The organism is Enterobacter sp. FUJ80071 (assembly GCF_038739915.1).
Lineage (GTDB): Bacteria > Pseudomonadota > Gammaproteobacteria > Enterobacterales > Enterobacteriaceae > Enterobacter > Enterobacter kobei.
Map to the genome: position 1 here is coordinate 4,525,579 of NZ_JBBXKH010000001.1, position 57,671 is coordinate 4,583,249.

Genomic DNA, 57,671 nt, shown 5'->3' on the forward strand with positions numbered 1-57,671 from the left:
CATCAGGAAGTTCACCTTCTGGAACAGGGATTCGTTGTGCGGCAGCAGGGATTCGATATCGCGCAGGATCTCACGTGCCTGCTCCAGCTGACCGCCCGGCAGACGCGCCTTGCGCACGAGGAAGTTCAGCGCGCGCTGGGTATCCATCAGACACAAACGCACCTTCCAGCCGATATCTTCCAGCTCGGCCAGCGTGGAGAGCGCTTCGTCGTATTCATCGCCCTGATGGCCTTCCATGATCACGCGGCTCAGCTTTTCCAGATCGCTGTAGATGTTTTCAATCTCATCCGCCAGCTGTTCAATTTTGGTCTCAAACAGGTCGAGCAGCAGTTCGTAAGCGTTGCCGTCCACCATTGCCTGGCTGCGGGCGCGCATGCGGTAGAGACGAAACGCGGGCAGTTCACGCTCGCGCAGGGTAAACAGGCGACCGTCGCGAATGGTAAAGGCCACGGTGGAGTTGCCCGCATGGTCTTCCGCATCTTCAAAGAAGAAGAAGGAGTGAATGTGCAGGCCGTCTTCATCTTCAAAAAAACGCGCAGAAGCTTCGATGTCTTCCAGTTCAGGACGGGTTGCCAGGCTTTGCCCCAGCTCAGATTGTACGCGAAGGCGCTCATCGTCGTCCGGCTCGACCAGATCCACCCATACGGCATCAATGAGGGGCTGTGACTCTTCGGCTTCAAGCCGAGTCAGTCGGTTATTTTCGAGTTGAAATGCGCTCAACATGACCGGGACTCCCAATGCAAAAAATATCGGACAGTTCGGTGGGCACACAGAAACAAATTGGGTTTCAGACCATTAAACAGCCTGACTCAGCGCGACGGGAATAATGCAGTCGCTGACAACCACTAAGGCCATCAGCAAGGGGAGATAGCCTTAGGAGTTGTTCCTGGATGACAGGGAATTGAGCCAGTATCTACTGGGTGTGTCCAAGGCGAATGTCCTCTTAGCGTAATCGTGCGCGCATGTTACGCCAGCAGTAACTGTGGCGTCAACACGCAACGGAACGCTGAAGGGCATTAATTGACCTTCAACGTATAAGGCTAGCAGATTATTACAAAATAATGATATTTTTCTGAACGTTACACTGTTTCCAGCTTAGCGTAAGCGGCCACCAGCCATTTGATCCCCTGCCCATGGAACGCCACCTGCAGGCGGCTGTGCTCGCCGCTGCCTTCCAGATTTACAATGGTGCCTTCGCCAAACTTCGAATGGCGCACGCGCTGACCCAGCTTGTAGCCGGTGTCCGTTGCAGAGATCGGTGACCCCATACGCGGATGGCTGACAGGGCGGCTGATGCTGGCACGCAGGCGCACTTCCTCCACGCACTCCTCCGGCAGTTCGCCAATAAAGCGAGACGGACGGTGGTAGACCTCTTTCCCGTACAGGCGGCGGGTTTCCGCATAGGTTAGCGTCAGCTTTTGCATCGCGCGCGTCACGCCCACATAGGCCAGTCGACGCTCCTCTTCCAGCCGTCCGCCTTCATCGAGCGACATCTGGCTCGGGAACATCCCCTCTTCCATCCCGACGATAAAGACCTGCGGGAACTCCAGACCTTTGGCGGAGTGCAGGGTCATCAGTTGCACCGCATCCTGCCAGGTGTCCGCCTGCCCTTCACCCGCCTCCAGCGCGGCGTGGGAAAGGAACGCCTGCAGCGGCATCAGGTCTTCGTCTTCTTCGTTGTAGCTGAACTGGCGCGTTGCCGTGACCAGTTCCTCTAAGTTCTCAATACGGGTCTGACCCTTCTCGCCTTTTTCCTGCTCGTACATGGTGCGCAGGCCGGAGTCTTTGATTACCCGGTCAGTCTGCACGTGCAGCGGCATATCGGCGGTTTCCTGCGCCAGGGCGTCAATCAGCTCAAGGAAGCGCTGCAATGCGCTGGCCGCACGACCGGCAAGGGCTTTCTCCTGCAGCAGCTCGCGGCACGCCTGCCACAGCGTCAGCTGGCGGTCGCGCGAGGCCTGACGCACCACGTCCAGCGTGCGGTCGCCAATGCCACGGGTTGGGGTGTTGACCACGCGCTCAAACGCCGCGTCATCATTACGGTTCGCAATCAGACGCAGATACGAGAGCGCATCTTTGATTTCCTGACGTTCGAAGAAGCGCATACCGCCATAAATGCGGTACGGCATACCTACCTGCAGCAGCGCCTCTTCCAGCACGCGTGACTGGGCGTTACTGCGGTAGAGAATGGCGCACTGCTCTAACGCGCCGCCGTTATCCTGCCAGGTTTTAATACGGTTCACCACGAAGCGGGCTTCGTCGAGCTCGTTGAAGGCGCAGTAAATTGAAATCGGCTCGCCGTCGACGCCGTCGGTCCACAGCTTTTTACCCAGACGCCCGTTGTTGTTTTCAATCAGGGCGTTGGCTGCGCTCAGAATGTTGCTGGTGGAGCGATAGTTCTGCTCCAGGCGGATGGTTTGTGCGCCGGGGAAATCGTTTAGGAAGCGCTGGATGTTCTCCACCTGCGCCCCGCGCCAGCCGTAGATCGACTGGTCATCATCGCCCACGATCATCACCTTGCCGGTATCACCGGCCAGCAGGCGGATCCATGCGTACTGGATGTTGTTGGTATCCTGGAATTCGTCCACCAGGATATTGGTAAAGCGTTCACGGTAGTGCTGAAGGATATGTGGTTTATTGAGCCACAGTTCGTGGGCGCGCAGCAGCAGCTCGGCGAAATCCACCAGACCGGCGCGATCGCACGCTTCCTGGTAGGCTTTGTAGACGTTTTGCCAGGTCTGCTCCACCGGGTTGCCGAAGCTCTGAATATGGTGCGGGCGCAACCCTTCATCTTTCTGACCGTTGATGTACCACATCGCCTGACGCGGCGGCCACTGTTTCTCGTCAAGGTTCATCGCCTTGATCAGACGCTTCAGCAGACGGAGCTGGTCTTCGCTGTCGAGGATCTGAAAATCCTGCGGCAGGTTGGCGTCCATATGATGCGCGCGCAGCAGGCGGTGCGCCAGGCCGTGGAAGGTGCCGACCCACATGCCGCCCTGGCTGGTACCCATTAACTGGGCGATACGGTGACGCATCTCCGCCGCCGCCTTATTGGTAAACGTGACGGCCATGATTGAGTACGGCGAGCAGTTTTCCACGCTCTGCAGCCACGCGATACGGTGAACCAGCACGCGCGTCTTACCACTGCCCGCCCCAGCCAGCACCAGCATGTTGGTGCGCGAGGCCGCTACGGCTTCACGCTGTTTGTCATTAAGGCTGTCGAGCAGGTAAGAAACGTCCATTGGCACCGTCACATAGTATTCAGGAACAGAGCAAAACGCCCGGTGGCGCTTCGCTTACCGGGCCTACAACTGCAAAACCCTGGTAATTTATACAATATTACTGGTGATTATATCAGCGTCGTGAGGGATGCCAACCGTGAAATTTCCACGTGCGGCAGAAGACGGCTATCCAGCGTGGTCATCAGGTCGGCGTTCTCTGGCTTGATCCAGCAGGCCTGCATGCCGCAGCGGATAGCGCCAGCCACATCGGTGGTGAGGTCATCACCCACATGCAGAATGTTACCCAGCGGCAGAGTTAGTTTTTCCGCCGCCAGATGGTACATATCGCTGAATGGCTTGGCGCGCCCATGCGGGCCCGCGCGCAGCACAAACTCAAAGTAATGATCGAGACCAAACAGCTCCGGCTGCGCATTGCCGTTGGTGATGGCCACCAGCGGCCACTTTTCGGCCAGTTTTGCCAGCGTATCGTGGGTCTCTTGCGGTACGTCGATACGGCTGCGCCATTTGGCGAAGTTTTCCATAGCCGCTTCAGCACCGATGGCCGCGTCCTGCACGCTCAGACCCGCGTTGAGCATCGCCTGCTCAACCGCGCGACGACGCCATTCGGTCACGTCGTGGTAAATGTCCGGCTCGGTCTCCCGCAGGGACTGACGCAGCGTCTGGAAGTCCTTGTTCTGCATCGCTTTCAGCGCCGGATGGTAATTCTGTACAAACGCCAGCGATTCCTGCTCGGTACGCAGAATCACCTCGCGGTTGTCATAAAGGGTGTCATCAAGGTCAAACGTCAGGGCTGAGATCTGGCCGAGTGGGCGGTAAAAACGCATTATTTCCCCCGTTTGGCGCGTGGATGCGCCGCGTCATACACCGAGGCAAGGTGTTGGAAGTCTAAGTGGGTGTAGATTTGAGTGGTCGACAGATTCGCATGGCCGAGGAGCTCCTGCACGCCGCGCAGATCGCCGCTCGACTCAAGCATGTGTGTCGCAAAGGAGTGGCGCAGCTTATGCGGGTGAACATGACTGTTCAGCCCCTGCTTAATACCCCACTCTGCAAAGCGCTTCTGTACGTTACGCGCCGAGATCCGCTTGCCGAGTTTCGATAAAAACAGCGCATCTTCCTCCGCACCAAACAGCCCGCGCAGGTCAAGCCAGTGTTCGATCCAGGCGACGGCATTGCGGCCAATGGGCAGGCGGCGCTCTTTGCTGCCCTTGCCCATCACCCACACTTCGCCGGTGTCCAGATCGAGATGTTTTATATCGAGATTGACCAGTTCAGACAGACGCAGGCCTGCGCCGTACATCACTTCCAGCATCGCGCGGTCACGCACCGCCAACGGATCGTTCAGATCGATATCCAGCAGACGGTTTACGTCGTCGACGTCGATATTTTTCGGCAGATGGCGCGGGGCTTTCGGCGTGGCGATCCCTTTTGCCGGGTTGGCTTTTATGCCGCCCTGGCTGACCAGCCAGTCAAAGAAACTGCGTAGCGCGGAGAGTCTGAGCGCCAGGCTCGCCGGGCTGAGGTTTTTTTTACGGCTACGCACAACGAACCCGCGTACCGTGGCAGCGTCACATTGTTGCCAGCTTTTCAGGCCGATCTCGTCGGCAATTTGCATGATGGCATCAAGCTGACGCTGGTAGTTAAGCAGCGTAATGGGGCTGAGCTGACGTTCCACCCCCAGATAGCGCAGAAAGCGCGCGACGTCAGTGGAAAGCGGTCCGTCCGTCATACGCGTTCAATCCAGCGCTCCAGCAGTTCGGGCAGCATCAGGGCGATCTCCTGCAGCAGGTGCGTGGCTTGCCCCTGCTCATAGTGGTGCGCGTCGCGGCTGGTAAATAACATGACGCCCAGATCGCCATCGCGTCCCATCAGCGACATCGCCACCGAGCCAATCGCCTTCGCTTCCGGTAATACCACCAGCAGTTCAGGCCCGTTCAGCGGCCCCAGATAGTGATGCGCATGGCCCAGACGCTGAATGCGCAGCGGTTCAAACGCCTGACGACTGAGCGCCAGATGGGTAAACCCGGACGGTGCGCCAATGCGCCAGCGGTCAGGAAAAAGACGAATCGTTGCACCCGCCAGCCCAAGCTCACGCGCCCAGCGGTGGAAGCGGCTAAGGAACTCATCAAGGCTGTGCGCCGAGGCCAGACGCGCCTGCAAATGCAGCAAACGATAGAACAGGCTTTCGTTGGTACTGGCCTGTTCCATCAGCAGCGTCATGTTCTCTTCAAGCTGATTGATGTGGTTGCGCGAGCGCGCCATGTGCCATTCGACCAGCGACACGGTCCCGCGAACCGGATGCGGCACGCGCATCTCTTCGACGACGCGTGCATTGCGAATAAAAAACTCAGGATTGCGCAGCAGATAATCCACAACAGCTCTGTCGTCCAGTTCCGTCACTGTTTCCTGCAGTTCTTCCCCTGGTTGTTTCATAGATGGATAAACCCGTCATAGACATGTGCCGCCGGGCCAGTCATATACAGTGGATGACCCGGTCCTTTCCAGGCGATATCAAGCCGACCGCCCGGTAACTCGACGCGAACCTCTTCGGCGAGTAGCCCCTGTGAGATGCCGACCGCCACGGCCGCACACGCACCGCTACCGCAGGCCTGGGTTTCGCCCGCGCCGCGCTCGTAAACCCGCAGGCGGATGTGCTCACGCTTCACCACCTGCATGAAACCGATGTTCGCCCGCTCCGGAAAACGCTCGTGGCCTTCCAGCACCGGACCGAGCGTTTCAACCGCGGCGGTTTCCACATCATCTACCTGAATCACGCAGTGCGGATTACCCATCGAGACGACGCCGCACAATACTGTCTGCTCGGCCGCACGCATAATATAGGTCTTTTCCGCTTTATTTGCGCGAAACGGCACGGCAGAGGGTTCGAAGTTAGGCTCGCCCATGTTCACGCGCACCAGTTCGTCATCGGTGACGCTGAGCACCATGCGGCCGTTGGCCGTACTGACGCGAATATCGCGCTTGTTGGTCAGCCCTTTCAGGCGGACAAAGCGGGCAAAACAGCGCGCACCGTTGCCGCACTGGTTAACCTCGCTGCCGTCCGCGTTAAAAATACGGTAGTGGAAATCGAGGTCGGGATCGTATGGCGGCTCAACCACCAGCAGTTGATCAAACCCCACGCCCAGATGCCGATCCGCCAGGCGACGGATCAGTTCCGGGGAGAAAAACACATTCTGCGTTACCGCGTCGACGACCATAAAATCGTTGCCAAGGCCATGCATTTTAGAGAACTGCATCATTTGCTCCATTGCGCGGGTACAGAACGTTGTCGTCAGAGATTAACCTGAGTCGGACCACCGTTGTCACCACGATCGTTCGTGGTTGGCGTCGTGGACTCAATACCGCTTTGCACCGGTTTCGTCGGCGGCGGCGCGGTTTTATCCGCAGGTGGGAAGTAGAGTGGTCCCTTCAGTCCGCAGCCCGTCAGGCTAAACACGGTGATGAGAACGGCAAGCGTTCGGAAAGCGTTTTTCATTATAAAGTTGCCCGTAAGTTCAAATCTGTTTCTATCATCGCAGGAGAAGACACAAAAGCAAGAGTTTGCCGCTTTCCTGCAACGGGAATTATTTAGCGTTATACTGCCGGCATCACGAAAAACAGGAACAAAACCATGAACGACAGTGAATTCCATCGCCTTGCAGACACCCTGTGGATGACCATCGAAGAACGTCTCGACGACTGGGACGGCGACAGCGATATCGATTGTGAAATCAACGGCGGCATTCTGACCCTGAGCTTCGAAAACGGCAGCAAAATTATTATTAACCGCCAGGAACCGCTTCACCAGGTCTGGCTGGCCGCAAAACAGGGCGGGTATCATTTCGATCTGAAAGACGGGGAATGGGTTTGCGACCGCAGCGGCGAAACGTTCTGGGATTTGCTGGAGCAGGCAGCGTCGGCGCAGGCGGGTGAGACCGTCAGTTTCAGGTAGTTTTGTTGCCGGGTGGCGCTGCGCTTACCCGGCCTACGCGTTCGGGCTGTTGTAGGCCCGGTAAGGCGTAGCCGCCACCGGGATCACGAAATCAGGAGAAATACTGCTGCAACAGCGGTGCGGTATCCTGGTTTGCTGGCACCGCAGGGGTAATTGCCTGCGTACGGAACGGGATCACCTGCGCTCGCCCATCAACGTTCACAATCTGATAGAACTGCGGCAGGTTGAAGTTGATAAAGCTGGAGCCATAGGTGAAGCGATCATGTGAAGAAGAGTAGAAACGGCTGACGTCGCGCACCAGCTCCTCTTTGCTACCTTCACAATGGTGATACACCTCGGCGCGGTTGGTCTCATCCAGAATGTAAATGTTGAACCCGGCATCGTCGCCCGACTCTTCGAAGAAGAACTGAATAATCCCTTCACTCGCAAAGCCGTCCACCACCTGTGGCAGTTTGACGTGGTTGGTTTCCACCTGGACCGACAGTCCATGCAGCTTGTTATGTGAAATCGCCCCGTAAAACTCAATGGCGTTTTCCAGCTTCTGTACCGATACATTCAGACGTTCGAAGAACAGCCCCCAGGTCTGGCCGGAGACGCGCAGCGCTTTAAAGCGCCCGGTTTCCTGACGGGTGCTGGAGAGACGCAGCTCGATGCACTCGGAGACCAGTTGCTGCACGCGGGTACGAATTAAGCCGCGCAGGTGCTGGCTGTAGCAGAACACTTCGACGCTGTCCGGCGGCGCGGCGTCCTGGTGCATTTTGCCCAGAATAGTTTTCAGCGCTTCGATCATCGCCTGCTCGCCGTTGAAATGCAGAGTACGCACTTCATTCCACGAGTTGCGGTACAGCAGATCCACGCTGCCCACCAGACAGTTTTGCTGTTCGCCAAAGCTGAAGACGTCCAGTTTGCGGAAGTCAAAATGGACTACCTGATTACGGAAAGCTGCCGTCGGGTCGTATTCCAGGTTGACGATAATCGCCAAATGGCGAATTTCACAGGGGCTGTAGAGCGCTTTCGGCGTTGGCGCAGGCAGACGCAGTGGGAAGTGGTGCGAAACATCCGCCACCATCTCCTGCAGCTTGGCTAAATCGACGACCTCGTTGCCCTTGATAAACAGGCGGGTGCGTGAAGTCAGCAGACCGTTAAACCACGCCCAGGCCACCAGTTTGTTCAGGTAGCGGTTATATTCCAACGGCTGATGGCTGATGATCGAGTCCATGCTAGGCGCACGGTTGTACAGATACCACCCGGTGCGGTTTGCGCGGCCCGGCGGTACATAGATAAAGGTCAGGTTCGGTTCTGACAGGTCAGGCGAAATCTGCGGGTTCACCAGGGTGACTTTGCCCGGCAGCGCTTCAAACGCGGCATAGAGCTTACGGGTCAGTACGCCAATGTCCTGCGGGCTGGCGGAGACGCTAAGGTTGTTGCGGCGCGCAAAGCGGATCAGGTTACGGTAGCTTTGCATCATCGCATCAAGCAGTTCGTTATGCGCTTCACGCACCTGATCGATTTTCCAGTTAGCGCGGTTGTCGAGCATGGACAGACGCGCTTCGTCCCATCCCCACTCTTTCACTAACTGGCTGACCACTTCACGACGCCAGCCCACACAGGCGCGCTCGCGGCTCAGTTTTTCACAAACTTTGAGATAAAAACATCGACGCACCAGGTCAAGACGCGTGGAGTCATCAATGGCTTTCAGGTATTCGGTAACGCGTTCAAGCATCATGCAGTAGGCATCAAGCCCGTAGGAGACAATCTCACCATCGTGCAGGCGCTGCTTGATATCTTTCGCCAGCAGACGCGGCGTGGGGTATTCCCAGGAGTAGGCTTCAAGCAACAGCGTTTTCAACACCGCTTTGTACGGTGAATCAATGCTCTTATAGAGCTGCCAGAGGCTAGCGCCGAAGTACTCTTCTGCGGACAGGGAGCTAAGGCCGCCCAGATCCAGCCACTCGTTTGGCGTCAGAACGCCCTGCGAATAAAGCGACATGACGTAGTCGTCATAATTCTCTTCTTCATCGCACGGCACCATATTCCACAGAATACGCTTCCCGGCCAGACGCACAGCAGTACGATAAAATTCATCCAGCAATAAGATGTGCTGAGTCGAGCCGCAGTCTTCACCACCCAGACTGCCGCTTTCGTTATGGCGAAAACGGTTTTCATCAATCAGGAAGAAGCTCACTTCCACGCCAAGCGACGCGGCCCAGCTCTCCAGCAGGCTGCATTTACGCTGCAGCAGCTGCCGCTCTTCGTTATCGAGCCAGGATTGATGGCAGACCCAGATATCCAGGTCTGAAGAACAGCTTTGCCCTACCGATGAGGTACTCCCCATCGTGTAAACGCCGGTAATCGGCAATTCACCTGTCGGTGATTCCTGCGGCGGCATGCCGCGGTAGAGTTCCAGCTCGTTCAGATAATGCTGTTGGGTTTCATCAGGCGTGAAAAGACATATGCCTCTGGGAACGTTACCGTCAAGGTACCCAGGCATCAGCGGATGGTGATAGTGCAATAATGTCGGCAGCAGACTGTATACCTGCTGGAAAGCAGGGCCCATGGCAGCAAGCGCGCGATCCACGCGCAATTGATTTATGGCATCCAGTCTCTGTTTCAGAGTCTCAATATAGAGGTACAAGACGTATCGCCTGATGTTTCCGGGTGTCGTAAGCCATTCAAAACACGAATAACCGCGAGCCCGCAGTATTTCAAAAAGATAACCGTTACCCTTTTTTCGCCCTTATCATTATGGTGGTACCGACGAAAAAATGGTCTAAAACGTGATCAATTTAACACCTTGCCGGTTGACCGTAAAGAAAGATGCGCTACATACAAGTGTAGCACCGTTCTGTACGTGTAAATTCCTGAATACGGCTATGGCTGGCGAATACGCCACCGTGTCCCTCTCGCGCTTCATCAACCGTAAAACTGCCATCCCAGAGTCAACAATGTTAGGATGGTTAGCGATTGATAATGACGGTAACAAGCATGTTAGACAATGTTTTGAGAATTGCCACACGCCAAAGCCCTCTCGCGCTCTGGCAGGCACATTATGTTAAGCAGCGCCTTGAAGCCTGCCACAATGGATTGCGTGTCGAGCTGGTGCCGATGGTCACGCGCGGTGACGTGATCCTGGATACGCCACTGGCGAAGGTGGGCGGCAAGGGCCTGTTTGTCAAAGAACTGGAACTGGCATTGCTTGAGAACCGCGCCGATATCGCCGTGCACTCCATGAAAGATGTGCCCGTCGAGTTCCCGGAAGGGCTGGGGCTGGTGACCATCTGCGAGCGCGAAGATCCGCGTGATGCGTTTGTCTCTAACCGCTATGACTCGCTCGATGCGTTGCCCGAAGGTAGCGTAGTTGGTACCTCCAGTTTACGCCGTCAGTGTCAGCTGGCGGAGCGTCGCCCTGACCTGATCATCCGCTCGCTGCGCGGCAACGTCGGCACACGCCTGGGCAAACTGGATAACGGTGAATACGATGCCATTATTCTTGCCGTCGCTGGACTGAAGCGTCTGGGACTGGAGGAACGCATTCGCGTGGCGCTACCACCAGAACTGTCGCTGCCGGCCGTGGGCCAGGGTGCCGTCGGCATTGAGTGCCGTCTGGACGATGTGCGTACCCGCGAACTGCTCGCGCCGCTGAACCATGACGAGACCGCTATCCGCGTAAAAGCCGAGCGGGCGATGAATACCCGCCTCGAAGGCGGATGCCAGGTGCCGATTGGCAGCTATGCTGAATTAACCGAAGGGAAACTCTGGCTGCGCGCGCTGGTGGGTGCCCCGGACGGTTCACAGATGGTACGCGGCGAACGTCGTGGCAATCCGCAAGATGCCGAACAGCTTGGCGTGTCGCTGGCGGAAGAGCTGCTGAATAACGGCGCGCGTGAAATCCTGGCTGAGGTCTATAACGGAGAACCCCCTGCATGAGTATTCTTGTCACCCGCCCTTCTCCCGCAGGAGAGCAGTTAGTGAGCCGTCTGCGCACACTGGGGCAGGTGGCCTGGAGTTTTCCGCTGATTGAATTCTCCCCCGGTCGCGAGCTCTCTGCGCTCGCCGATCGGATAAATACCCTGCAGGAAGGCGATCTGCTGTTTGCGTTGTCGCAACATGCCGTGGAATTCGCCAACGCCCAGCTGCAACAGCAAAGTCTGTCCTGGACAACTGCCCCACGCTATTTCGCCATTGGTCGCTCAACGGCGCTGGCGCTGCATACCGTAAGCGGCGCTGATGTTCGCTACCCGTTAGATCGGGAAATTAGCGAAGTCTTGCTACAATTACCTGAATTACAAACTATTGCCGGAAAGCGCGCGCTCATTTTGCGCGGCAATGGTGGCCGCGAGCTGCTGGGCGAAACGCTGCGTGAACGGGGTGCCGACGTGACGTTTGTTGAGTGCTATCAGCGTTGCGCAAAGCACTACGATGGCGCGGAAGAAGCGATGCGCTGGCACGCGCGCGGCATTAATACGCTGGTGGTCACCAGCGGTGAAATGTTACAACAGCTTTGGTCGCTGATACCGCATTGGTATCGCGAAAACTGGTTACTCCGCTGTCGGCTTCTGGTCGTCAGTGAGCGTCTGGCGAACCTCGCCCGGGAACTGGGCTGGCAGGATATTCGGATCGCTGATAACGCCGACAACGATGCGCTGCTGCGCGCATTACAATAACTCTCAAATGGGAAGCCATAATGACGGAACACGAAAAATCCTCCGCCGTGGTTGAAGAGACCAGGGAGACTGTGGACACCACGCCACAGCCAGAGACGACTGAGAAAACCGCTGAGAAGAAAAACGGCAGCAACAAAACCAGCCTCGCGCTGAGCGCAATTGCCATCGCCATTGCACTGGCGGCAGGTGTTGGCCTGTACGGCCTTGTGAAACAACAGGGCGCTAACCAGACGGCCACCAGCGATACGCTGGTCAATCAGCTTACCTCCCTGCAAAAAGCGCAGGAAACGCAGAAAACCGAGCTGGAAGCGGTGATTAAGCAGCAGGCTGCCGCGCTGGCCGAGGCAAACAGCAAACAGGAAGAGCTGACCAAACAACTGGACGAAGTACAGCAAAAAGTCGCCACGATTTCCGGTACCGATGCCAAAACCTGGCTGCTCTCTCAGGCCGATTTCCTCGTAAAACTCGCCGGGCGTAAGCTCTGGAGCGACCAGGACGTTACCACCGCTGCCGCACTGCTGAAAAGCGCCGATGCAAGCCTGGCAGACATGAACGATCCCAGCCTCATTACCGCACGTCGCGCGATCACCGAAGATATCGCGAGTCTTTCCGCCGTTTCGCAGGTGGATTACGACGGCATTATCCTCAAGGTGAACCAGCTTTCGAATCAGATTGATAACCTGCAGCTGGCGGATAACAACGACGACGACTCCCCCATGGATTCCGACGGTACCGAGCTTTCCAGCTCTCTGAGCGAATGGCGCATTAACCTGCAGAAAAGCTGGCAGAACTTTATGGACAGCTTTATCACCATCCGTCGTCGCGATGAAACCGCTGTACCGCTGTTAGCGCCGAATCAGGATATCTATCTGCGCGAAAACATCCGTTCCCGCCTGCTGGTGGCGGCTCAGGCTGTGCCGCGTCATCAGGAAGAGACCTACAAACAGGCGCTGGATAACGTCTCGACGTGGGTGCGTGCGTATTACAATACCGATGACGCGACGACCACCGCTTTCCTCGAAGACATCGACAAGCTGAGCCAGCAGAACATCACGATGAACGTACCGGATAAGCTGGCCAGCCAGCCGATACTGGAGAAACTGATGCAGACGCGCGTGCGTAACCTGCTGGCACAGCCGGGCGTTCCGGCAGAGCAAACAGGCGGAGCGGCACCAGCGCCAGCGCCAGCGCCAGCGCCTGAAAGCGCGCCACAAGGAGAGTAATGATGCTAAAAGTTCTCTTACTCTTCATTTTGTTGATCGCCGGGATCGTCCTGGGACCGATGCTTGCCGGTCATCAGGGATACGTTCTGATCCAGACCGATAATTACAACATCGAAACCAGCGTAACGGGTCTGGTGATTATTCTGATCCTCGGCGTCGTAGTACTGCTGGCAGTCGAATGGATCCTGCGCCGTATTTTCCGTACCGGCGCGCATACGCGCGGCTGGTTCGTTGGCCGCAAGCGTCGTCGTGCGCGTAAGCAAACCGAGCAGGCGCTGCTTAAGCTCGCCGAAGGCGATTATCAGCAGGTTGAAAAGCTGATGTCGAAAAATGCCGACCATGCAGAACAGCCGGTGGTGAACTATCTTCTGGCTGCCGAAGCAGCGCAGCAGCGCGGTGATGAAGCCCGTGCGAATCAGCATCTGGAACGTGCGTCAGAACTGGCTTCCGGTGACCCGATTCCGGTGGAGATCACCCGCGTTCGTCTGCAGCTGGCACGCAATGAGAACCATGCGGCGCGCCATGGCATTGACCGCCTGCTGGAAATTGCTCCCCGCCATCCTGAAGTTCTGCGTCTTGCCGAACAGGCTTATATTCGTACCGGTGCGTGGGGCTCGCTGCTGGACATCATTCCGTCAATGGCGAAGGCCGAAGTGGGTGATGACGAGCATCGTGACGAGCTTCAGCGTCTGGCATGGATTGGCCTGATGGATCAGGCACGCGCCGACCTGGGTAGCGACGGCCTGAAGACGTGGTGGAAAAACCAGAGCCGGAAAACGCGTCAGCAGGTTCCTCTGCAGGTGGCGATGGCGGAACATCTTATTGAATGTGACGATCATGACACCGCCCAGGAGATCCTCCTCGACGGTCTCAAGCGCCAGTACGACGATCGTCTGGTCATGGTGATCCCGCGCCTGAAAACCAATAACCCAGAGCAAGTCGAGAAAGTGCTGCGTCAGCAGATCAAAACCGTCGGCGACCGCCCGCTGCTGTGGAGCACGCTGGGCCAGTCGCTGATGAAGCACGGCGAATGGCAGGAGGCGAGCCTCGCCTTCCGTGCGGCACTGAAACAGCGTCCGGACGCCTATGACTACGCGTGGCTTGCCGATACGCTCGACAAACAGCATAAGCCAGAAGAGGCTGCTGCCATGCGGCGAGATGGGTTGCTGTTGACGTTGCAGAACAACGGCACGCAGCAGTAATTAACAGGGAGGCCAGACGGCCTCCTTTTTTTATCGCTTTTCTCCTGCTACATTCTTTACACCTCAAGCCACAAACGAACCCGCCAATGTAACGATGCCTTTTCATTAACTTTTTTTCGCACATGCGCGAATTGCGCGTGGACTAAATCGTTTCTGAAAGGAAATCGTCATGAACTCGCTTTTGTATGCGCTTATTGTAGCGCTGCGCTGCCATCGCTGGCTGCGCCTGCTTGCCTGTGCTTTTATCTTCTCTTCACTGGGAAATGGGTTAACCCAGGTTGTAGTCTTCGGGCTGCTGTTAGCGTGGTCAGCCCCGCCAGCCCTGCTTACCCTCGCCTTTCTTTTCGCCACGGTACCAGGGTTTTTCGGCAGCATGATCGGTGAAAGGCTATGCTCGCGCTATTCTCCGATATCCCTGCTGATATTGACCGAAGGACTCGGCTTACTTGCCCTGCTCTTTCCCCTGCTTGGCGTGGGTTATCATAGCGTTGTCGCGTTACTCGCCGTGCAATCCACCGAAGCGCTACTCAGCGGGATGAGCTGGCCCGCCCTGACGTTGCTCTTCAAGCGCGGCCTCAGCGAAACGGAACTGCCTGCCGCCACCTGTCTGGAAAATGTTATTTTTGCGTCTCAGGTGCTATTAGGTACCGGGCTGGGCGTGGTGCTTTTTCAGAAGATGCCCGTGCTCGCCTTGCTGACCATTGATGCCATCAGTTTCCTCGGGTCGCTGGTCATGTTATGGCTGGCGGAACGCCTGTTTTCACCAGCTCCAAACGCCGCCCCTGAAGAAAAGGGGGTTTCTACGAAATTGCGCTGGCAGACATTGACCGTTCGGCAGAAACGCAGCTTGCTCATTTTGCCTGCGCTGGCCGCTGTCGGGTCACCCGCTATGGCACTTCTTCCGGCACTGGCCCAGCAGCTACGCCCTCAGGATGCGGCTGGCCTTGCTCTGCCCCTGCTTTTTGCGAGGAGCATGGGGCAGCTTTGCGGCCCTTTGCTGCTTAAAAGAGACAGTCTGGCGCGTTTTGCGGCTCGTACGCCGCGATTATTACTTTGCCTTGGCATCTTTCTGGCCGCTTATGGAATGCTGCCGTTTATGGCCAACTGGGCAGGTTATGCGCCTGGGATGATCTTTGTCGCACATCTGGCCTCAAACGTGCTTTTTGCAGCGGGTACGTTTGGCATGCTCAGCCATTTTCAGGCCAGGCAAATCGCTGTTGCCAGCGGTAAAGCCTGGCGCTGGCAAACGCTCAGCGCCTCACTTTTCACTGGCATTGCAGCTGTGGTGGCTTCCGGGGTTGGCTCAGTACAGGCGCTATATATGGTTTCGTCAGCGGCTCTGCTGATAGTTGCTCTCATCATGCGCTTTTATCAGGAATAAGGCATAAAAAAACGCCTGCTATAAAAGCAGGCGTTAAAACAGGTCTGTAAGACAACATATTTGGTGCTTCACTCAACGTTATGTCCATGGTGTCTGATGAGGCCGAAGCGACATCTGTCAGTGGACGATAAGCACCGTAAATGGCTCTGCGTCATTCCTGAGTTTATGAGGCACTAAGGCGAACATAAGAGATGGAATGAGCATCTACACGTATATTATTGCACGTAACGTGCCAGAGTTACACGCAAAACGTTTACATGACGCAACATTTTAAGATAAAAGGAAATTATGCTGTTAAGCACTGTCTGAAGCTTCATAACGTATCGCTAAATGCAGAAATATGTCGTCAGAAAGAGACAGTAAAACCCCTAAATAAATATTTCTATTACTTTCAACGGATTACATGTCGCTGATTCGCGACACTGAAAAAGGGCGCTGTCGGGGAATCACTACAGGAAAGAAACATCACAGAAAACAAAAAACCCCGCCGAAGCGGGGTTCAAAATTGGTCGGCGAGAGAGGATTCGAACCTCCGACCCACTGGTCCCAAACCAGTTGCGCTACCAAGCTGCGCTACTCGCCGATGTACTGCTTTTTGAATTTTTAGTTCAATTCATTTAAAAAGCCGTGGTGCGAGGGGGGGGACTCGAACCCCCACATCCTAAGGACACTAACACCTGAAGCTAGCGCGTCTACCAATTCCGCCACCTTCGCAATTCACAACTCTTTCAATAATGGGGTGGCTAATGGGATTCGAACCCACGACAACTGGAATCACAATCCAGGGCTCTACCAACTGAGCTATAGCCACCACTGTATTCTTTCACGCGGTACTGACTACTTCTCAGACCACCGCAGCTCTAGCGCCGGGACTAAAATGGCGCGCCCGACAGGATTCGAACCTGAGACCTCTGCCTCCGGAGGGCAGCGCTCTATCCAGCTGAGCTACGGGCGCTTAGCGCCGTTGCGGGGCTGGATATTACGTACCTCCGTCCCCGCTGTCTAGTGCTTTTTTGAAAAAAAATGCGCGTTTGGTTATGGTTTGCACATTTTGCCGCTTATTCCTCCACTTTGTGCGTGGTGCCGCGGCGACCCAGGCCAAAAAGCTTATACGCGGCCGTCACTGCCGCCAGGAAGATTAGCCCGACAAACAGCGACATGCGGGTATCTTCATTAAAGTACATTCCAATTAATACGCAAATCAGGAACGCCATCGTTAAATAGTTCGCATACGGGAACAGGATCGAGCGGAACGGATGGCTGGCGATCGCTTTTTTATGTGCATGACGGAAACGCAGCTGGCTGATGAGAATGACAAACCACGGCACCATGCCCGGCAGCACGCTGGCACTGTAGACGTAAACAAACACACGCTGCGGATTAGGAATGATGTAATTCAGGCATGAGCCAATCAGCAGAATCACAATGGATACCGCGACCCCCGCAACCGGCACACCCGCCCGTGATACTTTACTCATCGCCGCAGGTAGCTGGTTATTTTTCGAGAGCGCGTAGAGCATACGGCCACAGCTGTACATCCCGCTGTTACAGCCAGAGAGTGCCGCTGTCAAAACCACAAAGTTGATGATGCCTGCTGCTGCGGTAATACCAATCTTCGCAAAGGTTAAAACGAACGGGCTTCCGGTCGTGCCAATTTCATTCCACGGGAAGATGGTCACGATAACGAAGATCGCGCCCACATAGAAAATCAGGATGCGCCACAGCACTTTGCCCACCGCGCTGCGCAGCGTGACCTGCGGGTTTTTCGCTTCACCGGCAGTAATACCGATCAGCTCCACACCCTGATATGAAGCCACCACGATACACAGCGCTGTCAGGAAGCCCTTCCAGCCGCCAGCGAAGAAGCCGCCGTGTTCAGTCAGGTTGCCAAAGCCGATGGCGTGCCCACCGTTGCCAAAGCCAAAGAAAATCACGCCCAGACCAATCACAATCATCACGATGATAGTGGTCACTTTGATCATCGCAAACCAGAACTCGATTTCACCGTACAGGCGCACCGCGGCCAGGTTTGCCAGCGCCACCAGCCCCACGGCAATCAGCGCCGGTATCCACTGGACCATGTCCGGGAACCAGAACTGGACATAGACCCCTATCGCGGTGATTTCAGAGATGCCCACCGCCATCCACATAAACCAGTAGGACCAGGCTGTCAGGTAGCCGAAGAACGGGCTCATATAACGGTGCGCGTAAACGGCAAAAGATCCGGTTACGGGTTCCAGAAAGAGCATTTCGCCCATTGAGCGCATGATGAAGAAAACGAACAGCCCGGCGATGATATACGCCAGTAATACGGAAGGGCCTGCCCATTTAAGGGTGCTTGCGGAGCCCATAAACAGGCCCACGCCGATAGTGCCGCCCAGCGCGATCAGTTCGATATGACGAGCTTCCAGCCCACGCTGTAGCTCCGGTTGTTTCTCTGCCATAGATCCTCGATTGTGTTTGCTGTTTCCCGGCTTAATACCGGGTATTGTTTTTTAGGGGGACTAAAATACGGAGCGAATGGTTTCTTAAAATCGACCAAATGGCAAACGATGCATAAAAAAAATGAATGCATTGCACAAATTATCAGCAGTTTTGCAGGTGAGTTGCAGCGCGAACAGCATATCGCGCTACATTTTGATTACATTTTCCCGGTGTAGTGCCAAGCGAGGTAGCGAAGCAGACGAATCTGCCGTTTAATGCGGGTGGGTTGTGAAAGCAGGCGGTAGAGCCATTCCAGCCCCATATTTTGCCAGATCGTCGGTGCACGCTTAACGTGGCCGGTAAAGACGTCGTAGGTGCCTCCTACGCCCATATACAGGGCATCCGGGCTGACCAGCCGACAGTCGCGCATCAGGATTTCCTGGCGCGGGGAACCCATCGCCACGGTGACAATTTTTGCCCCGCTGTCGCGAACGCGTGCAAACAAAGCCGGCCGATCTTCAGGCATAAAGTAACCATCCTGACTGCCGACAATATTAACATTCCACTGACGACGCAGCTTCTCTTCGGTCTGTGCCAGCACTTCGGGCTTACCGCCAATCAGGAAGACTGGCGTCCCCTCAGCGCCCGCGCGGGCCATAAGATGCTCCCAGAGATCGGCCCCCGCCACGCGGGAAACATTAGCGCCAGGAAACTTTTTACGGATAGATCGGACCACGCTAATCCCGTCCGCGTATTTAAATTCAGCCGCTTCAATCAGGCTTTTGACTTCGGCGTTATCTTCCACCGCCAGCATCTTTTCTGCATTGATGGCAACCAGCGTACCGGATTTCATCTGACCATCGGCAAAAAGAAAATCCAGCGCGTGCTGCATATCGCGCCAGCCAATAAGCTGCAAACCACGAAGCGCATAACGCGGTGCAGAAGTTTTATCCGTCATGACTATCCTTTCTTAAACTTGCGACAGCGTTGTGCTGCCCTGTTGCCCGCGCTTGTGCACAAGCCCTGCACTGTCACACAGCCAGTACAGCAATTTGGCCAGTAACAGGCTGATGCCGAAAACGACCATGAAGAACACCACGCGCGAAACGAATGAATCCAGGCCTTCGCGCGCCAGAACGATCATATTGAAAATGGCACCAAAGCAGAAACTGTGCAAAATGGCCGCTTTGTAGCGGTTCGTCTCTTCAATACCGCGCAGGTAAAGCCAGTCGAACCATTTAATAATCAGCCCTACGACAACCGCACCAGGCAGGATAAACCAGCCGCCGCCCATCACCACCAGGGAGCCGATCAGCGTTGGCGAGATCGCCAGACCCGAATGATTGTTCAACACTTCCCAGGTAAAATAGTTCGCGGTATTGAGCACCACGCCAGGGCGGTCCGGCCATAGCCAGCTCGGGATAAAGACATAGAAGTCGCGAACAATCGGCGCAAGCCCCTGGAAATCAATCTTGTCGTAGTTTTGTAGCAGCAAGGCCAGGTTTTCCCACGGCGAGAAGGTATCGCGCGTCAGGTAGAGGAACGTGTAAAACGCCTCATCGCCCGCCACGTTCATCCCGTAGCGCTTCAGCGCCAGCCAGAACATCCCCACAATGCCAAACACCCCTGCCGCCACCAGCATCCACAGCGAGATCCAGCCGCGGATGATGCCGATAAACAAGAAGATAGCGAAAGCAATGATAATATTGGCGCGCGTACCGCCCACAATCATGTAGGTCAGGATACCGAACGCGACGGTACTGACCAGGAAGAACAGCCACGCTTTACTGTCCTGTCGCAGGAAGAAAATCACCAGCATCGCCGGGATGAAGAAGTAGAAGAATCGCTTTAACGCCACGCCCGAAACTTCAGCCGAAAAAATCTGGCTGTAGGAGTTGAGCTTAAACAGCAGGAAGCCGTTATGCATAAAGAAGATCCCGACACTGACCAGGGCGATAGCCATTAATATCACCCATGTCAGGTGGGTCTCCACACGATTCATAGTAAAGAGCGCCCGGCGTGATGCAGTGGCCCTGGCTGAACGCAGCCGCGTTTTGTAGGTGACGTAGTAAACCGCATAGAAACAGGTCGCCGCCAGAAGCGCCTGGAGCAAGATTTCCGGCGGCGCGACGCTCACGTCAAACCGGAAAACCAGAATGCTGGTCAGCGGGAAGCCGAAAAAGAAGGTCAGCAGAAACAGTAACGAGAAGAATACGTTAAAGTTGAAGCGCACCCGGCGGAATTCAAACCAGGTGAGGGTGGCGATAAACAGCGTGCTCAGAAGCCAGACAACCAGTAAGCCGCTGAATTGCAACTGACTCATGCTTTGTCTCCTGACGCGATACGCAGCGCACGGTGCCACGGCGTGAGATAGTTCGGGCTGAAAAAGTCGATACTGTTTTTATCCACCAGCGTGAGCTGGCGTTGTGCTTCCCGTACCACCTCGACATTCAGCGTATCGGAGGTAAACAGTACCGGAATATGCTGTTCAACCATATCCTGCCAGAATGGGTTGTCACGGTTGAGCACGCACGGCACCCCCGCCTGGATCAGCAGACACAACGTACCAATCCCCTGCTGACGCGCAAAGATAAAATAGCCGAGATCGCATTTTCTTAGCAGCGTAAGGTATTCATCAAACGCCAGCTTTTCACTGAGGATTTGAAGATTCTCAGGGCTAAAAAGCGTAAGACCCTGCTGGCGAACCTCGTTGATGTAGGCGTCGTTATTGGCCGGATAACCCATCGGCACGACCACGTTCACCGTGTCGCCAAACTGCTGGTGTACCGCCCGCAGCGCGGCAACATGCTCGTTACTGCGGTCGCCTGAATTTCCCACCAGAATCGTCAGCTTGCCTTCACGAACCGTGTCATTCGCCAGGGTATTTAGCGCCGGATCCATGCGGGTTGGGAAATAGATTAGCTCACCGCGCACGTTCGGATGCTGTTTCGCAAAATAGTTGAGATCGCCACGGGTGGCAAAAACGCAGCCCACCCTGCCCTGTGCCATCCGGCGCAGGGGATAGAAAAGGCGGAATTTCCAGCCGCGTGAGACTTCGTAGAGATCCGCCCCCCAGATATGCCAGCTGCACTGGGAAGGTTTGATTCCCCCGCTGAGCAGGGCCAGCCACAGGCCGGTATTGAACTGCCCGTGGAAAAAGAAACGTTGCTGGCGATTCGCTTTGGCTTTGGCAATGACCGCCTTCGCCAGCGCGGCCTTGTCCGGCCAGAAGCGAAGAGTCAGCGCCGGAAATGCCTCGCTCAGGCCCTTATCCTGACCTGCAACCATAAACTCACGTGCATCAGGGTTACCCGGTGCCAGTTTATCGTTAAAGAACCGCAAAACGGTCTGGTTATGGTGTGGGATATCCGATCCCAGGATGTGAATCAGTGCAGTCATGCGCGTTTACGCCACAATAAAAATACGCCGCAACAGGCAGCGAAATAAACGATATAGGTTGCCATATAGGCCTGAGCCGCCCCCAGCGCACCATGCGAAGGTATCAGCCAGTGTGAAAATGCCGTCAGTAACCCAAACTGGCTTATCTCCGCCAGGATATACAGCCGCAGCGAGGCTTTCGCAATCACCAGGTAGCCGAAAACGTAAGCCCCCACTTTCAGCACATCACCCACCAGTTGCCAGGCAAACAGATCGCGCATGGCGGTAAACTTCGCTGAGAAAAGCAGCCAGATGGCGACATCGCGCAAAAGCCAGACGGTAAAACTGGCCGCCGCCACGGCGGGAAGCACAAAGCGCAGCGAGCGGAAAATCTCACGGGTAATATCCTGCCTGGACGTCAGACGCGATAAGGTTGGCAGCAAATAAACGCTAAAGGAAGCCGTAATAAACTGTAGGTAGGCGTCGGAAATACTGCTTACGCCCTGCCAGATCCCTACCTCATCCCAGCTATAATGCGCCGCCAGCAGGTTTCGCATCATCACGTAAGCCACCGGCAGCGTGACGGAAGTGATGAGCGCCATCAGGGTAAATTTACCCAACTGGCTGGCAAGCACTTTGTCCCATTGCGGTTTGAGGTAGCTCAGAGGGATAACGCCCCGCCGCATCAGCATAAACGCGGCAGGAACGACAACCAGCGCCGGAACCAGCGCCAGCCCGAGCAGTGCCCCTTCATAGCCACCCAGGCGGTAGCAGAAGTAATAGGCAATCACGCCGATGACGCTCCCCAGGATTAACGCAAGCGCGTTCCCGGCAGCATCACGAAAGCCTTTCATCAATGCCAGCAGCAGGTTTGCCCAGGCAATACCCATCTGAACCAATGCGACCAGACGCACCAGCCCCTCATACTGGGTGTGCCCAAATAATCCCTGACTGATGGGGGCCGCCGCGAGCAAAAATACGATAGCCAGCAGGGTCGAAAACCCGGTAACCATCGCCGACGCGGTGCCGACGACCCTGCGAAGCTGTGCCGCATCATCATGATACTGAGCAACGTATTTGGTCACACCGTTGAAGATACCGGCACCGGCCAGCACGCCAAGGACGGTCACCAGCTGGCGGAAGTTCCCCGCCAGCCCGACGCCTGAAGGACCGAATGAGACGGCCAGCAGCTTGACGACCAGCAGTCCGGCGCCAATCTTTACAAGCGTGGACGCGGCGGTCCACACCGATGCTTTTGCCAGAGACATATCAGCCGAAATAACTCAGAAGGGTATTAATCACCGTACGCTGGTTAACTGGCGCGAGGTTGTAGAACAGTGGCAAGCGAAGCAAACGCTCACTTTCTTTTGTAGTGTAACGGTCTTCACCGGCGAACACCCCGAACGCCTCGCCTGCCGGGCTCGAATGCAGCGGAATGTAGTGGAAGACCGCCATAATTTCGGCTTCTTTCAGCCAGGCGATGAGCTGGCTGCGATCGTCGTTATCGCGAAGCTTGATGTAGAACATGTGGGCATTGTGAACGCAATCAGCCGGAATAGTTGGCAGCTCGATACGCCCGGCTTTTGCCAGCGGTTCAAGTGCATCGTAATAGGTTTGCCACAGGGACAGGCGCTGGAGGTTAATCCGCTCCGCCGCTTCCAGCTGTGCCCACAGATATGCCGCCTGCAGATCCGCCATCAGATAGCTTGAGCCGATATCGCGCCAGGTGTATTTATCCACCTGCCCGCGGAAGAACTGGCTGCGGTTGGTGCCTTTTTCACGGATCACTTCCGCACGCTCCACGAGCGCCGGGTCGTTGATTAGCGTCGCGCCACCTTCTCCACCCGCCGTGTAGTTTTTCGTTTCGTGGAAGCTAAAGCAGCCAATGTGGCCGATAGTGCCCAGCGCGCGTCCCTTGTAGGTGGACATCACACCCTGAGCGGCATCTTCCACCACAAACAGGTTATGTTTTTTGGCGATCGCCATGATGGTGTCCATTTCACAGGCTACGCCCGCGTAGTGAACCGGCACGATCGCCCGCGTTTTGTCGGTGATCGCCGCGTCAATCAGCGTCTCATCAATGTTCATGGTATCCGGACGGATATCCACAAAGACGATTTTTGCTCCGCGCAGGACAAACGCATTTGCCGTGGAGACAAAGGTATAGCTCGGCATGATCACTTCATCGCCGGGCTGGATATCCAGCAGCAGTGCCGCCATTTCCAGCGATGCCGTACAGGACGGGGTCAGCAGCACTTTAGCGCTGCGAAAACGCTGCTCCATCCACTGCTGACAGCGACGGGTGAAACCGCCATCACCGCAAAGTTTGCCGCTGCCCATGGCAGACTGCATATAGTCGAGTTCCGTACCGACGACGGGGGGAGCGTTAAATGGAATCATCTTGTCACCTGTATAACCAGTAGGCGGTGGCGTCGATGTTGGCACCACTCGCAATATAACGTTTAAGCGCGGCAGTGTTGCCCATTTGGGTAGCCACCCGCAGCGTCACACTCTGCTGCTGCTGCGCCCAGTGCAGCGCCGCCTGCATGAGTTTTGCCCCCATACCGCGTCCGGCTAATAAGCCAATACGCGCCTCGCGCTCGTTGAGCTTACGCAGCGAAACGAATCCCTGAATCTGACCGTCCGCGGCACGACATACCAGACAGACGTGGTCAAAGGTGCCTTTGACCGCATTCTCAATCCACTGGGCATAGAAGCGTCCGCTGTCATCAGGTGCATACCAGGGCGCACGAAAGCGGCTCTGAGCAAATGCCTGAGCCGCCATCTGGCGTAATACAGGGATATCCTGTTCCGTTGCAAGTTCCGCCCCGCACGCATCGTGTCGGGTAAGGGCAATAGACAGGTCTGCCTCACCTTCAACCAGCTGAAAACCGTGTTGCTGGAGCGCATCAAGCCAATCGGCGCGGTCCGCCGGGATCTTAGCCTGCACGCGCTGCCAGGCGCTGAAGTCAGCTTCCTGCAGAGCAGGCGCATCCTCACGCAAGCGCACTATCGCCGAGGGGCGAGCAAAAAAAGTGCTTTCCCATTCAAGGGATTCAAGCACGCCGTGGAGTTCACTCAACGCCAGACGCCTTTGGTATCAACGACATACTGTTGATGCACGGTATCACCAGACGTCGCTTTAAACTCTTTATGATCCACCAGCAGCACCAGCACATCCGCCGTTGCCAGCGCGTCATCAAGGGTGGTCAACGTGCATTGCCCCGCCAGTTTAGCCGGCAGTTCATGGATATTCGGCTCAACCACCAGCGTATCGCCCTTGTGCCACCCGGCGATCATCTCGGCAATTTCCATTGCCGGGCTTTCGCGCAAATCGTCAATATTGGGTTTAAACGCCAGGCCAAAGCAGGCGATTTTCAGCTCGCTGGCTCGCTTGCCGCTCTCTGCAAGACAATCGGCTACCGTGGCTTTGACCTGGTTGAGCACCCAGTGAGGTTTGCTGTCGTTCACTTCGCGTGCGGTACGGATCAGACGCGCCTGCGCCGGATTCTGCGCCACGATAAACCACGGATCGACGGCGATACAGTGTCCACCCACACCCGGGCCCGGCTGAAGAATGTTCACGCGCGGATGGCGATTCGCCAGGCGAATCAATTCCCAGACGTTAATTCCCTGATCGGCGCAGATCAGCGACAGCTCATTCGCAAAGGCGATATTCACGTCACGGAAGCTGTTTTCCGTCAGCTTGCACATTTCAGCGGTGCGGGAGTTGGTCACTACGCATTCGCCTTCGAGGAAAATTTTGTACAGGGCGCTGGCACGTTCCGAGCAGACGGGAGTCATACCGCCAATAACGCGATCGTTTTTAATCAGCTCAACCATGACCTGGCCCGGCAGCACTCGCTCCGGACAGTAGGCGATGTTGATATCCGCCTGCTCTCCCGCCTGTTGCGGGAAGCTTAAATCGGGACGCGCGTCGGCCAGCCACTGCGCCATCTGCTCGGTGGCGCCCACTGGCGAGGTCGATTCCAGGATCACCAGCGCCCCTTTCTTCAGCACAGGGGCAATGGATTTCGCTGCCGCCTCGACGTAGATCATATCGGGCTCGTGCTCGCCTTTAAAAGGCGTCGGGACGGCGATCAGGTACGCATCCGCTTCCACTGGCGTCGTGCTGGCACGCAGGAAGCCGCCGTCAACAGCCTCTTTCACCACGCGGTCCAGATCGGGCTCAACAATATGAATTTCGCCGCGGTTAATGGTTTCCACCGCCCGGGCATTGATATCCACACCGACAACCTGTTTCTGACGAGAGGCAAACGCCGCCGCGGTGGGCAGGCCAATGTAGCCAAGACCAATGACAGAGATGGTAGTAAAACTCATAGCGATACCCGATTGTGTTTGAGTGCATGCAAAATACGACCACAAGCCTGGCCATCTCCGTACGGATTATGGGCCCGGCTCATTGTCTGATATGCGTCATCATCATGCAGAAGTCGCGTCACCTCTTCGACGATGAGCTGCGCGTCAGTACCGACCAGACGCACGGTACCCGCTTTAACCGCTTCCGGGCGTTCAGTCGTTTCACGCATCACCAGCACCGGCTTGCCGAGGGACGGTGCTTCCTCCTGAATGCCGCCGGAATCGGTGAGGATCAGCCAGGCATGGTTCATCAGCCAGACAAACGGCAGGTAGTCCTGCGGTTCAATCAGCAGGACGTTTTCAACATGGCCAAGGATGCGGTTGACCGGCTCGCTGACGTTAGGATTGAGGTGGACCGGATAGACAATCTGTACATCGACGTTCTGCGCCGCAATTTCAGCCAGCGCGTGACAGATTTGCTCAAAACCCCGGCCGAAGCTTTCGCGACGATGGCCTGTGACCAGAATGGTTTTTTTGCCGTTATTCAGGAATGGATAGCGGGCAGCGAGCGCTTTCTGCAGATCGCTGTTTGCCAGGACGCGATCGCGTACCCAAATCAACGCATCAATGACCGTATTGCCGGTCACAAAAATTTTGTTGTCGGCGATATTTTCGCGCAGCAGGTTCTGACGCGAATTCTCGGTAGGGGCAAAATGGTACATCGCCAGATGGCCGGTAAGCGTACGGTTGGCCTCTTCTGGCCACGGCGAATAAAGGTTGCCGGTACGCAGGCCCGCCTCAACATGGCCGACGGGAATACGCTGGTAAAAAGCGGCCAGGCTTGTTGCCATCGTCGTCGTGGTATCGCCATGTACCAGAACAACGTCGGGCTGGAATGACTCCAGGATCGGTTTAAGCTCTTGCAGAATACGGCAGGTAATTTCCGTCAATCCTTGTCCCGGTTTCATAATATTGAGGTCGTAATCCGGGACAATGGAAAAGAGCGTTAAGACCTGGTCGAGCATCTCACGGTGCTGGGCCGTGACGCAGACTTTCGCTTCAATATCAGGATCGCTGGCCAGCGCATGAACCAGAGGTGCCATCTTAATGGCCTCCGGCCTGGTGCCAAATACGGTAAGTACTTTCACATCGATTCTCTTCGATTAGGCGATGAAGGCCATAGCCTTCATCGTAGACGGCGTTCTTAGTTTGTGCGACGACGCATTAACGCCACGCCAGCGCCCGTCAATGCGCCCACAATCCCCCACATGATCATCAGGAATGCACGACGCGGACTATCGCGTTTTACAGGTTCTTCAGGCGTTCTTAAATAACGATAGGTCTGAAAACGTGGGTCCATCGTGGGACCGACATTAAGCGTGTTCAGCATCGCGCGATTTTGATCGTAGTCGAGGTCAAAATCAGGGCCAACGGCCTGCAGATTTTCCAGACGCGACTGCAGCATTGGGCGACCAAGCAGGAACATTTCAGAGTCAGGCAGTTCATCTGCCGGGACATCCGTCTCAGAGCGGGAAATATTGTGCTGCTCCGCAATTTTTAACGCCTGTTCAATGTTATGTATGCGGCGGGCGAAAATGGCATTTGCCACTTCCTCCTGGCGTTTAACCTGCGCCTTCATCTGGATTGTGCGGGCCGCCCATGCGCCTTTCAGCTCTTCATTAAGATGGCTTGCGGCACGCTGGCTGGCGAACGCGACATACTGACGCAACAGATTGTTGGCGTCCGGCGCGGTTTCTGCAATCAGCTTGACGCTGTCGTTGACGTTACGCAGCGCATCACCCGGCATAAATTGAATATTGTTAATCAGATCGTCCAGCAGCGCGGCATCGGCTTTGGTGTTATCAACCCGACGCTGCTTGTAGTAATCCGTCTGGGACCAGAAATCACGGCGTGTATCCCATGAAGCCAGTTGCATCACGAACTCTTTATAGGCTTCATCCATAACGGAAGCCTGGTCCGGCGTCGCAAGACTGGCTTTAATATCCAGGTTTCGCAGGAATTGCTGCTGGGAATAGTACCCCCCGAGCATGTTAACCGTTGGTCTGTCTGTGATTGCCGTGGCGCTCCACTCCTGTTTTGCAAAGAATGTGTAGGCCAGCGCTAACAGTGCAAACCCCAGCGCGATCCCCGCAATCCAAAGTTTGCCTGCCCATAACACGCGAAACAAACCCCGAATATCCAGTTCATTCTCAGTTACCACTGATTTCGCTCCCGCCAACGGTTGAGTCATCATAGTCCCGGTTTTACTTAGTTAATGTTGTGTTTTTGCCACTGTTACGACGCATCCTGCGCTTAAGACGTTTAATGAATCGCGCGACTTTCCATGCGCGCTTAATGCAGTAGCCGTACAGGAAGAATGCTAGCAAGAATAATACCAACATTACCCATTCAGGAATGAAATGAGCGTATTCCGCTGCCACCCCGATGGCAGCGAGAATAGCGGCCGCCAGAGTGATTAAAACGAATGCCTGACGAGACGTAAAACCGGCACGCATAATAAGGTGATGAATATGCTGTCGGTCTGGTGAGAACGGACTCATCCCTTTACGCAGACGGCGATACATAATCGCCACCATATCCATTAATGGGATAGCAATAATCCACAGCGCAGTTACCGGGCTTATAGGATGAGTTTTCCCCTGCGTGGTTTCAAGCAGGATCCAGATAACGGTAAAACCGATCAGCGTACTGCCCGCGTCACCCATAAAGACTTTGTAGCGACGCCCCAGCGCACCGAGGTTTAAGAGGATATAAGGCAGGATGGCGGCGATCATGGCAAAACACCACATCGACAGGCTGTACTGGCCATCAAACCACAGAATGATACCGATAGCGGCAAATGATACTGACGACAAGCCACCCAGCAAACCGTCGATACCATCCACCATGTTGAAAGCATTGATTGCTGCCCAGACGGCAAAGAGCGTCAGGAAGAAACCAAATGGCCCAAGTACCAACTCCCAGGGACCAAACACATAGCCGAGGCTTCGTAAATACAGTCCACCCACCACCATCATAATCACGCCGATAGCCGCCTGAACGGTAGCTCGAATTTTGACGGCGATATCGAATCGGTCGTCTAACGCACCGACTAAAACTAAGACACCAGCACAGGCAAGGTAGAGCGCTGCGTGTGGAATATAATAATCGGCAATGCCAAACGTGAAGCAAATCCCTGCGTAAACAGAGATACCCCCAACCAGCGGAATAAGTCCCTGATGACGTTTACGAAAATTGGGCTTATCCACCAACCCTATTCGTTTTGCCACCTTGCGCGCGATGAACAAAAAACAGGTTGTGAATAAAAAAATACTGATCAGCTCAGTAACGGCAGTGAGTAGATTCACAATGGATTGCTCTCAACAAATGTTAGTCCCGGAAGTATAACCATGAAGCCACTCCCTCAGAAGTAATAAAGCTGGCTTCTTACAACTCCCTTTGTATATTTTTCAATCAATTATTTCTTTGGCTATGCAAACGTTCTTATTGTCGCACTGACCGGTCAAAATTGGGAGTAGATGGTACTAGCGTATAATCCATAAAAGAAAAACGCCACGTAAAAACGTGGCGTTTACAGGCTTTATTTACGTTACGAGCGTTTCATCATATCGAAGAAATCGTCGTTCGTTTTGGTCATCGCCAGTTTGTTAATGAGGAATTCCATTGCGTCGATTTCACCCATTGGATGGATGATTTTGCGCAGGATCCACATTTTCTGCAGCTCTTCCTGGGTAGTGAGCAGCTCTTCTTTACGGGTACCGGAACGGTTGTAGTCGATTGCCGGGAAGACGCGTTTTTCAGCGATCTTACGAGAAAGGTGCAGTTCCATGTTACCTGTACCTTTAAATTCTTCGTAAATCACTTCGTCCATTTTGGAGCCGGTATCGATCAGCGCCGTTGCGATGATGGTCAGGCTACCACCCTCTTCCACGTTACGTGCCGCACCGAAGAAGCGTTTCGGACGGTGCAGGGCGTTGGCGTCCACACCACCGGTCAGTACTTTACCGGAAGCCGGAACCACGGTGTTGTAAGCACGTGCCAGACGGGTAATGGAGTCGAGCAGGATGATCACGTCTTTCTTGTGCTCAACCAGGCGTTTCGCCTTCTCGATAACCATTTCCGCGACCTGAACGTGACGAGAGGCGGGTTCGTCAAAGGTAGAAGCAACCACTTCACCTTTAACCAGACGCTGCATCTCGGTCACTTCTTCCGGACGTTCGTCAATCAGCAGTACCATTAGCACGCAGTCTGGGTGGTTATAGGCGATGCTCTGCGCGATATTCTGCAGCAGCATCGTTTTACCCGCTTTTGGCGGTGCCACGATCAGACCACGTTGGCCGCGACCAATTGGCGATGCCAAATCCAGAACACGCGCGGTTAAGTCTTCCGTTGAACCATTACCACGCTCCATGCGCAGGCGAGAGTTCGCGTGCAGAGGCGTTAAGTTCTCAAAGAGGATCTTGTTACGTGAGTTTTCTGGCTTGTCAAAGTTAACTTCATTGACTTTCAACAGCGCAAAGTAGCGTTCACCCTCTTTAGGAGGACGAATCTTACCTGAAATGGTGTCACCAGTGCGGAGGTTGAAACGGCGGATTTGGCTGGGGGATACGTAGATGTCGTCAGGGCCGGCGAGGTAGGAGCTGTCTGCAGAGCGGAGGAAACCAAATCCGTCTTGCAATATCTCCAACACACCGTCGCCAAAGATATCTTCGCCACTCTTAGCATGCTGCTTCAGGATGGCGAAAATGATGTCCTGCTTGCGCATACGAGCCTGGTTTTCCAGCCCCATATTTTCGCCGAGAGTGATCAGCTCAGAAACCGGCGTATTCTTTAATTCGGTAAGATTCATAATGGTGTGGGTTCTTAAACTCGGGGTGATTCTCGAACTTAATGTTGTGAATGGTATGGCAGGGTCATCCATGCCTGTTTAGCGGCCATCATCTCATGTCTGTTCGCTGTCTGGTCACAGGGAAAGAACGCAGAACTGAAACGACAAGACGGATTGAGTGACAAGCCCGGAATTTAGCCACTTCACGCACTGTTGATGTCAACAAGGGGAAGTATCGGGTAAAACAAGATTCAAACAACAGATATGTTTAAAACGAAGTCATAGCTAACTTAGCACGACTTAAGCCGGGCGTCCAGAGTTCCACATCATTTAGCCGGGTGCTCTGGACGCGCAGCGGAGAAACCTTACGCCAGGTTAGCGTCCAGGAACTCTTTCAGTTGACCTTTGGACAGCGCGCCCACTTTGGTCGCCGCCACTTCGCCGTTTTTGAACAGCAGCAGGGTCGGGATGCCACGGATACCGTATTTTGGTGCGGTGCCCGGGTTCTGGTCGATGTTCAGTTTGGCAACGGTCAGTTTGCCCTGATATTCGTCAGCGATTTCATCCAGAATCGGAGCGATCATTTTGCAAGGACCACACCATTCAGCCCAGAAATCGACGAGGATCAGCCCGTCAGCCTTAAGTACGTCCGTGTCAAAACTATCGTCAGTCAGGTGAATAATTTTATCGCTCATATATAACTCCACAGGAATAAGCCTGGTACGTTGGTTTTGTCTACACCAACGACGTGTTGATGTCGCATTAACCAACTAAAGGTTGACTTTATTTCACCGGATACGCTTTCGTAAAGCAATAGTAAGCTGATATTCTACCACACTATGAGCAAAACACATTTAACAGAACAGAAGTTTTCCGACTTCGCCCTGCACCCAAAAGTGATTGAAGCCCTTGAAACTAAAGGGTTTCATAACTGCACGCCCATTCAGGCTCTCGCACTGCCGCTGACGCTGGCCGGTCGCGATGTTGCAGGGCAGGCGCAAACCGGTACCGGCAAAACGATGGCGTTTTTAACGTCAACGTTTCATTATTTACTTTCTCACCCAGCGATTGCAGACCGCAAAGTTAACCAGCCGCGCGCGCTCATTATGGCCCCGACGCGAGAACTGGCGGTACAGATCCACGCAGACGCTGAACCCCTGGCACAGGCTACCGGTCTGAAGCTTGGCCTGGCCTATGGCGGTGACGGCTACGATAAGCAGCTGAAAGTGCTGGAAAGCGGCGTGGATATCCTGATTGGTACCACTGGCCGTCTTATCGACTACGCCAAACAGAACCACATCAACCTCGGCGCAATCCAGGTTGTGGTGCTTGATGAAGCCGACCGTATGTACGATCTGGGCTTCATTAAAGATATCCGCTGGCTGTTCCGCCGCATGCCGCCGGCCAATCAGCGTCTGAACATGCTGTTCTCTGCCACCCTCTCTTACCGTGTGCGTGAACTGGCGTTTGAACAGATGAACAACGCCGAATACGTGGAAGTCGAGCCTGAGCAGAAAACAGGTCATCGCATTAAAGAAGAGCTCTTCTATCCTTCTAATGAAGAGAAAATGCGTCTGCTGCAAACGCTGATCGAAGAAGAGTGGCCGGACCGCGCCATTATCTTCGCAAACACCAAACACCGCTGTGAAGACATCTGGGGCCATCTGGCTGCAGACGGTCACCGTGTGGGCCTGCTCACTGGCGACGTTGCACAGAAAAAACGCCTGCGTATCCTCGACGAATTTACCCGTGGCGATCTCGATATTCTGGTCGCAACCGACGTGGCTGCGCGTGGCTTGCACATTCCTGCCGTTACGCACGTCTTTAACTATGATCTGCCGGATGACTGCGAAGACTATGTACACCGTATCGGTCGTACCGGTCGCGCGGGTGCGAGCGGCCACTCAATCAGCCTTGCGTGTGAAGAGTATGCGCTGAATCTTCCAGCCATTGAGACGTACATCGGTCACTCGATTCCGCAGAGCAAATACAATCCGGAAGCGCTGTTAAGCGAACTGCCGCCGCCTAAGCGTCTTACACGCCCACGCTCCGGCAATGGCCCGCGTCGTTCAGGCGCGCCGCGTAATCGTCGTCGTTCAGGTTAAGAAAATATGCTCAGCTCCACCTCGCTTTATGCAGCAATCGATCTCGGTTCGAATAGTTTTCATATGCTGGTTGTGCGCGAGGTGGCAGGGAGCATACAAACGCTGACGCGCATTAAGCGCAAGGTCCGCCTCGCGGCGGGCCTGAGCAGCGATAATGTTCTCTCTCCCGAAGCCATGGAACGTGGCTGGCAGTGTCTGCGGCTCTTTGCAGAGCGTCTGCAGGATATCCCGCATGCCCAAATCACCGTGGTCGCCACCGCGACGCTCCGCCTGGCGGTTAACGCCGTGGATTTTATTGCCAAAGCGCAGGAAATCCTGGGGTGCCCGGTTCAGGTAATCAGCGGCGAAGAAGAAGCTCGCCTGATCTATCAGGGAGTTGCGCATACGACAGGCGGGGACGATCGCCGTCTGGTGGTAGATATCGGCGGTGCCAGTACCGAGCTTGTGACCGGTACCGGCGCGCAGGCGACCTCGCTGTTCAGCCTGTCGATGGGCTGCGTAACCTGGCTTGAGCGTTACTTCGCTGACCGCAATCTGGGTAAAGAGAATTTCGACGAGGCAGAAAATGCCGCGCGCGAAGTGTTACGTCCGGTGATGGACGAACTGCGCTACCACGGCTGGAAAGTGTGTGTCGGTGCGTCAGGTACCGTTCAGGCCCTGCAGGAAATCATGATGGCGCAGGGAATGGACGAGCGCATTACGCTTGCCAAGCTTCAGCAGCTTAAACAGCGCGCTATTCAGTGCGGACGCCTGGAAGAGCTGGAAATTGAAGGCCTGACGCTGGAACGTGCCCTGGTCTTCCCGAGCGGGCTCGCCATTCTGATCGCCATTTTCACCGAGCTGAACATCCAGTGTATGACCCTTGCCGGCGGCGCGCTGCGCGAAGGTCTGGTCTACGGGATGCTGCATCTTTCAGTGGATCAGGACATCCGCAACCGTACTTTGCGCAACGTGCAGCGTCGTTTTCTTGTTGATATCGATCAGGCTGGCCGCGTATCGCAGCTGGCCTCTCGCTTTGCCGATCAGGTCGCTAACGTCTGGGATCTTGACCCTCTGAGCCGCGATTTATTGCTGAGCGCTTGTGCTCTGCATGAAGTGGGGCTGAGCATCGACTTTAAGCAGGCCCCGGCTCATGCAGCCTATCTTGTGCGTAACCTTGACTTACCGGGCTACACGCCCGCACAGAAAAAGCTGCTGGCAACGCTGCTGCTGAACCAGACCAACGCCGTTGATCTCTCCTCTCTTCATCAGCAAAACGCTGTACCGCCGCGCGTGGCCGAGCATCTGTGCCGCCTGCTGCGTCTGGCAATTCTGTTTGCCAGCCGTCGTCGTGATGATTTGCTGCCTGCGATTAATCTGGTGGCCGATGATGAGAAGCTGACGCTGACGCTGCCGGAAAACTGGATTGATCATCACCCGCTCGGCGCAGAGATGATCGAGCAGGAGTGCCAGTGGCAAAGCTATGTGCACTGGGCACTGGAAGTAAAATAAGAGAGTAGAATATGCCGGGTGGCGCTGCGCTTACCCGGCCTGCAAGCCCTTCAAACTCATCCCTTCTCTTTGGCTTTTGCCAGCATGGCGCGAATGTTTGCCACATTCGCCTGGCCTTTGTGCATCCGCTCTTCAGCGGTAATCACCTTGCGCTCTTGTTCCCAAATCAGGTCGTCCTGCGGCAGTTCCAGCAGAAAACGGCTTGGCTCCGGGCGGACAAGCTCACCATACTGGCGGCGCTCTTTACACAGCGTGAACGTCAGCTCTTTCTGCGCACGGGTGATCCCCACATAGGCCAGACGCCGCTCCTCGTCGACGTTGTCTTCATCAATACTGCTCTGATGGGGCAACAACCCCTCTTCCATGCCGACCAGATACACATACGGAAACTCCAGCCCTTTTGACGCATGCAGCGTCATCAGCTGAACCTGATCGGCCTCTTCTTCGCTCTCGCCGCGCTCCATCATGTCGCGCAGGGTAAAGCGGGTGACCACCTGGGTCAGGGTCATCGGCTCATCGATTTCCGAGCCTTCCAGCATTTCGGTCATCCAGCTGAAGAGCTGATTAACGTTTTTCATGCGCATCTCAGCCGCTTTCGGGCTGGCGGAGGTTTCGTACAGCCAGGATTCGTAATCAATACCGTGAATCAGATCGCGCACCGCTGCCACCGGCTCGCGCTCTGCAAGACGCTGCACTTCACCAAGCCAGTGGGTGAATCGCGTTAACGAGTCGTAACCGCGCCCGGTCAGCGTCTGGCTTAGTCCCATATCGAAGCTGACCGTAAACAGGCTTTTATTGCGGGTCATCGCCCATTCACCCAGCTTTTGCAGCGTCGCCGGACCGATTTCGCGCTTCGGCGTATTCACGATGCGCAGAAACGCGCTGTCGTCATCCGGGTTAGTGAGCACACGCAGATAGGCCAGCAGATCTTTAATTTCAGGCCGTGAGAAGAACGAGGTGCCGCCCGAGATTTTGTACGGTATGCGGTTCTGCATCAGCATCTTTTCAAAGACGCGCGACTGGTGATTACCGCGATAAAGGATCGCGTAATCTTTATATTCGGTTTTGTTGACGAAGTGGTGGGCAATCAGTTCGCCCGTCACGCGCTCCGCTTCATGTTCTTCATTGTTGGCGCTGAGCACTTTCAGCTCCGTGCCGTAGCCCAGCTCGGAGAACAGGCGCTTCTCAAATACGTGCGGGTTATTGGCAATCAGGATGTTTGCCGCCTTCAGGATCCGTCCGGAGGAGCGGTAGTTTTGCTCCAGCTTAATCACCTGCAGCGCGGGGAAGTCTTTACTCAGCAGCACCAGGTTTTGCGGACGCGCGCCGCGCCAGGAGTAGATCGACTGGTCGTCGTCGCCTACCACGGTGAAACGGGCACGCTGGCCCACCAGCAGCTTTACCAGCTCGTACTGGCTGGTGTTGGTGTCCTGATATTCATCCACCAGCAGGTAGCGGATTTTATTCTGCCAGCGCTCGCGCACCTCTTCATTTCGCTGTAAAAGCAGCGTCGGCAGCAGGATCAGGTCGTCGAAGTCCAGCACATTACACGCTTTCATGTGCGCATCGTACAGACCATAACAGTGGGCGAAGATCCGATCCCGTTCCCCTTTGGCGATCGCCGCAGCCTGGGCCGGGGTCATCAGATCGTTTTTCCAGTTAGAGATCGCCGAGATCAGCTGCTGCAACAGCACCTTGTCATCTTCGATCAGCCCTTCAGTGAGCTCTTTGAGTAATGCCACCTGGTCGGTGTCATCGAAAAGCGAAAAGTTGGATTTCATCCCCAGCGCGGCATACTCACGTTTGATGATATCCAGCCCCAGCGTGTGGAACGTGGAGATCATCAGCCCGCGCGCCTCTTTGCGCCCCAGCGTCTGGCCGACACGTTCTTTCATTTCGCGTGCCGCTTTGTTGGTAAAGGTGACCGCCGCAATGTGACGGGCCTGATAACCACAGCCACGGATCAGGTGCGCAATCTTATTGGTGATGACGCGCGTTTTACCGGATCCTGCTCCCGCCAGCACCAGACAGGGGCCGGTGACAAATTCGACGGCTTGTTGTTGTCCGGGGTTTAGACGCATAAATGATCACTCAATGAAAGTCAGGAGGGGAGAATAACAGCGTGGTAGTATAGCGAGCCTAATCCATACCACTCAAGGCACGATCATGGCAAAAACAGCAGCAGCACTGCATATTCTTGTTAAAGAAGAGAAACTGGCTCTGGATCTTCTGGAGCAGATCAAAAACGGCGCCGACTTCGGCAAGCTGGCTAAGAAGCACTCAATTTGTCCGTCAGGCAAACGTGGCGGCGATTTAGGTGAATTCCGTCAGGGCCAGATGGTGCCGGCGTTCGATAAAGTGGTCTTCTCCTGCCCGGTGCTGGAGCCGACGGGTCCGCTGCACACGCAGTTTGGCTACCACGTCATTAAAGTGTTATATCGCAAATAAAAAGCCGGGTGGCGGCTGCGCCTTACCCGGCCTACATTTTACGTGTTTGTAGGTCGGGTAAGCGAAGCGCCACCCGACAAGGTTGTTAACCCGCTACCGCGATACGCTTCATATCGGTCATGTAGCCACGCAGTTTGTGACCCACTTTCTCGATCTGGTGGCTGCGAATCGCTTCATTCACATCGCGCAGCTGCGCGTTGTCTACCGCACCTTCCGCAATCGCTTTGCCCAGATCGCCCGGTTGCAGGGTGGTCATGAACTCTTTCAGCAGCGGTACGCAGGCGTAAGAGAACAGGTAGTTACCGTATTCAGCGGTATCAGAGATAACCACGTTCATTTCGTACAGACGCTTACGGGCGATGGTGTTCGCGATCAGCGGCAGTTCGTGCAGAGATTCGTAGTAGGCAGACTCTTCGATGATGCCTGAATCCACCATGGTTTCGAACGCCAGCTCAACACCCGCCTTCACCATGGCGATCATCAGTACGCCTTTATCAAAGTACTCCTGCTCGCCAATTTTACCTTCAAACTGTGGCGCCGTTTCGAACGCGGTTTTGCCGGTCTCTTCACGCCAGGTCAGCAGTTTCTTATCGTCGTTCGCCCAGTCCGCCATCATGCCGGAAGAGAATTCGCCGGAGATGATGTCGTCCATATGTTTCTGGAACAGCGGTGCCATGATGGTTTTCAGCTGTTCAGACAGCGCGTAAGCACGCAGTTTTGCCGGGTTGGACAGACGGTCCATCATCAGCGTAATACCGCCCTGCTTCAGCGCTTCGGTGATGGTTTCCCAGCCGAACTGGATCAGTTTTTCCGCGTAGGCCGGGTCGGTGCCTTCTTCCACCAGCTTGTCGAAGCACAGCAGAGAACCGGCCTGCAGCATACCGCACAGAATGGTCTGCTCGCCCATCAGGTCAGATTTCACTTCGGCAACGAAGGACGATTCCAGCACACCCGCACGGTGGCCGCCGGTCGCCGCTGCCCATGCTTTGGCAATCGCCATGCCTTCGCCTTTCGGATCGTTTTCCGGGTGAACCGCGATCAGGGTCGGTACGCCGAAGCCACGTTTGTACTCTTCGCGTACTTCCGTACCCGGGCACTTCGGTGCCACCATCACTACGGTGATGTCTTTGCGGATCTGCTCGCCCACTTCAACGATGTTGAAGCCGTGGGAGTAACCCAGCGCGGCACCGTCTTTCATCAGCGGCTGCACGGAACGCACCACGTCAGAGTGCTGTTTGTCCGGGGTCAGGTTAACCACCAGATCCGCCTGCGGGATCAGCTCTTCGTAACTCCCCACTTTGAAGCCGTTTTCGGTCGCTTTGCGCCATGAAGCACGCTTTTCAGCAATCGCTTCTTTACGCAGGGCGTAAGAGATATCCAGACCGGAGTCACGCATGTTCAGGCCCTGGTTCAGACCCTGTGCGCCACAGCCGACGATGACCACTTTTTTACCCTGAAGGTAGCTCGCGCCATCGGCAAATTCATCGCGCGCCATGAAGCGGCATTTGCCCAGCTGCGCCAGCTGCTGGCGCAAGTTCAGTGTATTAAAGTAGTTAGCCATGGGTGATACCTCGTGATGTTGTGTGTCTTATTGTTCGGTTCGCGTTTCAGCGAGAATAGAACCACATTACAACAGGAAATTTATTGCGGAAATTGATATATTCACAACGTCATATTGCAATTTTTGCAATATAAAAAGAGGGAGTGGAATCGGTGGATTTACGCGATCTGAAAATGTTTCTGCATCTGGCGGAAAGCCGTCACTTTGGCCGCAGCGCACGGGCGATGCACGTCAGCCCCTCCACGCTCTCGCGCCAGATACAGCGCCTTGAGGAAGACCTCGGCCAGCCGCTGTTTGTGCGCGATAACCGCACCGTCACGCTCACGGAAGCGGGTGAAGAACTGCGCCTTTTTGCCCAGCAGACGTTGCTGCAGTATCAGCAGCTACGGCACGCCATTGACCAGCAGGGGCCGTCGCTGTCCGGCGAGCTGCATATTTTCTGCTCCGTCACCGCCGCCTACAGCCATCTGCCGCCCATTCTTGATCGCTTCCGCGCGGCACATCCATCGGTTGAAATTAAGCTGACCACGGGCGACGCCGCCGACGCGATGGAAAAAGTGGTGACGGGCGAAGCAGATCTCGCCATTGCTGGGAAACCCGAAACGCTCCCGGGTGCGGTAGCGTTTTCAATGCTCGAAAATCTGGCGGTGGTACTGATTGCCCCGGCGCTGCCCTGCCCGGTGCGAAACCAGGTATCGGTAGAAAAACCGGACTGGTCCACGGTGCCGTTTATCATGGCCGACCAGGGGCCAGTGCGCCGTCGCATTGAGCTGTGGTTCCGCCGACAAAAAATCAGTAACCCGTTGATTTACGCCACGGTCAGCGGTCATGAGGCGATGGTGTCGATGGTGGCGCTCGGCTGCGGCGTGGCGCTATTGCCGGAAGTGGTGCTGGAAAATAGCCCGGAACCGGTGCGCAATCGCGTGATGATTCTGGATCGCAGCGATGAGAAAACGCCGTTTGAGCTTGGCGTGTGCGCACAAAAAAAGCGGCTGCATGAGCCGCTTATTGATGCGTTCTGGAAGATATTGCCCAACCATTGAAGTCGGGTGGCGCTTCGCTTACCCGACCTACGCTCCGCTTATCCTGCCAGGAAGAAACGGAAGGCGGGGTTGTGGGTTTCGTCGTGACACTCATAGCCCAGTTCGTTCAGCCGTGTTTCAAAATCCGGCTCGTGCTCACCCAGTTCAAACGCCGCCAGCACGCGGCCGTAGTCGGTGCCGTGGCTGCGGTAATGGAACAGGGAGATGTTCCAGTGCGTGCCCAGCGTGTGCAGGAACTTGAGCAACGCGCCCGGTGATTCCGGGAATTCGAAGCTGAACAGGCGTTCCCTGAGCGGCTTCGAGGGACGCCCGCCGACCATATAGCGCACGTGCAGCTTCGCCATTTCGTCGTCTGAAAGGTCCACCACGCTGTAACCACCGTCATGCAGGAGGTTAAGGATCTCTTTACGCTCCTCGACGCCACGGCTCAGACGCACGCCGACGAAAATGCAGGCATCTTTGGCATCGGCGAAACGGTAGTTGAACTCCGTCACCGAACGACCGCCCAGCAGCTGGCAGAACTTCAGGAAGCTCCCCTTCTCTTCCGGAATAGTCACCGCCAGCAATGCTTCACGCTGTTCACCCAGCTCGCAGCGCTCGGACACGTAGCGCAGGCCGTGGAAGTTCACGTTGGCGCCGGAAAGCACATGCGCCAGGCGCTCGCCGCGGATGTTGTGCTGCGCGATGTATTTTTTCATCCCCGCCAGGGCCAGCGCGCCGGACGGCTCCGCGACCGCACGCACATCCTCAAACAGATCTTTCATTGCCGCGCAGATAGCATCGCTATCAACCGTGACGATATCGTCGAGGTATTCCTGGCAGAGACGGAAGGTTTCATCGCCAATGCGTTTTACCGCCACGCCCTCGGCAAACAGACCAACGCGCGGCAGATCCACCGGATGCCCGGCATCCAGCGCCGCTTTCAGGCAGGCAGAGTCCTCCGCTTCAACAGCGATGACTTTGATCTGCGGCATCAGCTGTTTGATCAGCACGGCCACACCCGCCGCTAACCCGCCGCCGCCCACCGGAGCGAAGACGCGGTCGAGATGGGCATCCTGCTGCAGCAGTTCAAGCGCCAGCGTGCCTTGTCCGGCAATGACCATCGGGTGATCGAACGGCGGCACCCAGGTGAAGCCCTGCTGCTGTGCCAGCTCAATGGCTTTGGCTTTGGCTTCATCAAAATTGGCGCCGTGGAGCAGCACTTCCCCGCCGAAACCGCGTACCGCGTCGACTTTGATGTCAGCGGTAGCAACCGGCATCACGATTAGCGCTTTCAACCCCAGACGAGCAGACGAGAACGCCACGCCCTGCGCATGGTTGCCCGCCGAGGCGGTAATGACGCCGCGCGCTTTTTGCTCGTCGGTCAGTCCGGCCATCATCGCGTAGGCGCCGCGCAGCTTGAAGCTGTGCACCGGCTGGCGGTCTTCGCGCTTCACCAGGATCACGTTGTCGAGGCGCGAAGAGAGTTTTTCCATTTTCTGAAGCGGCGTGACCTGCACGGCTTCATAGACCGGTGCGCGTAGCACCGCTCTCAGATATTCCGCCCCCTCGGGGGCGGCGGATAAGGGTTGTGACTCGGCCATCATTAGCCCCCAAGTTTCGATTTATCGCGCACCGCGCCTTTATCTGCACTGGTGGCAAGGCTCGCGTATGCGCGCAGGGCGAAGGAGACTTCACGCTGACGATCTTTCGGCGTCCAGGCTTTATCGCCGCGCGCTTCTTGTGCCTCACGACGGGCCGCAATTTCCTGGTCGCTCAGCTTCAGTTGAATGCCGCGATTCGGGATATCGATTTCGATCAGGTCACCGTCTTCAATGATGGCGATGTTGCCGCCGCTTGCCGCTTCCGGTGAAACGTGGCCGATGGAGAGCCCGGACGTACCGCCGGAGAAACGGCCGTCGGTGATCAGCGCACAGGCTTTGCCGAGACCCATGGATTTCAGGAAGGTGGTTGGGTAGAGCATTTCCTGCATGCCCGGCCCGCCTTTCGGCCCTTCATAGCGAATAACAACCACGTCGCCTTCTACCACTTTGCCACCGAGGATGGCGTCCACCGCTTCATCCTGGCTTTCGTACACTTTCGCCGGGCCGGTGAATTTAAGGATGCTGTCGTCCACGCCTGCCGTTTTCACGATGCAGCCGTTTTCCGCGAAGTTACCGTACAGCACGGCCAGACCGCCGTCCTTGCTGTAGGCGTGCTCCAGCGAACGGATGCAGCCTTCGGCGCGATCGTCATCCAGGGAATCCCAGCGGCAATCCTGCGAGAACGCCTGCGTGGTACGGATCCCGGCGGGACCGGCGCGGAACATCGTTTTCACCGCGTCGTCTTTGGTCAGCATCACGTCGTATTGGTCCAGCGACTCCGGCAGCGTCAGGCCGAGCACGTTTTTCACGTCGCGATTCAGCAGCCCGGCGCGATCCAGCTCGCCCAGGATACCGATTACGCCACCGGCACGGTGAACATCTTCCATATGGTATTTCTGGGTGCTTGGCGCAACTTTACACAGCTGCGGCACTTTACGGGACAGCTTGTCGATATCACTCATGGTGAAGTCGATTTCGGCTTCCTGCGCGGCGGCCAGCAGGTGCAGAACGGTATTGGTGGAACCGCCCATGGCGATATCCAGCGTCATCGCATTTTCAAACGCCGCTTTGCTGGCGATGTTGCGCGGCAGTGCACTGGCATCATCCTGCTCGTAGTAGCGTTTGGTGAGCTCAACGATGCGTTTACCGGCGTTGAGGAACAGCTGTTTACGATCGGCGTGGGTCGCCAGCAGCGAGCCGTTACCCGGCTGCGACAGGCCCAGCGCTTCGGTCAGACAGTTCATGGAGTTGGCGGTGAACATCCCGGAACAGGAGCCGCAGGTCGGACACGCGGAGCGTTCAACCTGGTCGCTCTGCTCGTCAGACACTTTCGGATCCGCGCCCTGGATCATCGCATCGACCAGGTCGAGCTTGATGATTTTGTCGGACAGCTTGGTTTTACCGGCTTCCATTGGGCCGCCGGAGACGAAGATCACCGGAATGTTCAGGCGCAGGGAGGCCATCAGCATCCCCGGGGTGATTTTATCGCAGTTGGAGATACAGACCATTGCATCGGCGCAGTGGGCGTTGACCATGTACTCAACCGAGTCGGCGATCAGCTCACGCGACGGCAGTGAATAGAGCATGCCCCCGTGACCCATTGCGATACCGTCATCCACCGCGATGGTGTTGAACTCTTTCGCCACACCGCCGGAAGCTTCGATTTGCTCGGCAACCAGTTTACCGAGGTCGCGCAGATGCACATGGCCTGGCACAAACTGGGTGAAGGAGTTCACCACGGCGATAATTGGCTTGCCGAAATCGGCGTCGGTCATCCCGGTGGCGCGCCACAGTGCGCGGGCACCCGCCATGTTACGGCCGTGGGTGGTGGTGGCTGAACGATACTTAGGCATGCTTTATTTACTCCCGTCTGACTATTCAATGGGACGGTGCGTGCCGTCCCAAATTTATATTTAGTGATTAACCTGATCCAACCAGCCGTATTTATCTTCTGTTTCGCCAGTAAAGAGGCCAAAGAAGGCTTGCTGGATGCGTTTGGTGACCGGGCCACAGCGGCCTTCGCCGACCTGAATACCGTCTACGCTACGAACCGGCGTGATTTCAGCCGCCGTACCGGACATGAACACTTCATCCGCCAGATACAGGGATTCGCGGGACAGCACCTGCTCGCGCACTTCGATACCCAGGTCTTTCGCCAGCTTGATGATAGCGTCACGGGTAATACCCGGCAGCGCGGAAGATGTGAATGGCGGCGTGAACAGGATGCCATCTTTCACTTCAAACAGGTTTTCACCTGCGCCTTCCGAGATGTAGCCATTCACGTCCAGCGCGATACCTTCCTGATAGCCGTGACGGCGCGCTTCGCTACCGACCAGCAGAGAGGAAAGATAGTTACCGCCCGCTTTAGCAGCGGTCGGGATGGTGTTTGGCGCCACGCGGTTCCAGGAAGAAACCATTGCGTCGATCCCCTGCTCAAGGGCTTCTGCTCCAAGGTAAGCCCCCCACGGGAACGCGGCAATGATCACATCGGTGTTGTAACCGGCTGGCGGGTTCACGCCCATACCGACATCACCCACGAAGACCAGTGGACGAATGTAGGCGCTGGTCAGGTTATTCTTGCGAATGACTTCGCGGCAGGCTTCCATCAGCTCATCAACGCTCTGTGAAACCGGGAAACGATAAATTTTGGCTGAATCATGCAGACGCTGCATGTGTTCGCGATGGCGGAACACCACTGGCCCTTTGTGAGAATCGTAGCAACGGATACCTTCAAAGACGGAGGTGCCGTAGTGCAGCGCGTGGGACATGACGTGGACCTTCGCGTCCTCCCAGCGAACCATCTCACCATTGAACCAAATGTAATCAGCTTTTTTTGTCGTCATTTTTTCGTCCTGTCACGCTTAAGCGCGGATTTGTTGTGATGTGGTTGTGCTCTGGCAGATGGCAACATGGGCAACGTCTACCAGTTTTGATAACTGACTAAACAGTAAGTCGACCGGCCGCGGGCTGGCAACGGTTAATTCGATACTGATGTTCTGCGCGTCGGTGGCCGTCTCCATATTCATAGAGCAAATCTGAAAACCACGATGACGGACCACACGCAAAACGCGTTCTAAGGTTTCCGGGTTGAAGCGAGCCTGCACGGCGACCTGATGTTGCATCATGATAATTTCTCCAGCATTTGTGAGTTACTGGCACCGGGCGGTACCAACGGCCAGACGTTCTCAAGCTCGTCGATTGAGACATGAAGCAGGTACGGCCCTTCGCTTGACAGCATGGTGTCGAGTGCCGCTTCAACCTGGTCTTTACGGGTGATGTGCTGGCCAGGAATGCCGAAGGCGCTGGCCAGGGTGAGGAAATCGGGGTTATCGGTCAGGGTGGTTTCGCTGTAACGCTCCTGGAAGAACAGCTGTTGCCACTGGCGAACCATCCCTAAACGCTGATTATCCAGCAACACGATTTTCAGCGGCAACTGCTTGCGCTTAACGGTTCCCAGCTCCTGAACGTTCATCATGAAGGAGCCGTCACCGGAGATACAGATAACCGTATCGTTCGGGCGAGCCACCTGCGCACCCACGGCGGCAGGCAGGCCAAAGCCCATGGTGCCTAAGCCGCTGGAGGTGATGAAGTTTTCCGGACGGGTGTAGGTCATGTGCTGGGCTGACCACATCTGGTGCTGGCCTACGTCGGTGGTGACGACGCTATCAGCCGGTTTACGGTCAGACAACTGTTTCAGCAGCAGCGGCGCGTAGATGGCATCGCCAGGATGGTCGTAACGCCAGGCGTGTTCGGCGCGCATCTCTGCGGCGTGCTGGCGCCACGCGCTGATATCCAGTGGCTGCGCCAGTGCAGGTAACAGCGTATTGAGATTGCCCTGCAGCGCGACGTGCGCCTGACGCAGTTTGTTCATCTCCGCCGGGTCGATATCCATATGGATAACTTTGGCATTTGGCGCGAAGGTATTCAGTTTGCCGGTAACGCGGTCGTCAAAACGCGCACCCACGGCGATGAGCAGATCGCACTCTTGCACCGCCAGGTTTGCGGCTTTAGTGCCGTGCATCCCCAGCATGCCGAGATAGTATGGGTCGTCTGCATCAACCGCACCAAGACCTTTCAACGTGCAGGTGGCAGGCATTTGCGTTACCGCGATAAATTCACGCAGGGCAGGCACGGCCTGCGCCATGCCGACACCCCCGCCGACGTACAGCATCGGCTGTTTCGCCTGCGCCAACATCTGGCGCGCCTCTTCAACCTCTGCATGCGGGAACGCATCGTCGCTTTCCACGGTGGAGAAGTGCGGTTCCAGTTCGCCGAGTGCAACCTGGATATCTTTCGGGATATCCACCAGAACGGGGCCAGGGCGGCCCGAGCTCGCTACTTCGAACGCTTCGGCCATTACGCGCGGCAGCTCATCCAGAGACTGGACAAGGAAGCTGTGCTTGGTGCAGGCCAGCGATAAACCAAGTACGTCCACTTCCTGGAAAGCATCGGTACCGATAAACGGGGAAGCCACCTGACCGGTGATCGCCACGACGGGCACGGAATCGAGCAGTGCATCAGCCAGGCCGGTAATCAGGTTCGTTGCGCCCGGACCTGACGTTGCCATGCACACGCCAGTTTTACCCGTCGCGCGGGCATAGCCGATAGCGGCCATTGCTGCCCCCTGCTCGTGTCGGCACAAGAGATGTTCCACGCCGCCGTCATACAGTGCATCGTAAATCGGCATGATCGCGCCACCCGGATAACCGAATACGGTCTCGACTCCCTGCGCGCGCAACGCATGTACAACCCATTGTGCCCCATTCATAGTTAGTTCCCCGTCATAAATCTGGAGAAACAGAATTTTATGCTAGTCGTCATGTCCTGCTCCTCGTTTACGTTTTTTAGTCATAAAAAAACCCCCGGACCTTTCGGTGCGGGGGTCTTAGTTCGTTAAGGCTTGATTTCTAAGCCTTTCCTCGTCCAAGTGCAGCCCCGCACGGTGGGATAATAATCACCACCACGCTAATCACGACCAGGCTAATCACTCGTAGAAGGGCTGTCATTTTCAGTTCTTTTTGCATCTTGTTCGAAGGAATACCTAAAGAGGTATCACAGTTTTTAAATCAAACACAAGATTTATTTATGACGCATTTGGTTAGGCCGCGAATCATATTTCTTAAAATCGTTGTTTTATATGGGGAAATTTAAGAATGAATATTTTTCATATTTTTACGACGGCGCTAACCATCAAAACGGCGCTTTTTACCTTCTGCGAGAAGTCTTCCACGGGTATGTAATGATTTCAGTGTGCGCTTAAAATCTCTGAATAAGAGCCGTAAATACGCAAAATGACGCTAAACAGACAAAAGAGGCACTGGTATAGTCGTACCAGGAGGTAGTGCAAATGTCACTGTCAGTTGTTTATACGCGTGCGGCTCTCGGGGTGAAGGCACCGCTTATTTCTGTAGAGGTTCATCTGAGTAATGGGCTACCCGGGCTCACGCTCGTCGGGCTACCTGAAACGACGGTTAAAGAAGCCCGGGATCGCGTTCGCAGCGCAATAATAAATAGCGGTTATACCTTCCCCGCGAAGAAGATCACCATCAACCTGGCTCCCGCCGATCTGCCCAAAGAGGGAGGACGATATGATTTACCTATCGCGATTGCGCTTCTCGCAGCCTCTGAGCAGCTTAATACGACCAGGCTAGGCTCGTACGAGTTTGTGGGAGAACTCGCGCTCACAGGCGCGTTAAGGGGCGTTCCCGGTGCGATATCGGGCGCGCTGGAAGCTATACGTGCAGGACGGCAAATCATTGTCGCGAATGAAAATGCATCAGAAGTGAGTCTTATCGCCGAGAAGGGGTGTCTTGTCGCAGGGCATTTACAGGAAGTTTGCGCCTGGCTGGAAGGGCGCCATGAACTGTCCGAGCCGGAAGAGTGTGACAATCTTATAGCCGATACCCCAGAGGATCTCAGCGAGATTATGGGACAGGAGCAAGGGAAACGGGCGCTGGAGATTACGGCCGCAGGTGGACACAATCTTCTTTTGATCGGCCCGCCTGGTACGGGTAAAACGATGCTGGCGAGCAGGCTGAGTGGCTTGCTGCCACCGCTCAATAATCATGAAGCGCTGGAAAGTGCCGCCATTTATAGCCTTATCAGTTCTACCTCCTTGCAAAAACAGTGGCGCCGTCGCCCTTTTCGTTCACCTCATCATAGCGCTTCACTGACGGCGATGGTCGGCGGTGGGTCTATTCCCGGGCCGGGTGAAATCTCACTGGCGCACAATGGCATTCTGTTTCTCGACGAGCTGCCTGAGTTTGAGCGCCGCGTCCTGGATGCCCTGAGAGAACCCATTGAATCTGGAGAGATACGCATCTCACGCACGCGAGCCAAAATAAGCTATCCCGCGCAGTTTCAGCTGGTCGCTGCGATGAATCCCAGCCCTACGGGTCATTATCAGGGCAATCATAACCGCTGTACGCCAGAGCAGACGTTGCGCTATCTGGGAAAGTTATCCGGCCCGTTTCTCGACCGTTTCGATTTATCCCTCGAAATCCCCCTTCCCCCGCCGGGCCTGCTCAGGCAAAAAGGCATCACGGGTGAAAGCTCAGCAGATGTACGCGAGCGGGTCATTGCTGCCCAGACGCGACAATATGCCCGTCAGAACAGGCTGAATGCGCGGCTGGATAATGCCGGGATCCGGCAGTTTTGTTCTCTTAACATGGAGGATGCGGTTTGGCTGGAGGAAACCTTGACGCGTTTTGGTCTTTCTATACGCGCGTGGCAGCGTTTGCTGAAAGTGGCCAGAACCATTGCTGACGTGGAGGGTTGTAGTGACATTCAGAGGAAACACTTGCAGGAGGCGCTGAGCTACCGCGCTATCGATCGTTTGCTGCTCCATCTGCAGAAGTTGCTGGCGTAAAAAAGGGGCCGTAGCCCCTTCTCATCATCTTAGTCATCAGACTCAGTGTAGTCTTCTGCGCCTTCCATCTGCGGCTTACCGCCGGAGAGCGTATGGAAGCGTTTTGGACGCTTAATGCGCGCCATGTACTTGATCCATACACGTTCTGCTTCAGACTGTGGCTCACGCTCGCCACGGCACACTAAGACAAACTGCTTTTCATCTTCAGTTGCGGGCTCACGCTTACCCAGATCCAGCTCGTTGAAGGCATAACCATGACGCTCAAGCAGCTGCGCCTCTTTGATGGTGAAATCGCCGTGACGAGAGAACCCGCGCGGATAATGTTTATTGTCGAAAAAACGATTAGTCGTCGTAAAGCTTTCCGCCATCCTACACGCTCCTAATTCTTTGGCCGAGCTATTTATGGCGCGGAGTATTAGTTACGCTTGACAGAGTGTAAAACAAAACATTTAAATCATAACGACAAATTATTTTGCGGAGAAAGATGTGGATACGGAATTGCTAAAAACTTTCCTCGAAGTGAGCAGAACACGCCACTTTGGGCGAGCAGCTGAAGCCCTTTACCTGACGCAGTCAGCGGTCAGTTTTCGTATTCGACAGCTGGAAAATCAACTGGGTGTGAATCTTTTTACTCGCCACCGCAACAACATACGTTTAACGCCTGCCGGTGAGAAACTGCTCCCCTATGCGGAAACGTTGATGAATACCTGGCAGGCAGCACGTAAAGAGGTTGCCCATACGTCGAGGCACAATGAGTTCTCGATAGGGGCCAGCTCGTCCCTGTGGGAATGTATGCTAAGTCAGTGGCTTACCCGGCTATATCGTTCTCATGAACATTTGCAATTTGAAGCCAGAATTGCGCAACGCCAGTCCCTGGTTAAGCAACTTCATGAGCGCCAGCTTGATCTTCTTATCACGACCGAAGCCCCCAAGATGGACGAATTTAGCAGCCAGATCGTAGGGCAGTTTGGTCTGGCACTTTATGCTTCTGAACCTTCAATGATGAAAGCCGATCTGACCTATTTGCGCCTGGAGTGGGGTCCTGATTTTCAGCAGCATGAGGCGGGATTGATAGCCCCAGATGATGTTCCACAGTTAACCACCAGTTCTGCCGAGATTGCCTGTCAGCAACTTCCCTTGTTGAAGGGTTGCACCTGGTTACCAGCCCGTTGGGCAGATACTAAAGCGGGGCTACATACCGTGATAGATTCAACCACCATTTCGCGCCCGCTGTATGCGATTTGGCTGCAAAACAGCGATAAGCAGTCGCAGATAAAAGATCTCTTAAAAATCAATATTATGGAATGATGCATCAGCCAGCAGGGAAGCTGGCTGAAAATTCAAGTGTGCCGTTGTATTTCAGGCAAAAAAAATCCTTTGCCGAAGCAAAGGATTCGATATGGCAGGGGCGGAGAGACTCGAACTCGCGACACCCGGTTTTGGAGACCGGTGCTCTACCAACTGAGCTACGCCCCTAAAGTTTTTTGCCATTAAGCCTGCCAGTGAGGCAGGCTTAATGTCTTAATAAGTGGCGGAACGGACGGGACTCGAACCCGCGACCCCCTGCGTGACAGGCAGGTATTCTAACCGACTGAACTACCGCTCCACCGAAGACTGCTTGTAACCACCGGATTTATGCACCGGCTTACTACTTAATTTGATGCCTGGCAGTTCCCTACTCTCACATGGGGAGACCCCACACTACCATCGGCGCTACGGCGTTTCACTTCTGAGTTCGGCATGGGGTCAGGTGGGACCACCGCGCTAAAGCCGCCAGGCAAATTCTGTTATCTGTATCAGGCTGAAAATCGTCTCTCACCGCCAAAACAGCTTCGGCGTTGTAAGGTTAAGCCTCACGGTTCATTAGTATCGGTTAGCTCAACGCATCGCTGCGCTTACACACCCGACCTATCAACGTCGTCGTCTTCAACGTTCCTTCAGGAGACTTAAAGTCTCAGGGAGAACTCATCTCGGGGCAAGTTTCGTGCTTAGATGCTTTCAGCACTTATCTCTTCCGCATTTAGCTACCGGGCAGTGCCATTGGCATGACAACCCGAACACCAGTGATGCGTCCACTCCGGTCCTCTCGTACTAGGAGCAGCCCCCCTCAATTCTCCAGCGCCCACGGCAGATAGGGACCGAACTGTCTCACGACGTTCTAAACCCAGCTCGCGTACCACTTTAAATGGCGAACAGCCATACCCTTGGGACCTACTTCAGCCCCAGGATGTGATGAGCCGACATCGAGGTGCCAAACACCGCCGTCGATATGAACTCTTGGGCGGTATCAGCCTGTTATCCCCGGAGTACCTTTTATCCGTTGAGCGATGGCCCTTCCATTCAGAACCACCGGATCACTATGACCTGCTTTCGCACCTGCTCGAGCCGTCACTCTCGCAGTCAAGCTAGCTTATGCCATTGCACTAACCTCCTGATGTCCGACCAGGATTAGCTAACCTTCGTGCTCCTCCGTTACTCTTTGGGAGGAGACCGCCCCAGTCAAACTACCCACCAGACACTGTCCGCAACCCGGATTACGGGTCTACGTTAGAACACCAGCCATTAAAGGGTGGTATTTCAAGGTCGGCTCCACGCAGACTGGCGTCCACGCTTCAAAGCCTCCCACCTATCCTACACATCAAGGACCAGTGTTCAGTGTCAAGCTATAGTAAAGGTTCACGGGGTCTTTCCGTCTTGCCGCGGGTACACTGCATCTTCACAGCGAGTTCAATTTCACTGAGTCTCGGGTGGAGACAGCCTGGCCATCATTACGCCATTCGTGCAGGTCGGAACTTACCCGACAAGGAATTTCGCTACCTTAGGACCGTTATAGTTACGGCCGCCGTTTACCGGGGCTTCGATCAAGAGCTTCGCGTTACCGCTAACCCCATCAATTAACCTTCCGGCACCGGGCAGGCGTCACACCGTATACGTCCACTTTCGTGTTTGCACAGTGCTGTGTTTTTAATAAACAGTTGCAGCCAGCTGGTATCTTCGACTGATTTCAGCTCCACCCGCAGGGGCTTCACCTACATATCAGCGTGCCTTCTCCCGAAGTTACGGCACCATTTTGCCTAGTTCCTTCACCCGAGTTCTCTCAAGCGCCTTGGTATTCTCTACCTGACCACCTGTGTCGGTTTGGGGTACGATTTCGTGTTACCTGATGCTTAGAGGCTTTTCCTGGAAGCAGGGCATTTGTTACTTCAGCACCGTAGTGCCTCGTCATCACACCTCAGCGTTAAAAGGTACCGGATTTACCTGGAACCTCCGCCTACATGCTTAAACCGGGACAACCGTCGCCCGGCTAACATAGCCTTCTCCGTCCCCCCTTCGCAGTAACACCAAGTACAGGAATATTAACCTGTTTCCCATCGACTACGCCTTTCGGCCTCGCCTTAGGGGTCGACTCACCCTGCCCCGATTAACGTTGGACAGGAACCCTTGGTCTTCCGGCGAGCGGGCTTTTCACCCGCTTTATCGTTACTTATGTCAGCATTCGCACTTCTGATACCTCCAGCAACCCTCACAGGCCACCTTCAACGGCTTACAGAACGCTCCCCTACCCAACAACACATAGTGTCGCTGCCGCAGCTTCGGTGCATGGTTTAGCCCCGTTACATCTTCCGCGCAGGCCGACTCGACCAGTGAGCTATTACGCTTTCTTTAAATGATGGCTGCTTCTAAGCCAACATCCTGGCTGTCTGTGCCTTCCCACATCGTTTCCCACTTAACCATGACTTTGGGACCTTAGCTGGCGGTCTGGGTTGTTTCCCTCTTCACGACGGACGTTAGCACCCGCCGTGTGTCTCCCGTGATAACATTCTTCGGTATTCGTAGTTTGCATCGGGTTGGTAAGCCGGGATGGCCCCCTAGCCGAAACAGTGCTCTACCCCCGAAGATGAGTTCACGAGGCGCTACCTAAATAGCTTTCGGGGAGAACCAGCTATCTCCCGGTTTGATTGGCCTTTCACCCCCAGCCACAGGTCATCCGCTAATTTTTCAACATTAGTCGGTTCGGTCCTCCAGTTAGTGTTACCCAACCTTCAACCTGCCCATGGCTAGATCACCGGGTTTCGGGTCTATACCCTGCAACTTAACGCCCAGTTAAGACTCGGTTTCCCTTCGGCTCCCCTATTCGGTTAACCTTGCTACAGAATATAAGTCGCTGACCCATTATACAAAAGGTACGCAGTCACCCCATAAAGAGGCTCCCACTGCTTGTACGTACACGGTTTCAGGTTCTTTTTCACTCCCCTCGCCGGGGTTCTTTTCGCCTTTCCCTCACGGTACTGGTTCACTATCGGTCAGTCAGGAGTATTTAGCCTTGGAGGATGGTCCCCCCATATTCAGACAGGATACCACGTGTCCCGCCCTACTCTTCGAGTTCACAACCTGTGCATTTTCGTGTACGGGACTATCACCCTGTACCGTCGGACTTTCCAGACCGTTCCACTAACACACAAGCTGATTCAGACTCCGGGCTGCTCCCCGTTCGCTCGCCGCTACTGGGGGAATCTCGGTTGATTTCTTTTCCTCGGGGTACTTAGATGTTTCAGTTCCCCCGGTTCGCCTCGTTAACCTATGTATTCAGTTAACGATAGTGTGTCGGAACACACTGGGTTTCCCCATTCGGACATCGCCGGGTCAAAGGTTCATATCACCTCGCCGGCGCTTTTCGCAGATTAGCACGTCCTTCATCGCCTCTGACTGCCAGGGCATCCACCGTGTACGCTTAGTCGCTTAACCTCACAACCCGAAGATGTTTCTTTCGATTCATCATCGGTTTGCAAAAATTTGAGAGACTCGAACACACATTAACTGTGTGTCGTTTCAATTTTCAGCTTGATCCAGATTTTTAAAGAGCAAAACTTCGCAGTGCACCTTTTCAGGTTCACTCTGAAGTTTTCTTGTGTTCGCAGTAAAAGATGGTGGAGCTATGCGGGATCGAACCGCAGACCTCCTGCGTGCAAAGCAGGCGCTCTCCCAGCTGAGCTATAGCCCCATCGTTTGTAATCTCTGTACCGCTCATCCTTTAAAAGGAGTTTGGTAGGCCTGAGTGGACTTGAACCACCGACCTCACCCTTATCAGGGGTGCGCTCTAACCACCTGAGCTACAAGCCTGCAGAGATTTTTACTGCTGTTTTTTCATCAGACAATCTGTGTGAGCACTGCAAAGGCAGGTTCTTTAAGGTAAGGAGGTGATCCAACCGCAGGTTCCCCTACGGTTACCTTGTTACGACTTCACCCCAGTCATGAATCACAAAGTGGTAAGCGCCCTCCCGAAGGTTAAGCTACCTACTTCTTTTGCAACCCACTCCCATGGTGTGACGGGCGGTGTGTACAAGGCCCGGGAACGTATTCACCGTAGCATTCTGATCTACGATTACTAGCGATTCCGACTTCATGGAGTCGAGTTGCAGACTCCAATCCGGACTACGACGCACTTTATGAGGTCCGCTTGCTCTCGCGAGGTCGCTTCTCTTTGTATGCGCCATTGTAGCACGTGTGTAGCCCTACTCGTAAGGGCCATGATGACTTGACGTCATCCCCACCTTCCTCCAGTTTATCACTGGCAGTCTCCTTTGAGTTCCCGGCCTAACCGCTGGCAACAAAGGATAAGGGTTGCGCTCGTTGCGGGACTTAACCCAACATTTCACAACACGAGCTGACGACAGCCATGCAGCACCTGTCTCAGAGTTCCCGAAGGCACCAAAGCATCTCTGCTAAGTTCTCTGGATGTCAAGAGTAGGTAAGGTTCTTCGCGTTGCATCGAATTAAACCACATGCTCCACCGCTTGTGCGGGCCCCCGTCAATTCATTTGAGTTTTAACCTTGCGGCCGTACTCCCCAGGCGGTCGACTTAACGCGTTAGCTCCGGAAGCCACGCCTCAAGGGCACAACCTCCAAGTCGACATCGTTTACGGCGTGGACTACCAGGGTATCTAATCCTGTTTGCTCCCCACGCTTTCGCACCTGAGCGTCAGTCTTTGTCCAGGGGGCCGCCTTCGCCACCGGTATTCCTCCAGATCTCTACGCATTTCACCGCTACACCTGGAATTCTACCCCCCTCTACAAGACTCTAGCCTGCCAGTTTCGAATGCAGTTCCCAGGTTGAGCCCGGGGATTTCACATCCGACTTGACAGACCGCCTGCGTGCGCTTTACGCCCAGTAATTCCGATTAACGCTTGCACCCTCCGTATTACCGCGGCTGCTGGCACGGAGTTAGCCGGTGCTTCTTCTGCGGGTAACGTCAATTGCTGCGGTTATTAACCACAACACCTTCCTCCCCGCTGAAAGTACTTTACAACCCGAAGGCCTTCTTCATACACGCGGCATGGCTGCATCAGGCTTGCGCCCATTGTGCAATATTCCCCACTGCTGCCTCCCGTAGGAGTCTGGACCGTGTCTCAGTTCCAGTGTGGCTGGTCATCCTCTCAGACCAGCTAGGGATCGTCGCCTAGGTGAGCCGTTACCCCACCTACTAGCTAATCCCATCTGGGCACATCTGATGGCAAGAGGCCCGAAGGTCCCCCTCTTTGGTCTTGCGACGTTATGCGGTATTAGCTACCGTTTCCAGTAGTTATCCCCCTCCATCAGGCAGTTTCCCAGACATTACTCACCCGTCCGCCACTCGTCACCCGAGAGCAAGCTCTCTGTGCTACCGTTCGACTTGCATGTGTTAGGCCTGCCGCCAGCGTTCAATCTGAGCCATGATCAAACTCTTCAATTTAAGTTTGATGCTCGTGAATTAAACTTCGTAATGAATTACGTATGTTCACTCAGAGACTTGGTATTCATTTTTCGTCTTGCGACGTTAAGAATCCATGTCACTTTGAGTGCCCACACAGATTGTCTGATAAATTGTTAAAGAGCAGTTGCAACGCGGCTTTCAGCTCACCGTTGCGAGGTCCCGTATATTACGTTTTCCTCATTCAGAGTCAAGCGATTATTTTTGCTTTTCTCTGTTGGCGTTCATCTCTGAACCCCGCTAACCCGGCGGCCTGTAAGCCGTTGCTCCGTGTCAGTGGAGGCGCATTATAGGGAGTTCTCAGACGTTGACAACCCCTCTTTTAAAAAAAACTTTCAACCGTCTCTTTTTTGCTCAAAACCGTGCTATAGCGCCAGTTTTTCGAGCGTTTGAAAGCCATAACGGCGTAAAACGGGTAAAAGTTGCTCAGTCTCTTTCGTAATTGCCATACAAAAAGCAATATTCGCATCGGCTGATTTCGCATCAGGCGCTTCATGTTCCAGCAGCCAGGCCGTACGACGCGCGATAGCCGCACCGGAATCCACCAGCCGTGTTCCCTCCGGTAGTACCTCTAACAGCTCTTCCTGTAGTAACGGGAAGTGGGTGCAGCCGAGCACAACCGTATCCGGGGGTTCGGGCATCCGCAACCATGGACGAAGAATACGACGCAGCTCGTCGAGTGATACCGCCTGTCCATGCAATTTCGCTTCGGCCATCTCCACCAGCTCTGCCGAACCGAGCATCGCAATCTGGCATTCGTTAGCAAAACGCTCGATCAGCTCGCGGGTATATGGGCGCTTTACCGTACCTCGCGTGGCCAGCAACCCCACAATGCCATTCGCCGTCAAACGTGCCGCAGGCTTGATTGCAGGCACGACGCCCACAACCGGGAACGGGAATTTTTCACGCAGGGCGGGAAGGGAAACGGTGCTCGCCGTATTACAGGCGATGACGGCCAGTGCAAGGGGATAGCGCTTTTGCACTGCGGTGACGATTTCAACCACGCGCTCGACGATAAAGTCCTCACTCTTTTCCCCGTACGGGAACGCGACATTATCGAAAGCGTAAATGTAATGGAGATCCGGCAGGAGATGCCGAATCTCATCATAGACCGAAAGCCCACCGACGCCGGAATCAAATACCAGCACGGTGGGACGCGGATTAGAAGGTGTAGCTGCCAGACAAGGTGTATTCCCGTCCTGCAGTTTGGTAGCCATAAACTGTCTCGTAATCTTTATCGAACAGGTTGGCTATTTTACCACGAACTGTGAGGTGTGAGGTGACAGGATACGAAACTGCGACATCCCACAGGCTGACACCACCCATTTTTACTTTCTCTGAAGGATAAGTACCAAAGTCAGTGTCGTAACGCGTACCGAGATAGTGATAAGTCAGGCTCCAGTCGAAATCAAAGATCTGCGTATCGAGCTGATATTTCACCTGCTGCTTAGCACGACGGTCCAGAAGTTCGTTGGTTGCTGCATTGCGGGCATCCACATAGTCGTAGCCCACAGTATGCGTCAACGGACCCGTATCAAACGATGCTGTCGCTTCCACACCTTTAATGCGTGCTTTACCGACGTTGTAATATTGCTGGAGGTTATTATTGAAGTCGATGAGATTATCAACGTCATTACGGTAGCCGGAAACGCGCCAGCTCACCCCCGCAGTCAGGCCTTCAAACGCGCCTTCCCACTGCTTGCTCTCTTCGGGATCAAGATGGTCATTGCCATAGAAGCCATAGAGTTGCCCCAGATTCGGTGCTTTATAGGCCGTACCATAAGAGGCAATGAAGCGGTAACCGTCCACGAACTCCCACGCTGCACTGCTTTGCCAGGTGCCATGACGACCAAACTGAGAGTTGTCATCGCTGCGAACTGCCCCTTCCAGAGTGACATCACCAAACTGCTGCAACCCCGTCAGGTAAACGCCGGTGTTACGCAAGTCATAGCCGTTGGTCACATAGTTTGTACCCGGTTCAGTGCTCTGCTTCTGCCAGTCAACGCCCGCGCCAATGTTCCCGTGACCCACATCAACAGAGTTGAGCCACTGGACGTTGTACTGTTTGATTTCATCCAGTGTCGCAGTCGAATCGTAACGGCCCAAACTCGGGTCGTAGTTATAGTCCTTGCTGTGGCTATAGCTGGTGAGCAGCTGTGAATGGAAGATGTCATCGTTGAAGCGCAATCCTGCATCCCAGGTCTGGCTATAGAGCTGACGGGTATCGACCAGTACGTCAGGCGTAAATGAACTGTAATAACCGTCGTAGGCCGTACGGTTGCTGTAGCCAAAGCCGCGAACAAATCCGCTCCACTGGTCTGAGAATGCGTGATCCACTGCGCCATAGAGCGTTTTATTCATAAAGCCGTCGCGATCGGTCTGGGCAAGGCCACCATTGTTGCCGTCCGCGACCACATCGAAACCTTTGGTATAGGTGTAATCACCCGCAAGCGTGACGCGCGTGCTGTCACCCAGCGTCTGCTGAGTGCTGCCGCCATAGTTTTGGTAACCGTGCGATCCTACGCCTGCATTCAGGGTCGTACCGTCCTTTGCGCGGGTGGTGATGATGTTCACTACGCCACCAATCGCATCCGAGCCATACACTGCCGAACGCGGGCCACGAACGTATTCGATACGCTGCACCAGAGCGATGGGGAACTGGCTGAGATCGGACGATCCCGTGACGCCCGCCTGGTTAAGACGGATGCCATCAACGAGAATCAGGACGTGGCTGGAGTTGGTACCACGTATAAAGAGAGAAGAGAGTTGACCCATCCCACCACTTTGCGCCGTATCCACACCGGGCAGGCGACGCATAACATCCAGGACTGAGGTTGATTGCCAACGGTCAATATCGGCACGCGTGACAACGGAGGTTGCCGCCAGAATAGTTTTTTCAGGTTGTTCAAAACGATTTGCCGTCACCACCAACGAGTCGGCGCTATCCTGCGCCCAGCTCGAAAATGCCGTGACGGACAGCGCCGTCAACAGCGATACTTTTTTAATCATTGTTAAAGCATCCACAATATAAGAAGGATGCCGCAGGCCCCATCGATAGCACGCGATGATGAAACCAAATGCGACGTGATCCCGGCAGGTCTTCGGGCTAGGTGGCGTTATACGGATGAAGACTTCCCATTTTCACAGTGTCTACAACGTTCATCCCGCCAGTCTTTACCGCTGCGCGTCAGCTC

Annotated in this window: 45 protein-coding genes, 8 tRNA genes, 3 rRNA genes and 1 riboswitch (2 of these 57 only partly in view); of the genes, 12 read left to right on the top strand and 44 right to left on the bottom strand. The window is 55.1% G+C overall.

Annotated elements, in window-relative coordinates; all coding sequences use genetic code 11:
• From corA to AAER43_RS21990, 8 genes are all read right to left on the bottom strand, one after another.
• Nucleotides 1-723, bottom strand: partial view of a magnesium/cobalt transporter CorA gene (gene corA, locus AAER43_RS21955; RefSeq protein WP_008501540.1) — the 5' portion only. It extends 228 nt beyond the left edge of the window; the window shows 723 of its 951 coding nt (coding positions 1-723); it begins with the start codon at nt 721-723; the stop codon falls past the left edge of the window.
• A gap of 150 nt (nt 724-873) precedes the next feature.
• The gene (gene ysgD / locus AAER43_RS21960) at nt 874-930 is read right to left on the bottom strand and encodes a YsgD/CorL family protein (protein WP_212743980.1); all 57 of its coding nucleotides are present in this window, start codon (nt 928-930) and stop codon (nt 874-876) included.
• 149 nt (nt 931-1,079) lie between these two features.
• Nucleotides 1,080-3,242: a DNA helicase II gene (gene uvrD, locus AAER43_RS21965; RefSeq protein ID WP_050862998.1), complete on the bottom strand. Its 2,163-nt coding sequence runs from the start codon at nt 3,240-3,242 to the stop codon at nt 1,080-1,082.
• A gap of 107 nt (nt 3,243-3,349) precedes the next feature.
• Nucleotides 3,350-4,066 (bottom strand): 5-amino-6-(5-phospho-D-ribitylamino)uracil phosphatase YigB, encoded by a 717-nt coding sequence (gene yigB / locus AAER43_RS21970; RefSeq protein WP_023331570.1) that lies wholly within the window; start codon nt 4,064-4,066, stop codon nt 3,350-3,352.
• Nucleotides 4,066-4,968: a tyrosine recombinase XerC gene (xerC, locus tag AAER43_RS21975; RefSeq protein ID WP_045135423.1), complete on the bottom strand. Its 903-nt coding sequence runs from the start codon at nt 4,966-4,968 to the stop codon at nt 4,066-4,068. The genes yigB and xerC overlap by 1 nt, the downstream gene beginning before the upstream one ends.
• Entirely contained in the window at nt 4,965-5,672 is a 708-nt protein-coding gene (locus AAER43_RS21980) for a DUF484 domain-containing protein (RefSeq protein WP_023331571.1), read from the bottom strand. Before AAER43_RS21980 ends, xerC begins: the two co-directional genes overlap by 4 nt.
• Nucleotides 5,669-6,493: a diaminopimelate epimerase gene (gene dapF, locus AAER43_RS21985; RefSeq protein ID WP_014885649.1), complete on the bottom strand. Its 825-nt coding sequence runs from the start codon at nt 6,491-6,493 to the stop codon at nt 5,669-5,671. The genes AAER43_RS21980 and dapF overlap by 4 nt, the downstream gene beginning before the upstream one ends.
• 35 nt (nt 6,494-6,528) lie before the next feature.
• Nucleotides 6,529-6,732, bottom strand: coding sequence for a lipoprotein (locus AAER43_RS21990; protein ID WP_050862997.1), 204 nt, complete (start codon nt 6,730-6,732; stop codon nt 6,529-6,531).
• A 135-nt stretch (nt 6,733-6,867) separates the two neighbouring features.
• On the opposite strand from AAER43_RS21990, the gene cyaY reads away from it, so the two are divergent.
• Nucleotides 6,868-7,188 (top strand): iron donor protein CyaY, encoded by a 321-nt coding sequence (gene cyaY, locus AAER43_RS21995; protein ID WP_050862996.1) that lies wholly within the window; start codon nt 6,868-6,870, stop codon nt 7,186-7,188.
• 91 nt (nt 7,189-7,279) lie between these two features.
• Here cyaY and cyaA read toward each other — a convergent pair whose 3' ends face one another.
• A complete protein-coding gene (cyaA, locus tag AAER43_RS22000; protein ID WP_014885652.1) occupies nt 7,280-9,823 on the bottom strand; it encodes a class I adenylate cyclase in 2,544 nt (847 codons plus the stop codon).
• 350 nt (nt 9,824-10,173) lie between these two features.
• Here cyaA and hemC point away from each other — a divergent pair, with 350 nt between their 5' ends.
• The 5 genes from hemC to AAER43_RS22025 all read left to right on the top strand — a co-directional run bounded on the left by hemC (nt 10,174) and on the right by AAER43_RS22025 (nt 15,658).
• The gene (hemC, locus tag AAER43_RS22005) at nt 10,174-11,115 is read left to right on the top strand and encodes a hydroxymethylbilane synthase (RefSeq protein ID WP_032629599.1); all 942 of its coding nucleotides are present in this window, start codon (nt 10,174-10,176) and stop codon (nt 11,113-11,115) included.
• Nucleotides 11,112-11,852 (top strand): uroporphyrinogen-III synthase, encoded by a 741-nt coding sequence (gene hemD, locus AAER43_RS22010; RefSeq protein WP_014885654.1) that lies wholly within the window; start codon nt 11,112-11,114, stop codon nt 11,850-11,852. Before hemC ends, hemD begins: the two co-directional genes overlap by 4 nt.
• Before the next feature lie 20 nt (nt 11,853-11,872).
• A complete protein-coding gene (hemX, locus tag AAER43_RS22015; RefSeq protein WP_050862995.1) occupies nt 11,873-13,075 on the top strand; it encodes a uroporphyrinogen-III C-methyltransferase in 1,203 nt (400 codons plus the stop codon).
• A gap of 2 nt (nt 13,076-13,077) precedes the next feature.
• On the top strand, nt 13,078-14,277 hold the full coding sequence (gene hemY / locus AAER43_RS22020) for a protoheme IX biogenesis protein HemY (RefSeq protein ID WP_014885656.1): 1,200 nt from the start codon (nt 13,078-13,080) through the stop codon (nt 14,275-14,277).
• A gap of 169 nt (nt 14,278-14,446) precedes the next feature.
• Nucleotides 14,447-15,658 (top strand): MFS transporter, encoded by a 1,212-nt coding sequence (locus AAER43_RS22025; protein WP_050862994.1) that lies wholly within the window; start codon nt 14,447-14,449, stop codon nt 15,656-15,658.
• A 506-nt stretch (nt 15,659-16,164) separates the two neighbouring features.
• On the opposite strand, the gene AAER43_RS22030 is transcribed toward AAER43_RS22025, so the two are convergent.
• The 17 genes from AAER43_RS22030 to trxA all read right to left on the bottom strand — a co-directional run bounded on the left by AAER43_RS22030 (nt 16,165) and on the right by trxA (nt 31,324).
• Nucleotides 16,165-16,241 (bottom strand) — tRNA-Pro (locus AAER43_RS22030).
• Between the two features lie 45 nt (nt 16,242-16,286).
• A tRNA-Leu gene (locus AAER43_RS22035) sits at nt 16,287-16,372 on the bottom strand.
• 21 nt (nt 16,373-16,393) lie between these two features.
• Nucleotides 16,394-16,469, bottom strand: a tRNA-His gene (locus AAER43_RS22040).
• 67 nt (nt 16,470-16,536) lie between these two features.
• Nucleotides 16,537-16,613 (bottom strand) — tRNA-Arg (locus AAER43_RS22045).
• 103 nt (nt 16,614-16,716) lie between these two features.
• Nucleotides 16,717-18,102: an amino acid permease gene (locus tag AAER43_RS22050; RefSeq protein WP_023331578.1), complete on the bottom strand. Its 1,386-nt coding sequence runs from the start codon at nt 18,100-18,102 to the stop codon at nt 16,717-16,719.
• Between the two features lie 197 nt (nt 18,103-18,299).
• On the bottom strand, nt 18,300-19,040 hold the full coding sequence (gene wecG / locus AAER43_RS22055; RefSeq protein ID WP_050862992.1) for a lipopolysaccharide N-acetylmannosaminouronosyltransferase: 741 nt from the start codon (nt 19,038-19,040) through the stop codon (nt 18,300-18,302).
• Between the two features lie 12 nt (nt 19,041-19,052).
• Nucleotides 19,053-20,405 carry an ECA oligosaccharide polymerase gene (wzyE, locus tag AAER43_RS22060; RefSeq protein WP_050862991.1) on the bottom strand — a complete coding sequence of 451 codons (1,353 nt, stop codon included), beginning with the start codon at nt 20,403-20,405 and terminating at the stop codon, nt 19,053-19,055.
• Nucleotides 20,402-21,481 (bottom strand): TDP-N-acetylfucosamine:lipid II N-acetylfucosaminyltransferase, encoded by a 1,080-nt coding sequence (locus AAER43_RS22065; protein ID WP_050862990.1) that lies wholly within the window; start codon nt 21,479-21,481, stop codon nt 20,402-20,404. The genes wzyE and AAER43_RS22065 overlap by 4 nt, the downstream gene beginning before the upstream one ends.
• On the bottom strand, nt 21,478-22,728 hold the full coding sequence (wzxE, locus tag AAER43_RS22070; protein ID WP_014885663.1) for a lipid III flippase WzxE: 1,251 nt from the start codon (nt 22,726-22,728) through the stop codon (nt 21,478-21,480). The genes AAER43_RS22065 and wzxE overlap by 4 nt, the downstream gene beginning before the upstream one ends.
• A 1-nt stretch (nt 22,729) precedes the next feature.
• Nucleotides 22,730-23,860, bottom strand: coding sequence for a dTDP-4-amino-4,6-dideoxygalactose transaminase (gene rffA / locus AAER43_RS22075; protein WP_014885664.1), 1,131 nt, complete (start codon nt 23,858-23,860; stop codon nt 22,730-22,732).
• A 4-nt stretch (nt 23,861-23,864) separates the two neighbouring features.
• Complete coding sequence (rffC, locus tag AAER43_RS22080; RefSeq protein WP_050862989.1) at nt 23,865-24,542, bottom strand: dTDP-4-amino-4,6-dideoxy-D-galactose acyltransferase; 678 nt, start codon at nt 24,540-24,542, stop codon at nt 23,865-23,867.
• Complete coding sequence (wecC, locus tag AAER43_RS22085) at nt 24,539-25,801, bottom strand: UDP-N-acetyl-D-mannosamine dehydrogenase (RefSeq protein ID WP_050862988.1); 1,263 nt, start codon at nt 25,799-25,801, stop codon at nt 24,539-24,541. The genes rffC and wecC overlap by 4 nt, the downstream gene beginning before the upstream one ends.
• A complete protein-coding gene (wecB, locus tag AAER43_RS22090) occupies nt 25,798-26,928 on the bottom strand; it encodes a UDP-N-acetylglucosamine 2-epimerase (non-hydrolyzing) (protein ID WP_063434588.1) in 1,131 nt (376 codons plus the stop codon). Before wecB ends, wecC begins: the two co-directional genes overlap by 4 nt.
• Before the next feature lie 56 nt (nt 26,929-26,984).
• Nucleotides 26,985-28,031: an ECA polysaccharide chain length modulation protein gene (gene wzzE, locus AAER43_RS22095; protein ID WP_032635150.1), complete on the bottom strand. Its 1,047-nt coding sequence runs from the start codon at nt 28,029-28,031 to the stop codon at nt 26,985-26,987.
• Nucleotides 28,032-28,044: 13 nt separating this feature from the next.
• Nucleotides 28,045-29,148, bottom strand: coding sequence for a UDP-N-acetylglucosamine--undecaprenyl-phosphate N-acetylglucosaminephosphotransferase (gene wecA / locus AAER43_RS22100; RefSeq protein WP_032635152.1), 1,104 nt, complete (start codon nt 29,146-29,148; stop codon nt 28,045-28,047).
• 242 nt (nt 29,149-29,390) lie between these two features.
• Nucleotides 29,391-30,650, bottom strand: coding sequence for a transcription termination factor Rho (gene rho, locus AAER43_RS22105; protein ID WP_008501566.1), 1,260 nt, complete (start codon nt 30,648-30,650; stop codon nt 29,391-29,393).
• Between the two features lie 344 nt (nt 30,651-30,994).
• Nucleotides 30,995-31,324 carry a thioredoxin TrxA gene (trxA, locus tag AAER43_RS22110; RefSeq protein WP_006179218.1) on the bottom strand — a complete coding sequence of 110 codons (330 nt, stop codon included), beginning with the start codon at nt 31,322-31,324 and terminating at the stop codon, nt 30,995-30,997.
• A 144-nt stretch (nt 31,325-31,468) separates the two neighbouring features.
• Here trxA and rhlB point away from each other — a divergent pair, with 144 nt between their 5' ends.
• The gene (gene rhlB, locus AAER43_RS22115) at nt 31,469-32,734 is read left to right on the top strand and encodes an ATP-dependent RNA helicase RhlB (RefSeq protein ID WP_014885670.1); all 1,266 of its coding nucleotides are present in this window, start codon (nt 31,469-31,471) and stop codon (nt 32,732-32,734) included.
• Between the two features lie 6 nt (nt 32,735-32,740).
• Complete coding sequence (gene gppA, locus AAER43_RS22120; RefSeq protein ID WP_023331584.1) at nt 32,741-34,225, top strand: guanosine-5'-triphosphate,3'-diphosphate diphosphatase; 1,485 nt, start codon at nt 32,741-32,743, stop codon at nt 34,223-34,225.
• 56 nt (nt 34,226-34,281) lie between these two features.
• Here the strand turns inward: gppA and rep are convergent, their stop codons facing one another.
• On the bottom strand, nt 34,282-36,306 hold the full coding sequence (gene rep, locus AAER43_RS22125; RefSeq protein WP_342702022.1) for a DNA helicase Rep: 2,025 nt from the start codon (nt 36,304-36,306) through the stop codon (nt 34,282-34,284).
• 85 nt (nt 36,307-36,391) lie between these two features.
• Between rep and ppiC the strand changes: the two genes are divergently transcribed.
• A complete protein-coding gene (gene ppiC, locus AAER43_RS22130) occupies nt 36,392-36,673 on the top strand; it encodes a peptidylprolyl isomerase PpiC (protein ID WP_008501570.1) in 282 nt (93 codons plus the stop codon).
• A gap of 85 nt (nt 36,674-36,758) precedes the next feature.
• On the opposite strand, the gene ilvC is transcribed toward ppiC, so the two are convergent.
• Nucleotides 36,759-38,234, bottom strand: a complete 1,476-nt coding sequence (gene ilvC, locus AAER43_RS22135) for a ketol-acid reductoisomerase (RefSeq protein ID WP_023331585.1) — start codon at nt 38,232-38,234, stop codon at nt 36,759-36,761.
• Nucleotides 38,235-38,386: 152 nt separating this feature from the next.
• On the opposite strand from ilvC, the gene ilvY reads away from it, so the two are divergent.
• Nucleotides 38,387-39,277, top strand: a complete 891-nt coding sequence (ilvY, locus tag AAER43_RS22140) for an HTH-type transcriptional activator IlvY (RefSeq protein ID WP_014885674.1) — start codon at nt 38,387-38,389, stop codon at nt 39,275-39,277.
• Between the two features lie 38 nt (nt 39,278-39,315).
• Here ilvY and ilvA read toward each other — a convergent pair whose 3' ends face one another.
• The 6 genes from ilvA to ilvL form a co-directional block, all read right to left on the bottom strand.
• Complete coding sequence (gene ilvA / locus AAER43_RS22145; RefSeq protein WP_100246803.1) at nt 39,316-40,860, bottom strand: threonine ammonia-lyase, biosynthetic; 1,545 nt, start codon at nt 40,858-40,860, stop codon at nt 39,316-39,318.
• A 2-nt stretch (nt 40,861-40,862) separates the two neighbouring features.
• Nucleotides 40,863-42,713: a dihydroxy-acid dehydratase gene (ilvD, locus tag AAER43_RS22150; protein WP_014885676.1), complete on the bottom strand. Its 1,851-nt coding sequence runs from the start codon at nt 42,711-42,713 to the stop codon at nt 40,863-40,865.
• 60 nt (nt 42,714-42,773) lie between these two features.
• On the bottom strand, nt 42,774-43,703 hold the full coding sequence (ilvE, locus tag AAER43_RS22155) for a branched-chain-amino-acid transaminase (protein WP_014885677.1): 930 nt from the start codon (nt 43,701-43,703) through the stop codon (nt 42,774-42,776).
• A gap of 18 nt (nt 43,704-43,721) precedes the next feature.
• Nucleotides 43,722-43,985 (bottom strand): acetolactate synthase 2 small subunit, encoded by a 264-nt coding sequence (gene ilvM / locus AAER43_RS22160; protein WP_003860184.1) that lies wholly within the window; start codon nt 43,983-43,985, stop codon nt 43,722-43,724.
• Entirely contained in the window at nt 43,982-45,628 is a 1,647-nt protein-coding gene (gene ilvG, locus AAER43_RS22165) for an acetolactate synthase 2 catalytic subunit (protein WP_050862986.1), read from the bottom strand. Before ilvG ends, ilvM begins: the two co-directional genes overlap by 4 nt.
• A 139-nt stretch (nt 45,629-45,767) precedes the next feature.
• Nucleotides 45,768-45,866, bottom strand: coding sequence for an ilv operon leader peptide (gene ilvL, locus AAER43_RS22170; RefSeq protein WP_001311244.1), 99 nt, complete (start codon nt 45,864-45,866; stop codon nt 45,768-45,770).
• Between the two features lie 341 nt (nt 45,867-46,207).
• Between ilvL and AAER43_RS22175 the strand changes: the two genes are divergently transcribed.
• Nucleotides 46,208-47,728, top strand: coding sequence for a YifB family Mg chelatase-like AAA ATPase (locus AAER43_RS22175; RefSeq protein ID WP_050862985.1), 1,521 nt, complete (start codon nt 46,208-46,210; stop codon nt 47,726-47,728).
• A gap of 29 nt (nt 47,729-47,757) precedes the next feature.
• Here the strand turns inward: AAER43_RS22175 and AAER43_RS22180 are convergent, their stop codons facing one another.
• A complete protein-coding gene (locus AAER43_RS22180; RefSeq protein ID WP_014885680.1) occupies nt 47,758-48,096 on the bottom strand; it encodes a DUF413 domain-containing protein in 339 nt (112 codons plus the stop codon).
• A 118-nt stretch (nt 48,097-48,214) separates the two neighbouring features.
• On the opposite strand from AAER43_RS22180, the gene hdfR reads away from it, so the two are divergent.
• On the top strand, nt 48,215-49,036 hold the full coding sequence (hdfR, locus tag AAER43_RS22185) for an HTH-type transcriptional regulator HdfR (RefSeq protein WP_050862984.1): 822 nt from the start codon (nt 48,215-48,217) through the stop codon (nt 49,034-49,036).
• Between the two features lie 92 nt (nt 49,037-49,128).
• Here the strand turns inward: hdfR and AAER43_RS22190 are convergent.
• The 9 genes from AAER43_RS22190 to btuB form a co-directional block, all read right to left on the bottom strand.
• A tRNA-Trp gene (locus tag AAER43_RS22190) sits at nt 49,129-49,204 on the bottom strand.
• 53 nt (nt 49,205-49,257) lie between these two features.
• Nucleotides 49,258-49,334 (bottom strand) — tRNA-Asp (locus tag AAER43_RS22195).
• 56 nt (nt 49,335-49,390) lie between these two features.
• Nucleotides 49,391-49,506 (bottom strand): 5S ribosomal RNA (gene rrf, locus AAER43_RS22200).
• A gap of 64 nt (nt 49,507-49,570) precedes the next feature.
• Nucleotides 49,571-52,474: ribosomal RNA gene (locus tag AAER43_RS22205) — 23S ribosomal RNA — on the bottom strand.
• Nucleotides 52,475-52,654: 180 nt separating this feature from the next.
• Nucleotides 52,655-52,730, bottom strand: a tRNA-Ala gene (locus tag AAER43_RS22210).
• 42 nt (nt 52,731-52,772) lie between these two features.
• A tRNA-Ile gene (locus AAER43_RS22215) sits at nt 52,773-52,849 on the bottom strand.
• 70 nt (nt 52,850-52,919) lie between these two features.
• Nucleotides 52,920-54,459: ribosomal RNA gene (locus AAER43_RS22220) — 16S ribosomal RNA — on the bottom strand.
• Together the 16S, 23S and 5S rRNA genes with 4 tRNA genes alongside form the textbook arrangement of a ribosomal RNA operon.
• A gap of 383 nt (nt 54,460-54,842) precedes the next feature.
• Nucleotides 54,843-55,694 (bottom strand): glutamate racemase, encoded by an 852-nt coding sequence (gene murI, locus AAER43_RS22225; protein WP_014885682.1) that lies wholly within the window; start codon nt 55,692-55,694, stop codon nt 54,843-54,845.
• Nucleotides 55,639-57,486, bottom strand: a complete 1,848-nt coding sequence (gene btuB, locus AAER43_RS22230; protein WP_050862901.1) for a TonB-dependent vitamin B12 receptor BtuB — start codon at nt 57,484-57,486, stop codon at nt 55,639-55,641. Before btuB ends, murI begins: the two co-directional genes overlap by 56 nt.
• A gap of 65 nt (nt 57,487-57,551) precedes the next feature.
• Nucleotides 57,552-57,671: riboswitch (cobalamin riboswitch) on the bottom strand; it runs 57 nt beyond the window's last position.

Coding starts and splice junctions, on each gene's coding strand:
- AAER43_RS22065 (WP_050862990.1), bottom strand. CDS start 21,481: ATGACTGCACTGATTCACATCCTGGGATCGGATATCCCACACCATAAC.
- hemC (WP_032629599.1), top strand. CDS start 10,174: ATGTTAGACAATGTTTTGAGAATTGCCACACGCCAAAGCCCTCTCGCG.
- wzzE (WP_032635150.1), bottom strand. CDS start 28,031: ATGACTCAACCGTTGGCGGGAGCGAAATCAGTGGTAACTGAGAATGAA.
- AAER43_RS21980 (WP_023331571.1), bottom strand. CDS start 5,672: ATGAAACAACCAGGGGAAGAACTGCAGGAAACAGTGACGGAACTGGAC.
- hemY (WP_014885656.1), top strand. CDS start 13,078: ATGCTAAAAGTTCTCTTACTCTTCATTTTGTTGATCGCCGGGATCGTC.
- ppiC (WP_008501570.1), top strand. CDS start 36,392: ATGGCAAAAACAGCAGCAGCACTGCATATTCTTGTTAAAGAAGAGAAA.
- dapF (WP_014885649.1), bottom strand. CDS start 6,493: ATGCAGTTCTCTAAAATGCATGGCCTTGGCAACGATTTTATGGTCGTC.
- ilvM (WP_003860184.1), bottom strand. CDS start 43,985: ATGATGCAACATCAGGTCGCCGTGCAGGCTCGCTTCAACCCGGAAACC.
- ilvD (WP_014885676.1), bottom strand. CDS start 42,713: ATGCCTAAGTATCGTTCAGCCACCACCACCCACGGCCGTAACATGGCG.
- rep (WP_342702022.1), bottom strand. CDS start 36,306: ATGCGTCTAAACCCCGGACAACAACAAGCCGTCGAATTTGTCACCGGC.
- ilvE (WP_014885677.1), bottom strand. CDS start 43,703: ATGACGACAAAAAAAGCTGATTACATTTGGTTCAATGGTGAGATGGTT.
- wecG (WP_050862992.1), bottom strand. CDS start 19,040: ATGACGGATAAAACTTCTGCACCGCGTTATGCGCTTCGTGGTTTGCAG.
- rhlB (WP_014885670.1), top strand. CDS start 31,469: ATGAGCAAAACACATTTAACAGAACAGAAGTTTTCCGACTTCGCCCTG.
- wecC (WP_050862988.1), bottom strand. CDS start 25,801: ATGAGTTTTACTACCATCTCTGTCATTGGTCTTGGCTACATTGGCCTG.
- ilvG (WP_050862986.1), bottom strand. CDS start 45,628: ATGAATGGGGCACAATGGGTTGTACATGCGTTGCGCGCGCAGGGAGTC.
- wzyE (WP_050862991.1), bottom strand. CDS start 20,405: ATGAGTCAGTTGCAATTCAGCGGCTTACTGGTTGTCTGGCTTCTGAGC.
- wzxE (WP_014885663.1), bottom strand. CDS start 22,728: ATGTCTCTGGCAAAAGCATCGGTGTGGACCGCCGCGTCCACGCTTGTA.
- AAER43_RS22180 (WP_014885680.1), bottom strand. CDS start 48,096: ATGGCGGAAAGCTTTACGACGACTAATCGTTTTTTCGACAATAAACAT.
- cyaY (WP_050862996.1), top strand. CDS start 6,868: ATGAACGACAGTGAATTCCATCGCCTTGCAGACACCCTGTGGATGACC.
- btuB (WP_050862901.1), bottom strand. CDS start 57,486: ATGATTAAAAAAGTATCGCTGTTGACGGCGCTGTCCGTCACGGCATTT.
- ilvL (WP_001311244.1), bottom strand. CDS start 45,866: ATGACAGCCCTTCTACGAGTGATTAGCCTGGTCGTGATTAGCGTGGTG.
- hemX (WP_050862995.1), top strand. CDS start 11,873: ATGACGGAACACGAAAAATCCTCCGCCGTGGTTGAAGAGACCAGGGAG.
- AAER43_RS22050 (WP_023331578.1), bottom strand. CDS start 18,102: ATGGCAGAGAAACAACCGGAGCTACAGCGTGGGCTGGAAGCTCGTCAT.
- trxA (WP_006179218.1), bottom strand. CDS start 31,324: ATGAGCGATAAAATTATTCACCTGACTGACGATAGTTTTGACACGGAC.
- AAER43_RS22025 (WP_050862994.1), top strand. CDS start 14,447: ATGAACTCGCTTTTGTATGCGCTTATTGTAGCGCTGCGCTGCCATCGC.
- gppA (WP_023331584.1), top strand. CDS start 32,741: ATGCTCAGCTCCACCTCGCTTTATGCAGCAATCGATCTCGGTTCGAAT.
- uvrD (WP_050862998.1), bottom strand. CDS start 3,242: ATGGACGTTTCTTACCTGCTCGACAGCCTTAATGACAAACAGCGTGAA.
- xerC (WP_045135423.1), bottom strand. CDS start 4,968: ATGACGGACGGACCGCTTTCCACTGACGTCGCGCGCTTTCTGCGCTAT.
- yigB (WP_023331570.1), bottom strand. CDS start 4,066: ATGCGTTTTTACCGCCCACTCGGCCAGATCTCAGCCCTGACGTTTGAC.
- rffA (WP_014885664.1), bottom strand. CDS start 23,860: ATGATTCCATTTAACGCTCCCCCCGTCGTCGGTACGGAACTCGACTAT.
- AAER43_RS21990 (WP_050862997.1), bottom strand. CDS start 6,732: ATGAAAAACGCTTTCCGAACGCTTGCCGTTCTCATCACCGTGTTTAGC.
- hemD (WP_014885654.1), top strand. CDS start 11,112: ATGAGTATTCTTGTCACCCGCCCTTCTCCCGCAGGAGAGCAGTTAGTG.
- ilvA (WP_100246803.1), bottom strand. CDS start 40,860: ATGGCCGAGTCACAACCCTTATCCGCCGCCCCCGAGGGGGCGGAATAT.
- rho (WP_008501566.1), bottom strand. CDS start 30,650: ATGAATCTTACCGAATTAAAGAATACGCCGGTTTCTGAGCTGATCACT.
- murI (WP_014885682.1), bottom strand. CDS start 55,694: ATGGCTACCAAACTGCAGGACGGGAATACACCTTGTCTGGCAGCTACA.
- ilvC (WP_023331585.1), bottom strand. CDS start 38,234: ATGGCTAACTACTTTAATACACTGAACTTGCGCCAGCAGCTGGCGCAG.
- AAER43_RS22175 (WP_050862985.1), top strand. CDS start 46,208: ATGTCACTGTCAGTTGTTTATACGCGTGCGGCTCTCGGGGTGAAGGCA.